At 71.9% G+C, this 52,419-nt stretch carries 28 protein-coding genes and 1 pseudogene; 13 read left to right on the top strand and 16 right to left on the bottom strand.

Annotated features, from left to right (window positions below; genetic code table 11):
* Positions 1–11: 11 nt before the first annotated feature.
* The 5 genes from amrS to PPSIR1_RS29065 all read right to left on the bottom strand — a co-directional run bounded on the left by amrS (position 12) and on the right by PPSIR1_RS29065 (position 5,273).
* Complete coding sequence (gene amrS / locus PPSIR1_RS29045) at positions 12–1,079, bottom strand: AmmeMemoRadiSam system radical SAM enzyme (protein ID WP_006974780.1); 1,068 nt, start codon at positions 1,077–1,079, stop codon at positions 12–14.
* The gene (gene amrA / locus PPSIR1_RS29050; RefSeq protein WP_006974781.1) at positions 1,076–1,666 is read right to left on the bottom strand and encodes an AmmeMemoRadiSam system protein A; all 591 of its coding nucleotides are present in this window, start codon (positions 1,664–1,666) and stop codon (positions 1,076–1,078) included. The genes amrS and amrA overlap by 4 nt, the downstream gene beginning before the upstream one ends.
* Positions 1,663–2,475, bottom strand: coding sequence for an AmmeMemoRadiSam system protein B (gene amrB, locus PPSIR1_RS29055; protein WP_006974782.1), 813 nt, complete (start codon positions 2,473–2,475; stop codon positions 1,663–1,665). The genes amrA and amrB overlap by 4 nt, the downstream gene beginning before the upstream one ends.
* A gap of 156 nt (positions 2,476–2,631) precedes the next feature.
* The gene (locus PPSIR1_RS29060) at positions 2,632–4,074 is read right to left on the bottom strand and encodes a radical SAM protein (protein ID WP_006974783.1); all 1,443 of its coding nucleotides are present in this window, start codon (positions 4,072–4,074) and stop codon (positions 2,632–2,634) included.
* The gene (locus PPSIR1_RS29065; protein WP_006974784.1) at positions 4,071–5,273 is read right to left on the bottom strand and encodes a DegT/DnrJ/EryC1/StrS family aminotransferase; all 1,203 of its coding nucleotides are present in this window, start codon (positions 5,271–5,273) and stop codon (positions 4,071–4,073) included. The genes PPSIR1_RS29060 and PPSIR1_RS29065 overlap by 4 nt, the downstream gene beginning before the upstream one ends.
* Before the next feature lie 73 nt (positions 5,274–5,346).
* Between PPSIR1_RS29065 and PPSIR1_RS29070 the strand changes: the two genes are divergently transcribed.
* Positions 5,347–6,285: an alpha/beta fold hydrolase gene (locus PPSIR1_RS29070; RefSeq protein ID WP_006974785.1), complete on the top strand. Its 939-nt coding sequence runs from the start codon at positions 5,347–5,349 to the stop codon at positions 6,283–6,285.
* Between the two features lie 2 nt (positions 6,286–6,287).
* Here the strand turns inward: PPSIR1_RS29070 and PPSIR1_RS29075 are convergent, their stop codons facing one another.
* From PPSIR1_RS29075 to PPSIR1_RS29085, 3 genes are all read right to left on the bottom strand, one after another.
* Positions 6,288–6,860, bottom strand: coding sequence for a TerB family tellurite resistance protein (locus PPSIR1_RS29075; RefSeq protein WP_006974786.1), 573 nt, complete (start codon positions 6,858–6,860; stop codon positions 6,288–6,290).
* A gap of 64 nt (positions 6,861–6,924) precedes the next feature.
* Positions 6,925–8,727: an acyl-CoA dehydrogenase family protein gene (locus PPSIR1_RS29080; protein WP_006974787.1), complete on the bottom strand. Its 1,803-nt coding sequence runs from the start codon at positions 8,725–8,727 to the stop codon at positions 6,925–6,927.
* A gap of 113 nt (positions 8,728–8,840) precedes the next feature.
* Positions 8,841–9,284, bottom strand: coding sequence for a hypothetical protein (locus PPSIR1_RS29085; RefSeq protein ID WP_006974788.1), 444 nt, complete (start codon positions 9,282–9,284; stop codon positions 8,841–8,843).
* A 196-nt stretch (positions 9,285–9,480) separates the two neighbouring features.
* On the opposite strand from PPSIR1_RS29085, the gene PPSIR1_RS29090 reads away from it, so the two are divergent.
* From PPSIR1_RS29090 to PPSIR1_RS29150, 12 genes are all read left to right on the top strand, one after another.
* A complete protein-coding gene (locus tag PPSIR1_RS29090; protein WP_006974789.1) occupies positions 9,481–10,182 on the top strand; it encodes a hypothetical protein in 702 nt (233 codons plus the stop codon).
* Positions 10,183–10,246: 64 nt separating this feature from the next.
* On the top strand, positions 10,247–11,044 hold the full coding sequence (locus PPSIR1_RS44140; RefSeq protein WP_006974790.1) for a methyltransferase domain-containing protein: 798 nt from the start codon (positions 10,247–10,249) through the stop codon (positions 11,042–11,044).
* A gap of 77 nt (positions 11,045–11,121) precedes the next feature.
* Positions 11,122–11,958 (top strand): formylglycine-generating enzyme family protein, encoded by an 837-nt coding sequence (locus PPSIR1_RS44145; protein ID WP_198154637.1) that lies wholly within the window; start codon positions 11,122–11,124, stop codon positions 11,956–11,958.
* Positions 11,959–12,466: 508 nt separating this feature from the next.
* Positions 12,467–13,576 (top strand): formylglycine-generating enzyme family protein, encoded by a 1,110-nt coding sequence (locus PPSIR1_RS44150; RefSeq protein ID WP_006974792.1) that lies wholly within the window; start codon positions 12,467–12,469, stop codon positions 13,574–13,576.
* A 170-nt stretch (positions 13,577–13,746) separates the two neighbouring features.
* On the top strand, positions 13,747–15,531 hold the full coding sequence (locus PPSIR1_RS29115; RefSeq protein ID WP_232296562.1) for a S53 family peptidase: 1,785 nt from the start codon (positions 13,747–13,749) through the stop codon (positions 15,529–15,531).
* A 143-nt stretch (positions 15,532–15,674) separates the two neighbouring features.
* Complete coding sequence (locus PPSIR1_RS29120) at positions 15,675–17,729, top strand: CHASE2 domain-containing protein (protein WP_157596094.1); 2,055 nt, start codon at positions 15,675–15,677, stop codon at positions 17,727–17,729.
* 16 nt (positions 17,730–17,745) lie between these two features.
* A complete protein-coding gene (locus PPSIR1_RS44155; RefSeq protein WP_006974795.1) occupies positions 17,746–21,519 on the top strand; it encodes a poly-gamma-glutamate biosynthesis protein PgsC/CapC in 3,774 nt (1,257 codons plus the stop codon).
* Positions 21,516–24,386: a hypothetical protein gene (locus PPSIR1_RS29130; protein WP_006974796.1), complete on the top strand. Its 2,871-nt coding sequence runs from the start codon at positions 21,516–21,518 to the stop codon at positions 24,384–24,386. The genes PPSIR1_RS44155 and PPSIR1_RS29130 overlap by 4 nt, the downstream gene beginning before the upstream one ends.
* Positions 24,383–25,432: a hypothetical protein gene (locus PPSIR1_RS29135; protein WP_157596095.1), complete on the top strand. Its 1,050-nt coding sequence runs from the start codon at positions 24,383–24,385 to the stop codon at positions 25,430–25,432. The genes PPSIR1_RS29130 and PPSIR1_RS29135 overlap by 4 nt, the downstream gene beginning before the upstream one ends.
* Positions 25,419–31,400: an ATP-binding protein gene (locus PPSIR1_RS29140; RefSeq protein ID WP_157596096.1), complete on the top strand. Its 5,982-nt coding sequence runs from the start codon at positions 25,419–25,421 to the stop codon at positions 31,398–31,400. Before PPSIR1_RS29135 ends, PPSIR1_RS29140 begins: the two co-directional genes overlap by 14 nt.
* Positions 31,401–31,508: 108 nt before the next feature.
* Complete coding sequence (locus PPSIR1_RS29145; RefSeq protein WP_006974799.1) at positions 31,509–36,383, top strand: hypothetical protein; 4,875 nt, start codon at positions 31,509–31,511, stop codon at positions 36,381–36,383.
* A 185-nt stretch (positions 36,384–36,568) separates the two neighbouring features.
* Positions 36,569–37,513, top strand: coding sequence for a DUF3179 domain-containing (seleno)protein (locus PPSIR1_RS29150; protein WP_157596097.1), 945 nt, complete (start codon positions 36,569–36,571; stop codon positions 37,511–37,513).
* Here the strand turns inward: PPSIR1_RS29150 and PPSIR1_RS29155 are convergent.
* The 8 genes and pseudogenes from PPSIR1_RS29155 to PPSIR1_RS29190 all read right to left on the bottom strand — a co-directional run.
* Positions 37,482–38,321: a hypothetical protein gene (locus PPSIR1_RS29155; RefSeq protein WP_006974801.1), complete on the bottom strand. Its 840-nt coding sequence runs from the start codon at positions 38,319–38,321 to the stop codon at positions 37,482–37,484. The two genes, PPSIR1_RS29150 and PPSIR1_RS29155, sit on opposite strands and share 32 nt — an antisense overlap.
* 25 nt (positions 38,322–38,346) lie before the next feature.
* Positions 38,347–40,767, bottom strand: coding sequence for an AAA family ATPase (locus tag PPSIR1_RS29160; RefSeq protein ID WP_006974802.1), 2,421 nt, complete (start codon positions 40,765–40,767; stop codon positions 38,347–38,349).
* Positions 40,764–44,468 (bottom strand): AAA family ATPase, encoded by a 3,705-nt coding sequence (locus PPSIR1_RS29165; protein WP_045116969.1) that lies wholly within the window; start codon positions 44,466–44,468, stop codon positions 40,764–40,766. Before PPSIR1_RS29165 ends, PPSIR1_RS29160 begins: the two co-directional genes overlap by 4 nt.
* A gap of 2 nt (positions 44,469–44,470) precedes the next feature.
* Entirely contained in the window at positions 44,471–48,136 is a 3,666-nt protein-coding gene (locus tag PPSIR1_RS29170) for an AAA family ATPase (protein WP_006974805.1), read from the bottom strand.
* Positions 48,137–48,379: 243 nt separating this feature from the next.
* Entirely contained in the window at positions 48,380–49,429 is a 1,050-nt protein-coding gene (gene gspC / locus PPSIR1_RS29175; RefSeq protein ID WP_006974806.1) for a type II secretion system protein GspC, read from the bottom strand.
* A gap of 254 nt (positions 49,430–49,683) precedes the next feature.
* A complete protein-coding gene (locus PPSIR1_RS44160) occupies positions 49,684–50,232 on the bottom strand; it encodes an RNA polymerase sigma factor (RefSeq protein WP_086001795.1) in 549 nt (182 codons plus the stop codon).
* Positions 50,233–50,397: 165 nt separating this feature from the next.
* Positions 50,398–52,062 carry a sigma-54 interaction domain-containing protein gene (locus PPSIR1_RS29185; RefSeq protein WP_232296563.1) on the bottom strand — a complete coding sequence of 555 codons (1,665 nt, stop codon included), beginning with the start codon at positions 52,060–52,062 and terminating at the stop codon, positions 50,398–50,400.
* A 112-nt stretch (positions 52,063–52,174) separates the two neighbouring features.
* Positions 52,175–52,419 (bottom strand): annotated as a pseudogene (locus PPSIR1_RS29190) (MBL fold metallo-hydrolase); the annotation flags it as partial.

The following is a 52,419-nucleotide window of genomic DNA, read 5'->3' on the forward strand; positions in this document are numbered from 1 at the left end:
CTGGGTAGGGGTCAGAGCACCACGCGGAGCCGTCGTCGGCCAAAGTCTCCAGGGCGCGGGTCGTAGTGGCCGGCCAGCGGGGTCGCGCAGCTCGGGCAGCGGCCCTCGGCGTCGAGGCGATACTCGAGCAGGGCGTACCAGTCTCGGACGATCAGGGTCTCGCCGCAGCTCGGGCACGCGGTCGTGTCGCCCTCGATGTCGTGGACGTTGCCGGTGTAGACGTGGTGCAGCCCGACCTCGCGGGCGATCGCCCGGGCGCGGCGCAAGGTCGCGGGCGGGGTCGCGGGGACCTCGAGCATTTTGAAGTCGGGGTGGAAGGCCGAGAAGTGCAGGGGCACGTGGGCGCCGAGGTGCTCGACGATCCACTCGCACTGGGCCCGCAGCTTGGCCTCGTCGTCGTTGAAGCCCGGGATGATCAGCGTGGTCAGCTCGAGCCAGACTTCGGTGTCGTTGGCGAGGTAGTCGAGGGTCTCGAGCACGGGCTGCAAGCGCGCGCCGGTCAGCTTGCGGTAAAAGCCATCGTCGAAGCCCTTGAGGTCGACGTTGGCGGCGTCGATGTGGGCGTAGAGCTCGCGCCGGGGCGCGTCGCAGATGTAGCCCGCGGTCACGGCCACGGTGCGCAGGTCGAGGGCGTGGCAGGCCTGGGCGATGTCGATGGCGTACTCGGCGAAGATGGTCGGGTCGTTGTAGGTGAACGCGACGCTCTTGCAGCCGTGGCGTCGGGCGGCGCGGGCGATGGCCTCGGGGCTGGCCTCGGCGGCGAGGGTGTCCATGTCGCGGGACTTCGAGATGTCCCAGTTTTGACAGAACTTGCAGCTGAGGTTGCAGCCGGCGGTGCCCAGGGAGAGCACGGAGGTGCCCGGGTGGAACTGGCTCAGCGGCTTCTTTTCGATGGGGTCGATGCACAGCCCGGACGAGCGCCCGTAGGTGGTCAGGGCCATGGCGCCGCCGTGGTTTTGACGCACGAAGCACAGCCCCCGCTGGCCCTCGGAGAGGGTGCAGTCCCGGGGGCACAGCTCGCACACGATGCGGCCGTCGTCGCGGGTCCGCCAGTAGCGAGCGGGGTAGGGGGCGCTCACCGAGGCGCCTTCGCGCGGGGGCGAGCTTCGGCGTACTTGGTCACGCAAAAGCGCTCGAGCACGACCTCGGGGTGCCAAAAGCCGCGCTCGTGCCCGGCCTTGCGCGCGAGCTCGGCGAGGAAGTCCTCGGGCTCGGGGAGCACGTCCCAGACCTGCGGCAAGAACACGCCGCGGCGCCCTCGCCAGGTGAAGATCAGCCCGTCGACGCCGGGCCGGAGCTGGGCGAGGGCGTGGTCGCGGTCGCGGAAGGGGAGCAGGGTGGGGGCGTCGAGGACCGCGACGGAGAAGCGCGCGCGGGGCAGCTCGGAGGCCAGCAGCGCGCGGCTGCGCGGGTCGTTGAAGGCCGCGGCGAGGGCGTTGTGCTCGACGTCCTCAGCCAGGGTCCGACGCGGCGCGAGGGTGCCGATGCAGCCGTGCAGGTGGCCGTCGAGCTCGATGGTCACGAAGGTCGCGGCGGGCTCGGAGAGGGCCGGGAGCAGGCGCGTGGGCTCCCAGGTGTCGCCGATGCCCAGCTGCGCGCCGACGCTCGCGCGGGCGCGGGCGAGCAGGATGTCACCGAGCTCGGAGTTGGAAGCGTTCGCCTTCATGGTTGGGTCTCGGACACGGCAAGGGAGGCATAGCCGACCACGCGGGCGTGATCGCCGGCGGTGTCGCCGGAGTTGCGCAGATCGAGGAGCTCGAGCTCGAGGGGGCGGCGGCGGCCAAGCTCGAGCAGGCCGTCGATGCAGCGAGCGCCGCAGGCCTGGCGGGGATCCAGGCCCACGCGCCCCGCGAGGATCGCCGCGACGGTGTCGGCGTCGATGGCCTGGGCGCTGGCGTAGTCGTGGAAGTGGGACAGGTCGCTCGAGATCACGACGAGGGTCTCGGGGCCGCCCCAGACCCGCTCGAGTACGGCGCTGACCTGCTCGGGGGTGGCCCCGCCGACGACGAGGGGGAGCAGGGAAAAGGGCCCGTCGAGGACGGCTTGGAGGAAGGGGAGGTGGACCTCGAGGGAGTGCTCGAGGGCGTGGGCCTCGGCGCTGGTCTCGACGAAGGGCAGGGGGCGCAGGGCGGCCGCGAGCGCGGCGTCGACGGGCACCTCGCCCAGGGGGGTGGCGAAGCGATCGGCCCCGGGCAGCGCGAGGCCCTCGACGTAGACCCGGTGCGCCGGGCCGAGGAGCACGACCTTGTCCACGCCGTGGCCGCGCAGCTGGGCGTAGCCCGAGGCCGCGATGGGGCCCGAGTAGACGTAGCCCGCGTGGGGGACGATCAGGGCCTTGGGCCGACGCGCCGGCGCGGCGCGGGCACGGCTCGCCGCGTCGAGCATCGCGTCGAGGGTGCGCGCGAGCTCTCCGGGGCGGCCAGGGTAGAAGCGACCGGCGAGGGCGGCCGGGCGGGTCCGGGATGGCAAGCTCAAGACCTCGAGATCATGCCGGCTCGAGGCGGAGCGATTCAAGGGGTGTCGCGCAGCCATCCCGCGACCCTGTCCGCGACCTTTTCAAGTTGAACGGAGTGGGGGCTGGGCGGCCCATGGCGGTCCGCGATGGGGCATCGCGGCGGGCGGGAGCCTCGTTCACAACACGCGCAGGCCGGGGCGTTGACGGTCGAGCCAGGCCGTGGCGGCGGCGGTATGGAACAACGCTCGGAGCCGAGGCAGGACGTCGAAGCGACCCGGCGCCAGGGTCCAGCGCTCGTCGCCGTCGGGGACCAGGTAGCCCCGGGAGAGGGCGAACTCGAGGGCGGGACCACACACGGCGTCGAGCTCGATCCCGTGGGCCCGGCGCAAGCGCGCGCCGTCGACCACGCCGAAGCTCAGGGCCAAGAGCAGCTGCTTGGCGGCGCGCTCGCCTGCGGGCAGGCGGTAGAGGTCGCCCGCGGGCAGGTGCACGCCGGACTCGACGGCCTCGAGCCAGCGGTCGACTTTGTAGGGCGCGAACCACCACCGGGCGCCCGCCTGCGAGCTCGCGTAGTTGCCCACGCCGAGGTAGGCGTGGCCGTCGAGCAGGCGACCCTCGAAGTAGGCCGAGGTCCCGGTCTCGCCGGGGCGCCGGGAGAAGTTGACCGAGCCGTAGGGGGCGACGTAGCCCGCCGCGCGCAGGCGCTCGAAGGCGAGGTCGTAGAGCGCGGCGTAGCGCTCGGGGGTCGGCCGGGGCCGCCCGCTGGCGTCGTGCTTGCGCGTCAGCACCCGGCCCTTGCCGCGGTACAGGCAGTCGTAGGTGGTGATCGAGTCGGGCGCGGCCGCGAGCACGGTGTCGAGGTCGCGGCGCCACTGGTCGAGGCTCTGGTCGGGCAGGCCGAAGATGAGGTCGACGTTGACCCGCTCGAAGCCGGCGCCGCGCAAGTTGGCGAGGGCGCGGGCTTGCAGGTCGGTCCCGGCCGCGCTGCCGTGGCGTCCGCGGTTGAGGGCCTCGAGGGTCGCCGCGTCCGTGCTCTGCACGCCCATGGAGATCCGCGCCACGCCGCCATTGGCCAGGCGCGCGAGCTTGTCGGGCTCGCGCGCCGCGATCGCGGGGGTGGTCTCGATGGACACGGGGCCGAACGCGAAGGGGCTGTCGCGCGCCCGATCGGCGAAGGGGGCCAGGGCCGCGAGCAGCCGGTCGAGGGCGTCGACCTCGAGCAGGGTCGGGGTCCCGCCGCCGATGTCGATGCCGCCGATGCTCGTCGACGCGGGCAGGCGGGCGTCGAGGCGCTCGAGCTCGCGGACCAGGCCGTCGACGTAGCGCCCGTGCAGGCTCGGCCGCGAGCGGGTGTCGACGGCGAAGTTGCAGTAGTGGCACTTCGTCGCGCAAAAGGGGACGTGGCAGTAGAGCAGCAGGGGCTCGGCGTGGAGCAGCTGCGCCTGGGCCTCGGCGAGCTCGGCCGCGCGCCGGGGCTCCGGGACGGCGAAGGCCTCCATGAAGTACTCGCGCCGCGGCGGGTACTGGATCGTGAAGTCGTGGGGGTGCGCGTCGGCCAGACGCAGGGCTCGTCGGAGCGCGGGCGTGGGCGCGCGGGGGCGGTCGAGGGCCTCGCTCATGGCGAGAGCTCCTCGCGCAAGATCGACGCCACGGCCTCGACGGCGCCGGCCTCGAGGGTGTGGTGGATGCCGACGAAGAAGGAGCGGCGGGCGAGCTCGCGGCAGCGCTCGAGGCCGTGGTCGGGGACCTCGGCGTAGGCGGGCTGATCCTGGATCACGCCGCCCATGAGGCTGCGGATCTCCACGCCGCGGGCGTCGAGGCGCGGGCACAGCTCGGCGACCGCGGTGGCGGAAAAGCGCGGGGCCTCGAGGGTCAGGGGAAACACGAAGGCCGAGCCCGAGTTCGCCGGGGCCGGGTGGACGCGCACGCCCTCGATGCCCGCCAGGGCCGCGCTCAAGGTCGCGTGGTGGGCCTTGCGGCGGGCCTCGTCCCGCTCCCAGGTGCGCAGGCCAAAGCGGCCAAAGCAGGCGTTGAGCTCGGACATCTCCAGGTTGTGGCCGCGCCGGAGGTAGTGGAAGTTGTGGTGCATGCCCGCCGGCGCCGAGCAGCGCGCGGGGTCGTAGTGGCAGGTGCAGGCCCGACCCCAGTGGGTGATGGACTCGACCAGCTGGCGCCAGCGCTCGCCCTCGGGCCCCGGTGGGCAGACCACCGCGCCGCCGCCGAAGCTGCTGAGGTGGTGCGGGTGGTAAAAGCTCCACGTCAGCAGGTCGCCGAGCGCGTGGGCTGGGCGGGCACCCTCCGCAGTTGGCACGCGCAGATCGAGGGTCTCGCAGCCGTCTTGGAGGATGAGCAGGTCGTGGGCCCGGGCGATCTCGACGATGGCCTCGAGGGCCGCCGGGTAGCCGAGGAAGTGCGTCACGCACACCAGCTTGGTGTCCGGCGTGATCGCCCGCTCGAGGGCGGCGGGGTCGAGGTTGAAGGCGCCCGGCTCGGTGTCGACGAGCTCGACGCGAAAGCCCGCGGTCTGCAAGCTCGACATCGTGGTCGGGAAGGTGAAGCCCGCGCTCAGCGCGACGGCCGGGCGGCCCGAAGCCTCACCTGGACGGACGCCGAGGCGCTCGCCCAGGGCCATGGCCGCGGCCAGGTTGGCCGAGGAGCCCGAGTTGACCAGGCACAGCTGAGGGGCCTCGAAGCGCTCCCCCAGCTCCTGGGCGAAGGCGCGCAGGTTGGCCCGGGGCGCGCCGAGTTCGGCCTCGAGGAAGGCGCCAAAGCCCGTCGTGGGGACGGGGCCCGTGCAGGGGTAGCGGTGGCTGGGCACGCCCCCAGGCTAGCGCGGTGGTTGTAGTGTCGCAAGTACACTTTGTCTCGGGCGGCCTGAAGTATGAAAGGGCGTGACCTCGACAGCAGATTGGCGGGGGCGCGGGGTCGAGCGCGCGTACCTGGGCCACCGCATCTTCGTGGTCGACAGCGGCCCGCCCCCCAACCCGGCAGCCGGGGCGGACTCGGTCGTCGTGCTCATCCACGGCTTCCCGACCGCGTCGTGGGACTGGGCGCCCATCTGGGACGCCCTCGCCAGCGAGCACCGCCTGCTGGCCCTCGACCTGCTCGGCTTTGGCTTCAGCGCCAAGCCTCGGGGCCACGGCTACAGCATCCTCGAGCAGGCCGATCTGGTCGAGGCGCTGATCCGCGATCGGCTCGCGCCCGAGGCCCTGGATCGGGGCGTCCACGTCCTCGCCCACGACTACGGCGACACGGTGGCCCAGGAGCTCCTCGCCCGTCACGACGCGGGTCACCTCGCCGCGCCGATGCGCTCGCTGGCCTTGCTCAACGGCGGCCTGTTCCCCGAGACTCACCAGGCGCGGATCATCCAAAAGCTGCTGCTCAGCCCCCTCGGCCCCCTGGTCTCGCGGCTGACCACCAAGGCCAGCTTTGGCCGGGCCTTCGCCCGCGTGTTCGGCCCGGACACCCAGCCCAGCGCCGCCGAGATCGACGCCTTTTGGTCGCTCATCGACCTCGAGCGCGGGCAGCTCAACAGCCACCTGCTGATCCGCTACATGCCCGAGCGCATCGAGCATCGGGCGCGCTGGGTCGGGGCCCTCGTCGACGCGCAGCTGCCCATCGCGATCATCAACGGCAGTGTCGATCCGGTGTCCGGCGCCCACATGGTCGCGCGCTACCGGGAGCTCCTCGCCGAGCCCATCGCGGCCGGCCGCGACACCATCGTCGAGCTCCCGCGCATCGGCCACTACCCCCAAGTCGAAGACCCGGAGGGGGTGCTCTCGGCCTACCGGGCCTTCGTGAACGCGAGCGTCTCGGCGGAGTCGCCGTAGGCCTACGAGAATTCGCCGAATTTGGCCTTCACCCAGGTGTGCGCCCGCTCGCCGAGGGCCTCGGCGACCTCGTAGAGCGCCTGCTTCTCGCGCGCGTCGATGGGGTCGCGCAGGTTCAGAAAGCCCGCGCCGTGAGCCTCGGCGATCACGAAGCACAGATCGACCAGGGCCTCTGCGCGGCGGTTGTTGTCGGCGACGATGTCGCGGAGCACGGCGAGGGTCTCGTCGAAGTACTCCTTGGCGGGTCGCTGCTCGAGCAGGGAGTCGACCAGGACGTAGGCAGGCGAGCCCTGCTGGACGTCGCGGGCCTCGAGCACGCGCATGATCGCCTCGCGCTCTTGCCGTTGCACCTCGCCGTCAGCCCAAGCCACGTGGATCACGGGGAGGAGGTCGAAGACCTGCGCCGTCTCGACGCCGAAGCCGAGGGCCTCGACGCGCTCGGCGAGGCTGATGCTCTGGGTCGAGAGCCCGCGCGCGAGCTCGCGGCGTGCGGCGAGCTCGACGGCGGCCCGCTCCAGGCGGGTCCGCGTCGCCGAGCGCTCGTCGAACCCCGAATCCTCGTCCCGCGCATCCATGGCGCCATGATAGCGCGCTGCTTGCGCGGGCGAGGCGCCGGCGCAGTGAGCTACCCGCAGCCCGCTACAGCACGGGGTGCTCGGGCACGTAGCCGCCGTGCTCGAACAGCGCGTCGGCGATCTCGCGCAGGGCCTCGTCGCCGTTCTTGCGGCCCTGCTCGAGGGCCCGCAGGCGCCGACGGATGCGGCGGTCGGCCTGCTCGCAGAACACCGAGGCGAGCTTGCACTCGTGGGCGGCGTGCTTGCGGTTTTGGTCGAGGGCGCGGGTGGCCCGGGAGACCACGGCGATCATCGCGTAGAGGTCGATGGCGATGTCGGCCACGCGCTCGAGCAGCATCTGCTCGTCGATGATCTTCTTGCCGAAGTGCCGGAGCAGGCGCTCGACGGCCTGGCCGAAGGCCTCGGCCTTGTCCTCGATGTGGACCGCGGCGCGCTTGAGCTTGGTGTGGGCGTGGTCGAGCTCCTCGGTGATCACCCGGCTGCGCACGCGGCTGACCAGCTCCGTGAGCACCATGCCGTAGTTCTCCCACGGGTTCTTGAGGGCCGCGACGAGCTCGCGCAGGTGCTCGCCCGGGGCCTGGATGCCCGAGAGCGCGATGAACAGGCGCAGGATCTCGTTGGTGCCCTCGAAGATGATGTTGATCCGCCCGTCGCGGACGAAGCGCTCGAACACGTACTCCTTGGAGTAGCCGAGGCCGCCCATGACCTGGAGGCACTCGTTGGCGATGATCCACATGGCCTCGGAGGCCGCGACCTTGGACATGGCGGCCTCGATGGCGTAGTCGCGGCCGCCCTTGTCCATGAGCCCGCAGGTCATGTAGGTCATCGACTCGGCGGCGTAGGTCATCAGCGCCATCTCGGCGAACTTCTTTTTGATCAGCCCGAAGTCGCTGAGGCTCTTGCCGAACTGCTTGCGCTCGTTGGCGTAGGTCGCGGCCAGGCCGATGAGGCGCTTGGCCCCGCCCACGCAGCCCGCGGCCAGGCCGAAGCGGCCGTTGTTGAGGATGGTCATGGCGACCTTGAAGCCGCCGCCGACCTCCCCGAGCACGTTTTGCTTGGGGACCTTGCAGCCGTCGAAGTGGATGGTGGTGGTGCTCGAGCCCTTGATGCCGAGCTTGTGCTCCTCGGGCCCGCTCTCGACCCCGCCGAAGTCCCGCTCGACGATGAAGGCGGTGATCCGGTCCTTCATCTCGCCGTCGACCTCGATCTGCGTCTGGGCGAACACGGTGAACAGATCGGCGAAGCCGCCGTTGGTGATCCACATCTTCGAGCCGTCGAGGATCCAGTGCTCGCCGTCCTCGGACAGCTTGGCCCGGGTGCGGATGCTGGCGGCGTCGGAGCCCGAGCTGGGCTCGGTCAGGCAAAAGGCCGCGACCTTGTCGCCGCCGGACAGATCGGGCAGGTACTGCTCTTTTTGAGCGTCGGTGCCGAAGATCAGGATGCCCTTGAGGCCGATGGAGTTGTGCGCCCCGAGGGTCACGGCGATGGACGCGTCGGTCGCCGAGATGCGCTCGAACAGCCGGGCGTAGCCGGTGTTGGACAGGCCCAGGCCGCCGTGCTCTTCGGCGATCTGCAGGCCGAACAGGCCCATCTCCTTGAGCTCGTCGATGAGCGCCGGCTCGAGCAGGGAGTCGTGGTCGACGTCGCCGTCCTCGATGCGCTCGCGCAAGAAGCGGTCGAGGGGCTCGAGCAGCAGGGCCAGGGTCTCGCGCTCTTCGTCGCTGAGGCCGTCGGGGTAGGGGAAGACCTCGTCGTCCTCGACCTCGCCGAAGAACAGGTGGCGCGCGAAGGACAGGTCCTCGTGCTTACCCTTGTTGGAGTCGGCGGGGTTGCTTCCCTGGTCGGGGGACTTGCGAACGTCGTCCATGGCCGCGGCAGGGTACAGCCTTCGGGGCGCGCTGGCATCCGACAGCTGGGCCGGGGGCCCTGGTCCCATGTAGCGGCCCCCTGGGGACGCCTCGAGGCCCGGCGTTGGGCGCGTCAGCGTCGGCGCGCGTCGAGGATCTCGTCGTCGAGGCGCGTCTCGAACAGCTCGCGGCTGTCACAGGTCTGCACCTCTTTGGTGCCCGTGACCGCGTTGATGACCACCGCGGCGGACTCGATGGCGCGGCTGCCAAAGAGCAGCAGCACCCCGTCGAGGTGGCTGCGGTTGCGCTTGATCCACTCGGTCCACAGGTAGCGGAAGCGGGCGTCGTAGCTGGCCATGCCCTCGCCGTCGATGCCCAGGAACACCCGGCCCTCGTTGGCGATGAGGCGGTCGAGCGGCGCGAGCATGACCTCGGCGAACTCGGCGTAGGCGTGGCCCTCGACGTCGACGCGGATGACGGTCATCCCGACCTTGCTGACCCGAGCTCGACCGGCGGCCGCGGACAGCCACACGCCGTCGGCCGTCGGCTTGATCTCGATGTGCACACCCTCGCTCATCTCACCGGGGAACTCAGCCCTGGTTCATCGCCTATCACGGACGCGGGGCGTTGACGATTCTGCGCGTGACGCGGGGAAGCGCGACGCAACGCATCGCAAGAGGGCAACGCGCACTCGACCTCTGGAAGGGACTGCGAAGCTGAGCAATGGGCGGAACGCGGGGCCAAAGGTGCGTTGTTTGGTAGGCTCGGCCGCGATGCGTCCCTCGTCTCCGTTCACGCTCACGCACGCCTGCGCCCTCGCCCTCGCCCTGACGCTCCCCGGGCTCGGCTGCAAGTCTGGCGAGGATGCGCCCTCAGCGGACAAGCCCAGCGGGGAGCGGACCGAGGAGCCCGAGCCCGAGACGCCCAAGGACGCGCCCACGGGCCCCTTCGCCGCCTTCGACTTCGACGCGGCCAAGCAGCGCTGGCAGGGCGCCTGGGTCGTCCGCGACGAGGCCTGGTTGATCGAGGGCGACTCGATCACGGTAGTCAAAGGCGGCGAGGAGAAGAAGCTGGGCTTCTCGATCTACTCGCCCTGTCAGATCGCAATGACCAACGAGGCGGCCGGCGAGACCTCTTACCGACCCTTCGCGATCAAGGGCGACGCCGTCCACGTCAGCCGGGGCTCGGCCGCGGGCGTGGTCGTGGGTGAGCAGTCGATCGTCTGCGCCTCGGGCCGGGTCTACACCCTCGAGGGCGACACGTGCACCGAGTGGTCGGAGATGTTCGACGACTGGAAGGACGAGCCCGGCGAGTGCGGCTACGAGGGGGAAGGGGAGGAGCGGCGCTTCGTGGTCGGCTCGAGCAAGCTGCGCGCGGTCGATGGCGCGCTGCTGAGCGAGAACCTCGAGAAGTCCGTGGCCGCCTCACACCCGAGCCTCGACGCGGCCAAGGCGGCCCTGGCCGGCACCCCCTGAGCCCGGACGCGCCCGATTGGGGGCCGCGATCGACATCGTCCGCCATCGCGGGTATGAGGGGCGCGTGAGCGCGGACTACCCGGCGAAGCTCTACGTGGCCGTCCACGACGGGAACCCCGGCGACGTCGACTTTTATCGTCGGCGCTGCGCGGACGCGGACAGCGTGCTCGAGCTCGGCTGCGGCGACGCGCGGGTGCTCGCGGCCCTGGCTCGCCCCGGCCGCAGCCTGGTCGGCGTCGACCTCGAGCCCGAGCTGCTCGACCTGGCTCGCGCCCGCCGGGCAGCCATGGGGGAGCTCGGCGAGACCCTCGAGCTCGTCGCCTCGGACATGGCCGCGCCCGAGCTCGAGCTGGGCCGCCGCTTCGAGCGGGTCATCATCCCCTACGGCGGGCTCTACTGCCTGCTCGACGACGCGGCCTTCGACGGCTTGATGGCCGTGGTCGAGCGCCACCTCGCCCCGGGCGGGCGCTTCATCTTCGACTGCTGGTCCGCCGATGGCTTCCACGCCGAGGCCGATCCCGAGGACATGGATCCCGGCTGGATCGAGCGGGTCAAGGCCGTCGAGGTCGAGGGCGAGGCCTGGGAGGTGCTCGAGCGCAGCGCGTGGCAGCCCGAGCAGCGGCGCATCGACGTCACCTACATCCACGTGCCCGTGGGCTTGGACCCCGAGGCCGCCGTCGAGGGGGTCGTGCGTCAGCGCTACTGGCTGGCCCCCGAGCTCGAGGCGCGCCTGAGCGGCGTGGGCCTGCGCGTCGAGGCGATGTGGGGGGACTTCGAGGGCTCAGCCCACGGGCCGGACTCGAGCCTGATGATCGTCGAGTGCACGCGCGCGGCGAAAGGGCCGACGGGCTCAGCGCGCTAGCTGTTACCATGGCCGGGAGGTCGCCCATGGTCATGTTTCGTCGCTTCGCTCAGTCTCGCGTTGGCCTCGGTGGGGCCGTGTTGCTCGCTTGCCTCGGGGTGTCCACGCTCGCGTGCACCGACGACGGGGACGAGGGCGAAGAAGCGGCCGCGGAGACCGACGAGGACGAAGGCGATGACGCCGACGACAGCATGGCCGACTCGGGAGACGGCCTCGGGGCGGGGTCCTGCGCCGACGTGTGCGGGACGCCCGAGTGTGGAGACTGCCCGACCGCGACGACGGTCGAGGCCTTCGGCGTGACCATCGACGCCACCGAGGTCAGCAACGAGCAGTATGCGCAGTTCCTGGCCGTCGACCTCGACGCGTCCGTGCTGCCCGATGGTTGCGGCTGGAAGAGCTTCTTCGAGCCCGAGGGCTGGAGCGCCGATCTGCCCGGCGGCCAGCCAGTGGTCGGGGTCGACTGGTGCGACGCCATGGTGTTTTGCGCCTGGGCGGGCAAGGAGCTGTGCGGGGCCGTCGGGGGCGGGGGCGCGGACGTGGGCGTGGCCGCGGACCCGATCAACCACGCCTGGTACCGCGCGTGCTCGGCCGAGGGCGCCAACGAATTCCCCTATGGAGCCAGCTACGATCCCGTGGCCTGCAACGGCGACGGCTCGGGCCAGGACGCCATGCTCGCTGGGGGGACCCTGTCCAGCTGCCAGGGGGGCGTGGACGGGTTGTTCGACATGAGCGGCAACGCCTGGGAGTGGACCAACGCCTGCACGGCGGCTGGAGGCGACGCTGGGACCGAGTGTCGCCGCCGGGGAGGCTCTCGCTACTCCGGCGAGGACAACCTGCGTTGCTCCGTAAACAGCCTGCGGCCCCGGGGTTTACGGGACAATGGTGTGGGCTTTCGTTGCTGCGGCGGCGAATGAAAAGCTTTCATTCCTACCGAGACACCCACCATCGGGTCGGTGCCATTTTAGTGACAGGATCTGCGCTCGGAAGCGCCCCATGCGGCCCCATTGGGGGACGGGCGGATCGCCCGACTATGAACATTCTCTCACGGGCTGAACGCGCGATGTTCGGTGTTTGACGGGCCTGAAGCGAGGTTGGAACACCTCGCTAAAATCGGTCCAGGTGGCAACGGACGGCGCTCTCGAAATCGCAGCGAGTGGGGGAGAAAATGCCCAATTTGACCTTTGGTACAGTGAGAAGGCGCGCTACCTGTATAGGATTCTTCAGGTGTGCGGGTGCTGATGTTGGGCTATGACGTACGCAAAATTCAGGTGGAGAAGCGCTGGGGGAACGGTCGCGAATTCGGATCTTTCCACGCCTGTCAGAACACTGCGAAGGCAGCGCCCAAGTCGACGCATCCACCTAGACTTCACCCGAAGACAATCCAAACTGTTTCTAACCAGCTTGAAAGCACCCGGACTCGACATGACCTCCCTTCACCGTTCGACCCTCGCCATTTTCCTTTCCTCGTCCCTGCTCGCCGTCGCCTGTACCGACGACGCCCCCGGTGACACCTCCGGCGACGAGGCTGAGACCGCCGCGACCGAGACCGAGACCACGACCGACGACGACGTCGGCGAAGACACCACGACCGACACCACGACCGAGACGGAGACGGAGACCGAGACGGAGACCGAGACCGAGACGGAGACCGAGACCGAGACGGACACCGACACCGGCACCGAGACCGAGGGCATGGAGACCATGGGCGAGACCATGGGTGAGACCGAGGGCATGGAGACCATGGGTGAGACCATGGGCATGGAGACCATGGGCGAGACCATGGGCATGGAGACCACGGGCGAGACCGGCAACGGCGAGCCCTGCGAGGGCGGCTGCGGCACCTTCAACTGCGGCCCCTGCCCCGAGGGTCCGGACCCCGTCGACATCAGCGGCCTCTACACCATCGACTCGACCGAGATCACCAACGGCCAGTACCAGGCCTTCCTGTCCGTCGACTTCGAGCCCGCCTACCTCGCCGAGCTCATGCCCGAGGAGTGCAGCTGGAAGTCCGACTTCCTGCCCGACGACTGGCCCATCGAGCCCGTCGAGAGCATCCCCGTCACCGGCGTGGACTGGTGCGACGCCACGGCCTACTGCTCGTGGGCTGGCAAGGAGCTGTGCGGCGCCATCGGTGGCGGCGCGGCCGAGCTGAACACGGTCCAGAACGCGGCCAGCAACCAGTGGTACCGCGCCTGCACCGGCGGCGGCATCTCCAACTACCCCTACGGCCTGCTCTACCAGGACGACGCCTGCAACGGCGTCGACGCGGGCTTCGGCCAGCTCGTCGACGCGGGCACGCTGAGCTCCTGCGAGGGCGGCTACGACGGCATCTACGACATGAGCGGCAACGTCTGGGAGTGGACCAACTCCTGCGACACCGAGGGCATGGGCAGCGATCAGGACACGGAGTGTCGTCGTCGCGGTGGCTCGTACTTCTCGAACGGCCCGACCCTGCGCTGCGGCATCGACTCGGTGCGCGCCCGCGACTTCCGCAACAACAACACTGGCTTCCGCTGCTGCGATAGCGAGTAGTCCCGGCCCCCCGCCCCAACACAAACGAGACGTACATGAAACGAGACAAGCTGAAGCTTGGAGTGCCTCTCCTGGCGGCGGCGGCGTTAGCCGTTGTCGCGCCAGGCTGCCCTTCGGACGATACCCCCATCGGGGGTGAGACCACCGAGACCGACGACGAGGTCGGCGAGGTGACCGACGACACCACGACCGAGGACGACACCACCACGGACACCACCGAGGAGGAGACGACCGAGGAAGAGTCGACGGAAGAGACGACCACCGAGGAGGAGTCGACCGAGGAGACCACCGAAGAGGAGTCGACCGAGGAGACCACCGAAGAGGAGTCGACCGAGGAGACCACCGAGACCGACACCGGCGGCAACCCCCTCGACGAGATCCCCGAGGAGGAGTGGGAGCCCGTCCCCAACCCCGACGGCGTGCCCAGCCCCCTCCCGGGCGTCTACGACGATCTGGGCGCGGCCGATCCCAACGACAGCTTCCGCGCGCTCATCGGCCTGTACCTGCGCGACCGCGAGGAGCTCGTCGACTTCACCCTCGAGGTCTCCGACCCGTCGAGCGACCTCTACGGCCAGTACATGAGCGTGGACGAGCTGCTCGACAACCACGCCCCGCTCGAGGACGACTTCGAGCTCCTGCAGGCGTGGCTCGAGTTCGAGGGCCTCGAGGTCAGCTACCTCGCGACCAACCGCATGCTCATCCACTTCAAGGGGCTCGTCGGCCAGTTCAACGAGGCCTTCGACACCCAGCTGCACGTGTGCATGCGCAAGAACCCGCAGGCGGGCGGCGATCCCATCCCGGTGTACTGCACCACCGACAGCTTCACGCTGCCGGCCTTCGTCGCCGATCGCAGCCCCGGCATCGTGACCGCGGACCTGCCCGCCGACGACACCGTCTTGCCCAACGAGATCGGTGAGATCCAGTCCATCCCGCCGAACACGGCCAACAACGGCTCGCGCTTGCACCCCGACCGCGTCGCCCGTGCCTACAACTTGGACGAGCTCTACGACCTCGGCTACGACGGCAGCGGTCAGACCGTCGGCGTGATCATGGGCGCGGCGACCCACGGCAAGTGGGCCCAGACCTTCTGGCAGTCCTGGGGCATCGTTCGCGAGAACCCGATCACCTTCAACCTCGATGACCCGCCGTCGACGCGCTTTGTCGAGTCGCAGCTGGACACCGAGTGGACGGGCGCGATGGCTCCGGGTGCAGCGATGATCCAGTACGCCTGCCACGACGCCAAGAACACCTCGATGGTGTTTTGCACCAACGAGGCGGTGACCCGCGCCCCGGGCGACGGCGTCTCGATCCTCACGGATTCCTTCGCGCACCGCGAGGACTCCGAGCCGCTGGTGGTCCGCAACCAGTACAATGACTCGGGTCTCATCGCGGCGGCCCTGGGCATCACCTTCTTCTCCGCCAGCGGTGATTCCGCACGTACGGATACGCCCAGCTCCAGCCCCTGGGTCACCGCCGTGGGCGGGACTCGCGTGATCCTCAACGGTCAGGGCAACGTGACCAACGAGATCGCCTGGGACGAGTCGGGCTCCGGCGAGACCCTGTCCTTCGACATGCCCCCGTGGCAGGTGGACGCGGCCTCCCAGTTCGGCTCCAACCGCATGGTCGCCGACGTCGCTGCGGCCGCGTCGCCGGCTTCGCCCTTTTGGGTCTACTACAACAGCCAGTGGTCGCTCTACGGCGGTACGAGCTTCTCGTCGCCGGTCTGGGCCGGTCTCGCGGCGGTCGTGAATGAGTACCGTGCCGATAACGGGATGGCGCCGCTCGGCTACATCAACCAGATGCTGTACACCACACCTGCGGTCCAGGCGAGCTTCCGGGACATCACCCAGGGAGCCACTGATCTGTTCAGCTGCGGCCCCGGCTACGACGTGCCCACGGGGTGGGGTGTCCCGGACGCGAAAGCTTTCGCGGACGCGGTCCCCGACACACCCTAACCCTGCTACTGTGTCCCAGGGTGCCGGCCATCTAGCCGGTTCCCTGAGGCGCAGGAATGCGCCATTGTTCATTCCCGAGCATGGCCAAGGCCCGGATTCAGACTCGCTCCGATCAGCGAAGCGCCAACCCGCGCGAGCTCTCCATGCTCGCGCGGGCTGTCGCGCTATTGGTGATCGTGTTCGCGATCGTCGGCGCCCTCGACTTCGCGGGGCTGTTCACCGCGGCTGACCACAGCATCCATTCGCGCTGGTACCGGATGGGCGACACCATGGGCTCGAGCCGCAAGAGCGCGAGCCGGGTGGTGCTCGTGGCGGGCGACGCCGAGACCTTCGAAGAGTTCGGCGCGCCGCCGTGGGACGCGAACATGCTCGCGAGCATGGTCAAGAGCATCAGCGACGCCGAGCCCTTGCTCATCGCCGAGGTCGGGCACGAGCGCCTGTTCCACGACGTCGATCAGCTGCACAAGATCGCCGACGACGACGAGGACAAGCCCGAGAAGCAGCGCAGGGTCGACCGCGCCGACCTGAGCAACGTGATGATGCAGGACCTCTCGAACGCGCGCTCGCCCTGGACGGCGGGCGGCCTCGAGCAGGGCACCCTCGACGCGAGCGACAACAGCCGGATCCGCGAGATCGTGTCGCGGGCCAAGCTCGACGCCATCGGCGACCGGGTGCCGGTGCACTGGATGGTCCCCGAGGGGCGCCTGCCCGTGTTGCCGGCGCACCTGGTGCTCAGCGGGGAGATCGATCCGCACGCCGCGTTCGCGCAGCGGGTGGTGTTGATCGGCGTGACCGCGGACGAGTACGTGCACAGCATCGACACCCCGCTGGGCTGGCGCAGCTCGACGGAGGTCGAGGCCCACGCCCTCGCGGGCATCGCCGACGGCGTGCTCGGCTGGCGGCCGAACCTGGCGATGATCTACGGCGTGTGCCTGTGCCTCGCGGTTGCGATGCTGTGGGTGTTCGAGCGCGTCCGCGGGTCGACGGCCTCGATGATCATCACCTTCATGATCGTCAGCGTGCTGACCCTGGACTACATCTGCCTCGATCGCGGGGTCGCGGTCCTGGGCGCGGCGCGGCCGCTGAGCGTGCTGGTGTTGGTGTCGGCGAGCTACTGGATCGCGCAGGCGGTCGAGACCCTCTCGGGCCTCGGCGAGCTGCGCACCCGAGTGCTGCGCGAGGCCACGGGCGAGCCGGCCGTCGACGAGGCCGAGCTCGACGAGGGCTTTTGGGACGACCTCGCGGAGCTCGGCGCGAGCTATGCCATGGAGGTCGTCGGCGGCGAGGCGACCTCGACCATCGTCGAGCGGCCGAGCGAGCGCTGGCGCCTCGAGGTCCGCGCCAGCAGCGAGCGCCTCGACGAGGACAGCCACGCCTTCATCGAAGGCCGCGAGAACTTCGACCTGCGCCGGGCCCCCTTTCGGTCCGCGTGGTTGACCATGCGCGCGAGCTGGACGACCAACATCTTGCCCCGGGGCCCGCGCTACGGGGCCCGCAAGAGCCTGCTCGTGCCGCTCGAGAACGAGGGCGAGATGTTCGGGCTGTGGATGATCCACCTGTCCGACGAGATCGAGCTCGAGCGCGAAGAGATCGAGACCCTCGAGGAGCTCGGCCGGCAGATGGCCGGGGCCATCTTGCGCCGACGCGAGCGCAGCGCCCTGCGCGAGCAGGCCGGGGAGGCTCGGCTCCGCGATCACCTCGAGACCATCGTCGGCGGCCTTCGGCTGATGCACGACGAGCACCGCTGGGCCCTCGAGCTCCTCGAGCAGCTGCCGGTGCGGGCGATCATCGCCACGGTCTGGGGCGAGATCGAGTTCTTCGATCCGCGGGTGCGGCTCAAGCTGTCCCGCGAGTACCCCAACTTGTTCTCCGATGAAGACGACAGCGAGAAGAACCTCCGCGTGGTCATCGCGCGGTTGACGGGCAAGAGCCTCGACGAGGCCCACGGGCTGATGCGCAAGGTCGTCCGCGACGGCATGGAGCTCGAGCTCGAGGTCGAGAACGTCAACCCCGACGACCCGGTCGTGTGGATGCTGTCCCGCATCCGCAGCAAGCGCGGCATCGATCTGCCGGGGTTCAAGCCGGCGGTCCACGAGCACATCCTGCTCATGGCCCGCTCTTCGGCTCCCGCCAAGCGGCATGAGACCCGGAGCGGTCGCATCCTCAAGGTCCTCGGCGGAGCCTTCGGCAGGAAGTAGGACGGAGCGGAGCATCATGGAGTTGGCGCTCGTGTTCGAGCTCCCGCTGGAGCTGCTCCCGGCGCGCGGCCTCGACCAGTCGATGCTGCTGCCGGTGCTCATCGGCTTGCTGGTCGTGCTCTTCTTCACCGAGGTGTTCGGCTGGGTGTTCGCCGGCGCCGTCGTGCCGGGCTACCTGGCCTCGGTCCTGGTCATCCAGCCGGTCACCGGCTGCATCGTCATCTTCGAGTCCATCGTCACCTTGCTGATCTCGGCCGCGCTGGCCAAGTTCGTGAGCAAGTCTGACGTCTGGACGCGCTTTTTTGGTCGAGAACGCTTCTTCCTGATCCTGGTGATCAGCCTGTTCGTTCGAATACACGACCACGCGTGGTTCGCCCCGTGGGCGGTCGCGCAGCTCGACCAGCTGTTCCCCTGGGAGCTCGAGATCCAGCAGGAGTTCTACAGCGTCGGCCTGGTGCTGGTGCCGCTGACCGCGAACATGCTGTGGAAGCCGTCCCTGCCCCGGGGGATGCTCCAGCTCGGGGTCGAGGTCGGGATCACCTACCTGATCGTGATGTACGTGCTGTTGCCGTACACCAACCTCTCGCTCAGCTCCGTCGAGCTGACCTACGAGAACACGGCGCTCAACTTCGTCGCCCACGCCAAGGCGCACATCATCTTGTTGTCCGCGGCGATGCTCGCGGCCCAGTTCAACCTGACCTACGGGTGGGACTTCAACGGCATCCTCGTGCCTGCGCTGTTAGCGATGCTGTGGCTGACGCCGCTGAAGTTATTGGCGACGCTGGGTGAAGCGATCATCGTCCTGTACCTGACCAAGGGCTTCCTCAAGCTGCCGGTCATCCGGCACATGGACGTCGCGGGTCCACGCAAGATCGTCTTGGTGTTCACCCTGGCCTTCCTGTGGAAGTTAGCCCTGGGCTTCGCAATTGCGGGGATCGCACCCGAGTTCAAGACCAGCGACGTCTACGGCTTTGGCTACCTGCTGTCGAGCCTGCTCTCGGTCAAGATGCTGAGCAAAAAGAGCGTGCGCGCGGTCTTGCTGCCCAGCTTGACGGCCTCGGCCGGGGGCTTTGCGATCGGCAGCGTCGCGGGCTTCTTGCTCGAGCTGGTGTCTCCGGCCACGCCGCCCGCGCGCCAGCTCGCCGAGGCCGAGAGCCACCGCCTCGATCGCTCGCCCATCGGGGTGATGACCGTGGCGCGCATGGCCGCGGCGGGGTGGTCCGAGGACCCCGAGCCGCCCACGCAGGCCGAGCTGGGGCGGCTCGAAAAATTCTGGAACGCGTCGGCGCGCTGGGAGCTCGCCGAGGACGGCTCGGTGGCGCAGCGCGACGGCATGGCGGCCAAGGCCATCAACGCCTACGAGCAAAAGATCGGCGACGCGGACCTGGCCAAGATCGCCGGGCCCTCCCAAGAGCTGCGCACCCTGGGCCTGGGCCTGGGCCTGGACTTCGAAGACCTCGGCGAGGTCGACATCCGCGAGAAGGCCAGGGCCGGCACCGTGCTCGACCCCGAGCCGCGGCGGTGGTGGGTGGTCCGCGAGCAGGGGGCGCTGGGGCAGCGAGGCTGGCCCACGGGCATCCTCTCGCCCAGCGGGAAGGGGCCGGTCATCGTCGTGCCCATGCCCGCGAGCGAAGCGCCCACGGCCGAGGCCGCGGCGGTCATGTGTCGGCGCCGGGACTGCCGGGCCGTGCTGATCGCGGGCCGGGAGCAGCTCGAGGCCGGCACGCGCATCAACCCGCGCCCCCTCGAGGTCGCGATGCGGGCCTTCGCGGACGACCCCATCGTGGTGCTGCGCGGGGACCTCCCGGTGCCCGAGGCCTACGCCGAGCCGGGCGCCCAGGCCGAGCTGGCGAGCGAGCTGGTGCCCTGGTACGAGGACGGCGCGGAGGTCACGGGCCTGCTCGAACGAGACGAGCTCGAGGACCTGCGCGGCGCGGCCATGGCCGAGCTCCGACCGCTGCGGGGCATCTTCGACCTCGGCCAGCCCTGGCCGCTCTACCGCCTGGAGTGGGACCTGCGCTCGACGGTGGTCGGCATCCCGCCCAGGTCCGAGCGCTTCGTGCTGATGCGCGTGGCGGTCCCGGCCCTCGAGGCCATGGTCGTCGCGGGCCTCGACGAGTTCGGCGCGGACTGGCGCGAGCCCCCGGAGCCGGCGCCGAGCCTGGCCCTGCCCAAGGAGCTCGAGGCGGGGCTCCCGAAGGTGGCCGGGGCTGGGGCCGGGGCGGAGCTTCCCGACGATCTGGGCGCGCCCAAGACCGCGCTGATCGCCGAGCTCGAGCGCCTGCGCGAGACGAGCGAGCCCTCGGGGCACGGCGGCGAGCTCTACCGCGAGCCCTCGGACGCCGAGCTCATCGTGCTCGAGCAGCTGATCGTCTCGCCGCTCATCGACTGGGTCGAGCGCTCGGAGCTCGGCGACCCCCTGCCGATCGTCACGCAGACCTGGGCCGAGCTGGTCGGCTACGAGATCGCGGAGCTCGGCGACTGCGATCCGGCGGCGAACGCCGTGCCCAAGGAAGCGCCCGAGCAGGAGCGAGACCCGACCAAGCCCGCGCCCCGCGTCGAGGAGTGCGTGGTCGTCCTGCGCGACACCCTGGCGCCGCTGACCTCGAGCTGGGGCACGCTGGTGCTGCGCCGCGGCGGCGAGTGGTCGATGCTCATCGAGGTCCCGCGACCGCACCGCGAGCGCGACACCTGGCGGGTCGGCGCCGAGCTGTGGCAGATCAGCCCGGCCCGGGCGCTGCTGCTCGCGGGCGCGGACGGGCGCGCCGACGAGCCGGCGAGCTCCGAGCGCATGGCCATCGACCCCACGGACATCGCCTACGGCCCGGACCCGGTCATCCCCGGCAACCTGCAGACGCCCTTCCAGGCCATGCACATGGCGCTGCACCGGGCCACCAACGTCGACGGCGCGGCGCCCGTGCTGCAGCTGCGCGGCATCGCGGCCTACCGAGACCTCGACGCCGAGGTCGTGGTCGGGCGCGGGCAGCCGGAGCTCGAGCCGGTCGCGGAGGAGGCCTGCATCCAGGACCTGGACGAGCCGCTGGCCTCGCTCGTGCGCGGCTGGGGCGGCGGCTGTCAGGTCGCCGACGGGTCTCAGGACCTCTACCTGCTGTCGGGCGCGGGCGTGCCTCAGCTCGAGTACAGCCGCGAGCTCGGCGACGGCCGCAAGCTCCGGGTGGTGTGGCTCAGCGCGGGCATCCGCGAGCGCTTCCACGCCGACCGCGGGACCACGGAGCTGCGCGGGCTGGCCCAGGTCGGCGTCCCGGTCATCGAGTTCAGCGAGCTCGAGCGCCTGCGCGCGCCGCTGGTCCGGCGCGTCGACTTTGGGCCCCCGGACTCGCCGATCCGCGACGCCGAGGTCGGCTACAACGCCTACCTCGCGGCCCTCGACCTGGCCGACGAGTTCGCGGCGACGGCCAACCTGCACACCCTCCGCCAGCTCCAGGAGACCGTCGAGGCGGCCCCGGACCTGAGCCTCGAGGCGGGCGTCGGCGTGGACTGGGGCGTGCCCACGCTGATCCTCGAGTTCGCCGGCAGCGGCGGCCTGGGGGCGCGCTCGCTGGTCCTGCTCGAGCACGGCCTGCACGGCAACGTCTCGCTGCCGTGGCCGGAGCTCCGCGATGACCTGGTCAACCAGCTGCGCGTCGCGGCCATGGCTCGGCCGCGGGTGCTGAGCCTGCGCGAGGTGCCGATCGTCGAGCCGCCGCGGGTGGACGACGGGGCTCGCGGAGAGGGCGGAGAGGGCGAGGACAGCGAGAGCGAAGCGACGCCGGAGGGGGCGGGGGAGTGACCGCGCCGAGCCGGCGGCCGAGCCCGGAGGAGGCCGAGCGCATCGCCGCGCGGCTGCGCCAGCCCTCGGACCACGGCGCCACGCCGACGCGCACGCTGGCCGCCAGCTTGATCCTGATCGTCTGCATGATCGGGCTGACCGGCCTGACCTGGGCGCGCAGCCGCCTGGCCGAGCGCGTGGCCTCGCCCCTGGCCGAGAAGATCGCCGGCGCCGATCGGGTCAGCTACTACGTCATCGACGAGGGGGAGGGCCCGCGCTTTCGCCTGGGCCCGGACGAGCTCTCGCTCAAGCTGATCACCCACCTCGTGCTGCCCGAGGACACGCCGCCCTACAGCCCGGAGGCGGAGCAGGCCTACGGCATCCTCATGCGCCTGCACAGCCTCGAGGGCGAGCTGCTGTGGGAGCGCGACTTCAACGTGCGCACGCGCCAGAGCAAGGCCGACGAGCTCGACCGCGGCCGGGGCTGGCGGCTGGAGAACGCGTTCATGCTCGACCTGTCGCGGGAGCTGACCGACGACCGGCTGACGCGGGTCTTGTTGCCGACCTCGCCCGACGGCCGCGACCGCTTCCTGTCCATCGAGCTCGTGCCCCGGGACCCCCTCGACGAGGACGTGCTCGGCCTGGTCCGGGCCTACGTCCGCCACGAGCGGCCCCCCGACGACCTCGACAAGATCGCCCTGGCCCCGGGCGCGGGTCGGGCCCTCGTCGACCACGTCACCTACCGCGACTGGGAGTCCCTGTCCGAGGCCGAGCGCGAGGCCAAGCTGCGCTACGAGTGGACGCGGATGGCGGCGCTCGGCTACGTCGGCCAGGACTACGAGATCCTGAGCATCTACGAGACGGGCTTTCGCGTGCCGCGGGGGACCAAGACCAAGTCGGAGCGGCAGCGGGTCGAGCCGACGCGGTGGCTGGCCTTCAACGTGATCGGGCCCGCGACCCTCGAGCTCGACATCGTCGACGGCATCGGCGATCCGCGCTCCCTGAAGGTTCGCCGCTACAGCCTCGACGAGGTCGTCGAGGAGCTGCCTCGAGGAGGCTTGCGCGAGCGCACCCTCGAGGTCCCGCCGGGCATCCACTGCTACGTGTTCGAGACCGAGGACCTGCCCCTCGAGTTCGACCTGCGCACGGAGGCGGCGCTCGAGACCCGGGTGTGGTTCTCCGAGGCCGAGCGCCCCGTGCGGGTCAACGAGCGCGACGAGGAGATGCTCGAGCCCGACCTGCGCCGCATCCCCGTGGTCCGACTGGGCCCGAACTGGCGGGAGCTCCCGCGCTACGCCCTGCCCGACACCGAGGACGTGATCGGCCGGACGCTGCGCTTCGACCTGCGCTACGTGCCGCCCTTCGCCGCCTACTGGCCCCTCGACGAGCCGCCCAAGATCAGCCTCGACTACTGCTTCGTCGACGCCGAGGGCGAGGAGATCCGCTGCGAGCGGTGGACCGGCGCCGAGGTTCAGGAGTCGCACTTCGAGGGCCTGCAAGAGGGCGACGAGGCCAGCGGGCGGGCGAGCTGGGCCCGGGAGCGCTGGTACGAGGTGTCCGAGCCCCAGAGCTTGCGCATGGTCGCGCCGGAGGGTACGGCCGAGGTCGTGCTGCGGCCCGGGGACGAGCGCGTGTTGGTCCGCGCCTACGGCTACTGGCCCGAGGTCCCGACCCGGGTCATGGAGCCGTGGCGCAGCCACACCACGGAGACCATCATCTGGCGCTACCCGCCCCTCGAGACCCGGACCTGGTTCCCCCTGCGCGCGAGCAACTGGGAGGAGCTGCAGGACGACGAGGCCATCGCCGACCTCATGGCGCAGGTCCGCCTGCAGCCCCGCGGCGTCGACGAGTCCACGGGCCGGGGCGGGCCGTGGTCCGGCGACGACCCGGACTGGAGCTCGCGCTGGCAGGAGCTGATCGCGGGCGAGGACGGCTGGGATCCGGGGCCGTGGGTGACCCTCGAGCCCCGCGGCCGCCACCGCCGTCGCTCGATCCTCGAGGAGCTCGACGAGCAGGCCCCCGAGCGCCTGCGCGAGCGCTGGACCGGCAGCCTGTTCACCGAGCTCTACCCGCGCCGGAGCTACGTGACCAACCTCGGCGCGGTCGGGCCCTCGGCGCCGGAGCTGCACTGGCAGCTCGACCCGAGCCTGCTCGGCGAGCGCCTCGTCGTCGACATCGACGGCACGCGCCACGTCCACGAGATCGCCGAGAGCCGCGGGCGCTGGCGCCTGCCCGTCGAGGGCGGCCAGCACAAGATCAGCGTCGACCTCGAGGACACGCGGCTGACTAGCAAGGACGGCGACCTGTGGATCGATCGCCCGGTGCTCGTCGCCAGCCCGCCGGTGTCCCGGCGCCGCAGCGTCCACGAGCTCACCACCTCGCTGGTCTTCCCCCTCGTCAAGCCCGACGACGGCGAGGCGATGATCGTCAACGTCGTGGTCTACCTGCCCAAGCGCCGCCCCGGGGCCCAGCTCGAGCTGAGCGTGGACGGGGGCGAGCCCGAGCGCATCGCCGGCGTGGTCGAGCGGGTGAGCGTGAGCGAGCGGGCCTACACCATCGAGGGCGAGGGCGCGGTCGACAGCCAGGGTCGGCCCGTCGACATCCGCGAGTTCGTGCGCTTCGTCGACCTCGAGGGCGAGCACGGCGTGTCGCTGGAGTCCGTGAACCTGCGCATCACCCTGGGCCCGGAGGTGACGCCCGGCCCCCACGAGGTCCAGGTCGATCTCGTCGACGGCGGGCGCGTGTGGGTCCGGGCCTTCCACCGCGGCGTGGGTCGGCGCGAGCGCCCGGCGACCAGCTGGACGCAGGCGGCCCGCGCCAACGAGCTCCCTGGAGCGCCTGCGCCCGCGCCTGCTCCCGAGGGTGAGAGCGGGGAGGTCCAGCCGTGAGCCGTCGTCGCGCGGGTCTGGGCGTCGGCCTGGGTCTGTCCGTGGCGCTGGGCCTGGGCAGCGCCGGCTGCACCCACGAGGGCGAGGTCGAGCTCAGCGATCCCTTCGAGCACACCCGCACGCTCGAGGCCGACGAGCTCCACGAGCTGCTGTGGCCCCGCGCAGAGGAGCGCTGGCGGGAGCTCGGCGCGACCCAGCACGCGGCCCTGCGCGAGCTGGTGATCTTGCTGTGGCATCGGGCCGAGCGCGGCGCGCTGCGGGAGCGGGAGCGGGAGCGGGCCGGGGCGCTGGCGGAGCTGGCCGGGGTCCGGGTCGAGAGCGTGGCGCTGCGCGTGCCCGGGCGCGAGCAGCCCATCGGGCTGTGGGTCGTCTACGAGGAGGACACGCCGCGGCGCGGCACCGGGGCCTACCTGATCCGTCGCGGCGAGATCGAGGTCGGGCGGGTCGAGCTCCTGCTCGAGACCCCCCACGTGTTCCACGACCGCCACACCGGGGACATCGGCCTGGCGGTCCTGCTGGGGCAGGGCGGCGCCAGCCCGGTGCGCGGGCTGTTCGTCAACACGGTCCACCGCCACCGCCTGGCCAGCGGAGCCAAGCACAAGCCGCCCAAGGGCTACGGCCCGGCCGACGCCGCCCACTCCGAGCGCCACCCCATCAGCCGCGTGCACGGGGCCATCGTCCGCCGCCACCGCGTCGCGGTCTTGCAGCTGCACGGCTTCGAGCGCAACGCCGCGTCTGGGGACCCGGAGATGATCGTGTCGTCGGGCAGCGAGACGCCCAGCCCGGGCAGCCGGGTGCTGGCCAAGGCGCTGGCGGAGGCCTTCCCCAAGGACGCCGTGGGCAACTACGGCCTGGACAGCGACCGCCTCGGGGGCACCACCAACGTGCAGGGGCATCTGGCCCGGGAGTCCCGGCGCTGCTTCGTGCATCTGGAATTGGGCGACGACTTGCGCGACCGGCTCGACGACGGGGCGGACGCGCGGGCGCGCTTTGTCGAGGCCGTGCGCGGCTGGGCACAGGAGATTCAACGCGGTGGTTGCCGCTGACGCGAGGGCGCGGCTGCGCGGCTTGATCGGGCTGGCGGTCCTGCTGGCGCTGATGGTGCTCGGTCCGACCACCGGACGGGCGGCGCCGGGCGAGAGCCAGGGCGAAGTCGAGGCAGAAGGCGAAGTCGAGACAGAAGGCGAGGTCGAGGCGGAGCCCGAGCAGGCACAGGGCGAGCCCGCGGGGGGCGTGTCGCGTCGGCGCGCGCGTCAGGCCGCCGCCGACCTCGGCGAGGCCCTGTCGAGCTCGCCCGAAGCGTGGCGTCAGAGCGCCCGCGAGCGCCTCGTGTGGCGGGCGACTCGGGTCGGCTGGCCGCTCGCGCCGCTGACCGAGCTCGACCCCGACGCGGACATTCACGGGGCCCAGCTGGGCGCCTCCGAGGCCCTGGGCGAGGCCGAGCCTGCGGCGACGCTGCGTCCCCGCGTGGACCTCCAGCCGCTGCTCGAGCAGCGCGCGGCCATGGTCGGCGGGTTCATGCCGGTGCCGACGGTCCAGGGCCCGGTGTCGATCGACGCCGACCGGGCGATCAACGTGTGGATCGCCTCGCTCGAGACCGTGCGGGTGCGTCGGGTCTCGGGCGCGGGCACGCTCCGCTTCGTCCGCATCGTCGACGCCCACACGGCGGTCGTCGAGCAGGGCAGGGCGCTCGAGCCGGGCCCCGACGGCGAGCTCCGCTGGGAGCTGAGCCAGCCCCCGGCCGACGGCGCGGTGTGGTCCATCGAGGCCGAGGGCGAGGCGACCGTCGTGGTCGAGCGCGCCGTGGTCCGGACGCCCCGCTACTCGGCCGTGGAGGTCGAGGCGCTGCTGCTCGCGTGGATCGAGGAGGGGCGCAGCCCGGCGACCATGCCCCGGGTGCTCGAGCCCGACGACGACCTCGAGGCTCAGCTTCACCTCGAGGCCGAGCTGGGTCGGGAGCTGCTCAAGCTCGACGCGGCCGACGGCGTCCGCGACCCGCACCTCGAGAAGGCCGTCGTCGCCTGGCGCCAGCTCTCGGCCATGCAGGGCGTCGACGCGGGCCGGCTGCCGGTGCGCCCCTACTTCGTGGGTCGGCGCGGCCGCGTCCACCCCGTGAAGCTCTCGGACACCTCGCCGCGGCGCCTGGACACCGACGACAGCCGCGACTATCGCCTCGCCGAGCTCGAGGCCCACGGCGCGCGGCGGTGGACGGTCCGTCGCCGGGGGACCCGCTCGGGCCCGGGCGTGCTCTACGTGGACGGCCGCGCCTGGGCCCCCGAGGGCGAGGCGCTGCGCGACGCCGAGCTGCGGGTCAGCGCGGGCGGGCGGGTGCTCGAGCGCATCTCGCTGTCGCGCCGACCGGCCCGGCACAGCGTCGATCCGGACACCGCCTTTCCCCAGTTCGAGGCGCTCGTCGACGAGTCGGGCCACGCCGTCGGCGAGTTCGCGACCATGGCCGTGCCCCTGGCCCCGGGGCGCCGCGAGTACACCATCGAGCTCGTCGGCGGCCCGGCCATGGTCGCCGTGCGCGAGGCCCTGCGGGTCGAGGCCACGGGACCGGGCGCGCGGCGCGAGACCCCGCGCGGGCGCCTGCGCCACGCCCACCGCCAGCTCGAGCGCAGCGAGTCCGAGATCGACCCCTGGCTCGCCGCGCTGATCGCCGAGAGCGAGCACGAGCGCGTTCAGGTCGGGGCCGGGGCGCCCGAGCTCGAGGCCCTCGGCGAGTCCAGCCCCGCGCTGGCGCTGGCCATCCTCGCGACCCTGGCCGAGGATCCCGCCCTCGACCGCCGCCAGACCCGAGTGCTCGGCGAGCAGGCGGCGCAGTGGCTGTCCGCGCTCTCGGCCGACCCCGACTTCGACCCCACCGCCCGCGGCCAGCTGCGCGCGCGCTGGATCACCATCGCGGCGATCCACGGCGACCGTCAGCTCGCGCGCCTGCTCGTCGACGCGGGCACGGGCACGGGCAGCGACCCGATCCACGAGCTGCCCCTCGAGGGCCTGCGCGTGCTCGCCGAGCTCCTCGCCCCCGCCCAGGGCACCGTGCGCAGCCCGGCCCTGGCCCTGCTCGAGCTCGCCCGCCGGCGCGCGCCCACGGACGAGGCCATCCGCGGGCAGCTGCTCTACCTGTGGCAGGACTACACGCGCTGGTCCAAGCGCCGCCCGATCTCCGAGGTCGACAGCTCGCTCGTGCCCCGGGGCGAGTGGCTGGTGCCGCGCAAGGGCGCGCCGGGGCTGAGCGACGCGGGCGAGCGCGAGGCCAGCTGGCTGCGCCTGAGCCCCGGCCGGGTCGAGCGGGTGCAGGCCGAGATCGGCGGCGGCTTGATCTCGCGGCAGCTCGGCGTCGAGCGGGTCCGCAACCCCCGGCGCATGCGCCTGCTCGACATCTACGTCGCCTCGCCCGTCGACCGCGTCGAGCCCGTGCGCCTGCGCGTCGACGACTCGGTGTGGTGGAGCCCGCAGCTGGCCTCGGTGGTCCGCCACCGCGTCGCCGTGCCCGAGGGCAAGCACGAGCTCCAGCTCGACGGGCCCCTGGGGACCATCGCCTGGGCCGAGCTGCCGCCGGAGGAGCCCATCGAGGACATCGACCCCGAGCGCCTCGGTCGGCGGGAGCGGCTCCACGATCTGTCGAAGGTCAGCTGGGTGCTGCCCGGCCCGCAGGTGCCCGGCTACGCCCGCCTCGAGCTACGCTGGCCCGAGGACGTGCCGCCCCAGCGGACCGTCATCCACATCCACCAGGACGGGGTCGAGGGCACCCAGACCGTGCTCTTCGATCCGCGCACGCGGATCGGCACCGACGAGCAGGGCGAGGGCATCTGGGACCTCGAGATCGACGCCGACGCCACGCCGATCGGCCCCTCGCCCCGGGCGGGTCAGCGCCACGGGGTGGCCTTCGCCGTCGCGGCTCGGACCCGGCGGGTGTGGTTCGAGGTCGAGGGCGAGGTCGCGCTGGCCGGCGGGCTGTCGATCCGCCGGGCCCTGCGCCCGCGCGAGCTCCTCGACGACGACGGCGGCCTGGTGCCCGTGGAGGTCGTCCACGAGGAGGACCTGCTCGGCTCGGTGTTCGCCGAGCTCACGGGCCTCGACAGCGAAGCGCTCATCGAGGAGCTCGCCCGGCTCAGCCGCGCGCTGCTCGTCAGCCCCGACTCCATCGACGATCGGGCCCGCCGTGCCGCGCTGCTGCTGATGCTCGGCGAGACCGGCTACGCCCGGGCGGACCTGGTCCGGCTGTCAGCCTGGGCCGAGCGCGAGGACGTCAGCTTGCTGCGCCGCGACCGGGCCAAGGGGGTGCTGGCCGAGCTCGAGGACCGCTTCAGCGCGCTCATCGACCCCCGCGAGATCATCGTCGAGGACGCCAACGACGCCCGCGCGCCCATCCTCGTCGAGCCGGCCATCGCCGCCGTGGTCGGGCCGCGCCGCGAGCTGCTCGAGCCGTGGCTGCCGCTGTGGTCCCTGGGGCGCACGGAGAACCCCGGAGAGGCCCTCGAGCGCCTCGCTCGGGCGCAGCGGCGCCAGCAGGGGATGACCGCCGGCGATGAGGACGACGAGGCCGGCGAGGTCGAGGCGGCGCCCGAGCCCGAGGGCGAGCGCTCCGTCGAGGCCGCGGCGGCCGAGGACGCCGAGCTGCTCGACGCCGAGCTCGTCGCCCGCTTGCTGCCCGAGCTGACCCGCGCGACCTGGCTGAGCCTCGAGGGCGGACGCGCGCGCACGGCCGCCCGGGTGTGGCTCGAGCTCTACGGCCACATGCGCGGCGAGCTGGGGGCGGCGCGCGAGCCCCTCGCGGTCGGGCTCGCGGCCGTGCCCGCGCTCCTCGAGCACCTCGACGACCCCGGCAGCGACGCCCGCGACGCGGGCCTGGCCTTCGGCCTCGGCCGCGAGCTCGAGCCCCGCTACGGGCACACCTCCGTGCGCAGCCTGGCCTTCATCGCGGCGCTGCGCTCGGACTGGCGCACGGTCTCGCACACCGAGCACGCCCCGGGCTTCGAGCGCCTCGAGCTCCCCGTCGAGGAGCTGCTGCCCTCCCAGACCGCCCGCGTGCGCGAGGCCCTGCTGGTCACGCCCTGGGCCGGCGACGACGGGCGCGGCCAGGAGATGGTCCGCCCCGGCCGCAAGGGCGTGCTCGCCTGGGACGCGGAGGTCGGCGTCGTCGACCTCGAGCTGTGGTGCCGCGCCGCCCGGCCGGACCTCGATCCGAGCCGCGCCGAGCGTGCCTCCAACCCGCGGGCCCTCGGCACGGCCAAGCTCGGCGTCGCCCTGCGCAGCGGCGACGATCTGCGCACGCGCCGGGAGGTCGAGGTCGGCGACGGCACGGTCGCGCGGGTCAGCCTGCCGGTCGAGTCGGCCTCGCGCCACCGCCTCGAGGTCGTGCTCGGCGAGGACCCGATCTGGCTGTGCGCGTGGCGTGGCGTGGCCCGGCCCGGGGCCGAGCTGGCCGAGGTCGAGCGCGAGCAGGCCCTCGTCGGCGAGGGCACCGAGACCTCCGAGTTCGTCCACGGCGGCGAGCGCGAGGCCATCGAGACCCGCCGGCGGGCGCGGTGGTGGACCGTCGAGCGCGAGTCCGCCGTCGAGTTCGTCGTGCTCGGGCCGACCAGCGTCGACATCGAAGCCCGGGCGGTCGCGGCCGGGGACGTGACCTCGCCCGGACTCATCGCCGAGGTCGAGCCCCTGCGCCCGCGGGCCGACGCGCCCGGACCGTCCGAGGGCGAGCTGCCCCTCTCGCCGCAGGTCGAGCGCAGCGTGATGACCGAGCGCCGCCGCGCCTTCGCGGTCACCGAGGCGGTCAGCCACATCCTGCTGATCACCGAGCCCGGGCCGCACCGGGTGCGCCTGCGGACCCGCTCGGGGCGGGCGGTGGTTCGGGCTCGCCTGCGTCGGGATCGGCCCAAGGACGACCCGCCCGCGCGCGTGTCCCTGGGCGAGCTGCTCAGCGAGGTCAACGAGCCCGAGTCCGTGCTGACCTGGCGCGGCGTCGGCCCGGGCCTGGCGATCGCCGCGGCCGAGCCCCACGGGCCCGTGCGCAACCGCATCGGCAGCTTCGACGGGCGCATCGTCGTGGGTCTCGACGACCTCGGCGACGTCGACGATCTGCGCCCGCGCCTGGGCGCGATGGTCACGGCCGGGTGGCGGCGCGAGCTCGTCGAAAACCGGCTGTGGATCTTCGCCGCCGCGCAGACGGCCGTGCGCAACGCGAGCCCGATCTCCTCGGGCGTGCGGCTGCGCCTGGCTGGGCGCAGTCGCCGGGCGGGCCTGCGCATGGGCGCCGAGTTCGACTCCCTCGCGGGCCCCTGGTACACGGGCCTCGAGGGCAGCATCCGCGGCGAGGCCTTCATCGACCGGCCGACTTGGCTGGGCCCCTTCCTCCAGCTGCGTCCGGGACTCAAGGGCGCGCTGCGCTGGCAGTCGCTCAACCGCGGCGGGGCCAACATCGGCGGCCCGGGCTTCGACTTCGAGCCGCACCCCCGGGTGTTCCTGCCCTACGTCCGCGACCACCCCATCGTGGTCGAGCCCGAGCTCGAGCTGCGCGCCTATCCGCTCCAGGACTTGGCGCTCTACACCGAGGGCTCCGTGGTCTTCAACAGCGACTTCGCCAGCCTCGACCGCGTCGACATCGACCTGGGCGCCCTGGGTATCGTGCGCCAGCCCTCGCCCTGGGTCCCGACCTGGGGTGTGGCCTACCAGGCCTCGCTGCGCCTGGCCGACGCGCACCGCTCGAGCTTCTTCGTGCGCCACACCCTCGGCGCGCGGCTGGGCGTGGGCGTTTGGGCCCGCGACTCCGTGCGCGTGACCTTTGGTGTGGGCGACCGCCTCTACCTGATTGGGTCGCAGCGTCCGCGCAACGTGTTCGAGCTGTGGCTGCGCTTCGACGGCGTATTTGGCCGGCGGTTGGGAGATTACGGCCCGCAGGAGCTGTGGTTCAGCGAGCCCTGGGCGCCCCGAGCGTGGGGAGACCACGCGCATCAAGCTGAGTCGACCCTCGCGCCCGTGCGCGGCGAGGTGCGAAGTCAAGCCTCGCGTTGAGCGTATCCCTCGCCATCGACCTGGGCGGACACCTGGGCGGACTGCCAGGCTGAAAACTCGTCTGGCAGGCTTCGCTGCGCTCAAAAATGATCCACACTGCGGGCGGCCATGGCCAAGCGCGGGGAACGAGAGATCGGCGTGGATGCGTCGGTCGTCGAGGGCATCGAGGAGCTGCTGCGCGAGCTCCTGCCGCCGCTCAACGCTCGAGTCCACCGAGTCCACGTCGGCCTGCTGGCCGAGCGCGTGGCCGTGCTCGCCGATCCCCGCGACCACGCGATCATGCTCTCGCGCACGGGCGCGAGCGCCTCGGTGTCGATGACCTCGATGCCCGTCGGGCCGACGCCGCCCTTCGTCTACGCGAGCTTGGCCGTGCTCTTGGTCCGCGCCGTGGCCAAGGCCCAGCGCGAGGTCGCGGCCGTCGACCTGCGCGTCGCGGCCCACGTCGAGGCCTACGCCCGGGCGACCACCGGCGCCGCCCGCCGGCGCCGCCTCGAGGCGATGATCGACGAGACCGCGCCCTCGCGCGCCATGGCCCGCGGCGATCGTCGAGCGCTCAAGCGCCACCTCGACCTCGACGCCCTGCGCGAGCGCTTCGACAAGCGCCGCGACGACATCGCCGTCGTCGTCGAGCTGGGCATCATGGCCATGGGCGCGTCGATCGCCCACGGCCTCGGCAAGGCCCACGCTTCGCGGCAGCTGAGCAAGGAGATCATCCACCTGGTCGAGCAGGCCGACCCCGTGGGCTTCTTGCTCGAGCAGCTCGAGGCCCTGCGCCGGTGGACCACGCGCCTGGCCGTGCTCGAGACCATCGAGCGCTGCCTCGAGAGCCTCGGCCCGCCGCGACCGCGGACCAGCGCCGTGTCCTTGATGCTGGCGACGACGGGCTCGGGGCACCGCCGCGAGCCAAACCCCGTGCTCGATCGCCTGTGCGAGGTCACGGCTCAGCTCGCCCGCAGCGAGAGCGAGCACGAGTGGGTCCAGGCCCGGGCGCTGCGCTGCCTCTACCTCGTCGACACCGAGCGGGCCCGCGAGATCGTCCACGACCGCCTCGACCTCGACGGCGCCCGCAAGCAGCCGTGGCCGCAGCGCGACTTCCTGGTCCGCCGGCAGATCATCACGATCTTGAGCGAGCGCGTCGAAGAGCGCGCGGACTTCGAGCTGCTGGTCGCCGCGATCGAGCGGGGCGAGGACAGCGAGTTCGTGCGCATGGCTCACTGCGAGGCCCTCGTCGCCGTCGCCCGGGTGCGCCCCGAGATCCTGCCGGAGTGGACGGAGCTGCTCACGCGCTTCGCCGACGAGGGCAAGGGCAAGGGCGAGGCCGAGGCCGAGGCCGGGAATGAGGGCGAGCTGCCCCGGGTGCGCGCCCGGATGTGCCTGGCGCTGAGCGAAATCCTCGCTGAGGCCTTCGAGGCCAAGGTGCCCGACGAGGTCCTCGAGGCCCTGGTCCGCTCGGTCGTCGAGGGCCTGGCCCGGACCATCGCCCACGACCGCGACGACCTCGTCGCGCAGATCGCCTGCCGCGGCTCGGTCGCGGCCATCGAGGTGCTCTACGGCGACCCGCGCGGGGCGGCCATCGCCGGGGCGATGCTCGATCAGTTCATCGAGTCGCTGCACCGGTGCCTCGCCGACCCCGATCGCAACGCGGCCATCCTCGAGGCCGCGGCCTCGGCCATCGAGGGCATCGACGCGATCATCCGGCCGGAGCGCAAGGCCTGGACCGAGGCCCTCGCGCCCGCGCTCTTGGAGGTGCCCTCGGGCGGCGCGCGGCGGATCCCCGTCCCGGTCCACGAGGGCCAGCGCCCCTCCAAGACCGAGCTCGCGCGCATCCTCGCCCAGCTGACGCGCAACGACTGGGGCGTGGACGTCGAGGCGCCCCAGCGCGGGCGCTTGCGGGTGCGCCGGGGCGACCACCGGGTGCTCCGGCTGTGGCGCATCCTCCACGAGCTGCGCCACCCGGCCAACAACAAGCGCCAGGCCTTCCTGCACACCACGGGGCGCCACTACACGGGCTCCCTGCGCGCGCACCCGGGCCGCCTCGACGAGGTCACCGAGACCGTGGTCCCGGGCGAGCGCTTGTCGCTGCGCCCCGAGGCGGGCTGGGCCCGGCACCTGCCCCTGGTCGACGACGTCCTGTGCCTGCCGTGGCTGAAGCTGCGCCGGAGCGACGACCCGGTGACCCTGAGCTCGAGCCACGGGCGGACCATCTTGCGCCTGGGCGGGAGCTTCACCGAGCGCCTGCGTCGACGGCTGCGCCTGAACCTGCGCTACGCCGAGCTGACCGAGCTGCGCAAGCGGACCCTGCTCTCGGACGAGCCCAGCGATCGCCGGCGCTTCGTGGACACCCTGCGCACGGACTACGGCGTGGACGTGCGCTTCGAGAGTCATCCCTCCCTCGCCCTCGGAGCTGGCGACGGCGACGGCGACGGCGAGTCGAAGGGCGAGGCCCTCGAGCGCCCCGTGCCGGCCCGGGTTCAGACCCTGTTCCCCGCGCACACCGAGGCCGCGCCGGCGAAGGCGGGCGAGGGCGAGGGCGAGGACGAGCACGACGCGGACACCCTCGTGCTCTCGCCGGAGACCGCCTCGCCCCTGATGCTCGCCCCCCTCGACTGGTTCGGCGAGCACCTGCACTACTTCCTGACCCTCGAGGGCAACAGCCAGGAGGCCCTGGGCCTCTACGCCCTCGGCCTGTCCGGGCTGTTCCTCGGCCTGGCCTACATGCACCGCCGGCGCATCGCCAACGCGCGCGCGGCCATCCCCCTGTCCGTGGGCGGCTGGGGGACGCGGGGCAAGTCCGGGACCGAGCGGCTCAAGGCCGGGCTGTTCCACGGCCTGGGCTTTCGGACCTTCTCGAAGACCACGGGCTGCGAGGCCATGTTCATCCACGCCGTGCCCGGCGGCCCGCAGGTCGAGATCTTCACCTTCCGGCCCTACGGCAAGGCGACGATCTGGGAGCAGCGCGACCTGCTGACCCTCGCGGCGGGCCTCGAGGCCGAGGTCTTCCTGTGGGAGTGCATGGCCCTCAACCCCGAGTACGTCGACATCCTCCAGCGCGGGTGGATGCGCGACGACTACGCGACGATCACCAACACCTACCCGGACCACGAGGACATCCAGGGCCCGGCGGGCATCGACGTCGCCGGGGTCATCGGTCGCTTCGTGCCCCAGAGCAAGCTGGTGATCAGCTCGGAGCTGGGCTTCAACCCGGTGCTGCGCGACTCGGCCAAGGAGCGCGACACGGAGCTCGTCGAGGTCGGCGACTTCGAGGGCGACCTGATCCCCGACGACCTCCTGGCCCTGTTCCCCTACTCGGAGCACCCCCGCAACATCGCCCTGGTCACCGAGATGGCCCGGCAGCTCGACATGGATCCGGAGCTGGCCATCGTGACCATGGCCGACTACGTCTACCCGGACCTGGGCGTGCTCAAGACCTACCCCGAGGTCGTCATCCGCGGGCGCAAGCTCGAGTTCATCAACGGGCACTCGGCCAACGAGCGCGCCGGCTTCCTCAACAACTGGCACCGCACGCCCTGCCACGAGATCGAGGAGGCCGCAGACCCGGCGCGCATGGTCGTCACGGTGGTCAACAACCGCGACGATCGCGTGTCACGCTCGGACGTGTTCGCGCGCTTGTTGGTCAACGACGTGACCGTCGACGCGCACGTCTTGATCGGCACCAACCTCGCGGGTCTGCAGATCTTCCTCGACCGCGCCCTCGAAAATTTCGTCGCCGGTCAGGAGCTCGTCGACGCCGGGGGCCTGGCCCAATCGGCCGGTCAGGAGCGAGCCCGTTCTCGGCTGCGATCGCTGCTCGCTCGCGTCCGCGCGCCCGTGGACGAGTGGGAGTGGCGCGTGGACAGCCTCGCGCGCGTGGGCCTCGCGGCCCTGGGTCGCGCGATGGAGGCCGACGGGCCGCTCGTGGCGGCCGTGCGCGATTGCATCGCCAAAGCCCGCCAGGCGGGCGGGAGCGTGACCTACGACGAGGTGGTGGCCGAGCTCGGCAAGGACGCGGCGTTGACCCAGGCCCTCGGCGCGCTCGTCGAGGAGAGCCCCGAGGCGCCGGAGCTCGCGTTCGAGTACGACGTCAACGTCGCTCCGACGGTCGAGGAGTTCACGACCCACTTCGTCGCCAGGACCGCGCGCATGGTCGTCGCCGGCCGGCTGTCTCGGGAGCTCGAGACCATCCTCGAGCGCCGCGACGCCAGCGGGCTGGCCAGCTTCACGGCGAAGGTCATGACCTCGTGGACCGCGCTGTTCAAGGGCCTGATCACCGTGGTGTGGGATGCCGGCGCCACAGGTGACCAAATCATCGACCAGTGTGCCAAGGTCGCACCTCCGGGCGTTCACGTCACCGTGCTCGGCACGCAGAACATCAAGGGCACGGGCCTGGACTTCATCTATCGGTGGTTGTCCCTAGATGCCGTGGTCCAGGGCATCGCCAAGCTCTCGTCCGAGGACGAGCAGACCCGCCTCGATGCGCTGCGCGCTCTGGATGCCCACAGTGACTTTGGCTTCACCGACACCGGCACCATGGCGGTGCGTCTGCCGGGGGTCGAGGGCGGCAGCGCGCAAGAGGTCACCCAGCGCAAGGCGCTGATCGAAAAAGCCCGGGGCATCCACGCGAAAAAGCTCAAAGAGCTGTCGAGTACGGCCACGGGCGCCGCGGCCAAGGGCGGCAAGCTCTGGACCTGGATCGAGGGGTGGATTGATTTCATCGATGGTGCTGTGCGCTATCGGCAGTCACGCCAGCTCAAGCAGGACCTCATCGACTATCGCGTTAGCCACAACAAAATGGCGGTTGAAATGCGCGAAATCTACGCACGCGCGAAAGGCGGCTGGCTCGGGAAGTATCTGAGCAGCAAGTTGCGCCTCCGGACCAAATCTGAGGACGGGGACGGCGATGGGGGTCAGGAAAACGAGGTTAGCCCGTCGCCGCGGAAAGAATCCGCTGAGCCTGTAATCGACGCGGAGTCGAGTGACCATTGACGTCACCCTTCGGCAGCTCTGATCGGACGGGCATACTGTTGCTAATTCGCGATGTTTAGCCGCCTATGCGGTAGCGACTACACAAATAATTTGAGCCGCACGAGCCTTGGATGACACTCAATGGTGTGGCAAGTTACCCAGGCGTGGATAATCACCCCTACGCGTTGGAAGTCGAGGTAAATGACGTGGCGACGCGGCGTTCCTGGCTCGTTGGCCCCAAGCGAGACGCAGGGAAGTACACCTTCCCGCCGCACGTGGTGGTCGCAAAGCCCGTCCCCTTGGCCGAGCTGGACCTCGAGGACGACGAGGAGCTGCTGATCATCGAGCGCGACGGCGTGGAGCGAGGCTTCCTGATCCGCGAGCTCGCCTACCACCACGTGATCCAGGGGGAGCTCAACGGGCGGCCCTACGCCGTCGCCTTTTGCGTCGTGTGCAGCACGGGCGTGGGCCTGACCCCGGTCGTCGACGGGAAGGTGCTGCACTTCGGCTCCAACGGCGTCGAGAACGGGGTGGGGGTCATCAGCGATGGCGATACCTGGAGCTTGTGGGAGCCGATGACGGGCGAGTGCACCGAGGGGCCGCACAAGGGCCGGAGCCTCGAGGTCTGGCCGGTGCGCCCCACGACCGTCGCCGCGGCTCGGCGAGAGCGACCGGGGCTCGAGCTGAGCCTCACCAACTGCCGCTCGCTGACCTCCTGGATCGTGCGAAAGACTTGGCCGCGGGTCCTCGACAACCGCCGCGGCTTCATCCCGCCGCCCTTTTTCCGGACCATGGCCGGCCGCATCGACGACCGCATGCATCGGCTCGAGCTCGGCCTGGGCGTGATGCTCGGGGGCCGCCACGTGTTCTTCCCGCTCGAGTCCATCCCCAAGGGCGGAGACGCGATGGTCCGCGTCGGCAGCCGGATGATGAAGGTCTACCGCGGCGAGGTCGACGGGGTGCCCCACGCGACCTGGTGTGAGCCCTGGGACGACGAGGACCCGCCCATGCAGATGTTCACGCGCTGGTACGCCTTCTCGTTCCGCTACCCGGAGTGCGAGCTGTGGCAGGGCCCGGAGCTCGAGCAGGGCACCGGCGTGCCCCAGACCCGCGCGTGGCTCACGAGCACAGGGCGGTTTCGTTCGCGTTGATGACCGTCGCCGCGCCGACGCTGACGGCCTCGACGAAGTCGTCGACGAGGCACTCCGACAGCGAGGGGTTGTTGGTGATGGTCAGGTCGTTGCCCACGCTCTCGAGCTGATCGAGGCCGGCGAAGGTGTCGAGGGCCGGGTTGTCGCGGATGACCAGGTCGCCGCCGACCTCGGTCAGGCTGTCGAGGCCGGCGAAGTCGACGAGCAGGTCGTTGTTCTCGACGACCAGGTCGGTGGTGATCGCGGTCGTCGCCTCGAAGCCGGACAGATCGGTGAGCGCGAGGGCCGAGTCGATCTGCAGCCGCTCGACGGTGGTCGCGGCCGGGAAGCTGCCGAGGTCCGCGAGCACGTCGTTGTCGGAGATGGTCACGCTGCCGAGCTGGAGGCCCGGGAAGGTCGGCAGGCCCTCGAGCGCCCCGTTGCCCACGAGGATGAGCTGGTCGACGCGCTCGAGGCCCGCGAGCCCGTCGAGGGAGGCGAGCTGGGGGTTGTAGCGGATCTCCAGGCGGCCGACCTCGCGCAGCCCCGAGAGGCCCGAGAGGTCCGTGACGCCGCCGCCCGAGATCAGGATGGTCTCGGCCACGCAGGCGTCGAGGTCGAGGGCCGCGATGTCCTCGTCGGTCGCGAGCACGATGTCCGGGCCGGGGGTGTCGGTGTCGAGGCAGCTCGAGGGTCCGCCGGCCTCGTCGTCGGCTTCGATCGAGTCGTCGGTGCAGGCGGCGGTGGGGGCCAGCAGCGCGAGGGAGAGGGCGAAGCGGGGGGCTCGGCGGGGGCTCAGCAACACGGCCGAGTATGCCTGCTCGGCCAAGCCTGAGCGATGCTTGGGCCGAAGACTAGCGCACGGTGCTCGGGGGTCGCTCGGGGAGGCGCAAGAGCACGGGCTCGGGCGCTCCGGGTCGAGGCGCGCGGGGCCCGGGCTCGGCGTGGGTCCGCACCCACACGCTCTGATCGCGCAGCTTGGGTCGGCGCGCGACCAGCACGGACAGGGGCGCCATGACCTGCTCTTCGAGCACGCGCTTGAGCGGGCGGGCGCCGCGGGTCGGGTGCCAGCCCCACTCGGCCAAGGTCGCGCGCGCGGCCTCGCTGACCTCGAGCCGGAGCCCCCGGCGGGCCAGCCCGGTGCGCTTGGCCATGGCCGCGAGCTCGAGGCCGACGATGCGCTGGATGTCCGCGGGCGAGAGGCTGCGGAAGGGGACGACGAAGTCGATGCGGTTGAAGAACTCGGGCCGGAAGTGGCGGCGGACCGCGGCGTCGAAGCCCCGCTCGCGGGCGCCCTCGTCGTCGCCGCCGAAGCCGGCCGGGCCGCGCTCGGACACCCCGAGGTTGGAGGTCATGACGATCAGCGTCATGCGGAAGTCGACGAGCGAGCCGGCCGCGTCGGTCATCCGGCCCTCGCCGAGCACGGCGAGCAGCAGGTCGAAGACCTCGGGGTGGGCCTTCTCGATCTCGTCGAGGAGGATCAGCGACAGGGGCTGCCGACGCACGCGCTCGGCGAGGCTCTCGACCCCGGGGCCGACGGCGAGCATGCGCTGGGCCGAGCCGCCGAGCATGTACTCGGACATGTCGAGGCGGATCATCCGGTCGGCGTCGCCGAACATGTAGCGGGCGAGCTGCTTGGCGAGCTCGGTCTTGCCGACGCCCGTGGGCCCGACGAAGAACAGGCTGCCGACGGGGCGCTCGGGGTCGTCGAGGCCGGCCTTGAAGCGCGCGAGCACCCGGGCGGCCGTGGCCGCGGCCTTGTCTTGGCCGACGACGCCCTCGCGCAGCCGGGCGGCGAGCTGCTCGGGGCCGGCCACGGTCTCCTCGGAGATGAGCTCGAGGGGCAGGCCGGTGTAGCGGCTAAAGGCCGCGGACGCGTCGGGGCCCCGCAGCACCGTGCTCGGCTCCTCGCCGCTCCGCCCCGTCGCCGGCGGCGGTTCGGCGGCGTCTTGGCTTGGGCTCGAGCTGGGGCTGGGGCTGGGGCGCTGGGTCAGGGCGGCCAGCTCGTCGTGGCCGTATTGCTGGTTGAGCCAGTCGAGGAAGCGAAAGCCCTTGCCCGGGAAGCAGGTGTCGCGGCGGAACAGCTCGAGGTGCTGGACGACGCGGCGCAGGGCCTCGGGGCGCAGCTCGAGGCGCGGGTTGACGCGGCCCTGGTAGGCGCGCAGCAGGCCGGGCATGGCCGTCGTCGAGGTGGGCGCGATCGGGATGACGTTGAAGGCCGCGAGCAGCACGGGCGCGCGGGTCTTGAGCTGCTCGTACTCGCGGGGGTGGCACTCGGCGATGAGGCTCAGGTCCCCGGCCTCGATGGCCGGCAGGAAGAAGTCGGCGATGGAGCTGCGCCCGGTCCGGGTGTCGAGCAGGGCGGGGAGCTGGCCGACGTCGAGGTAGTCGCCCTCGTGGCTGAGCTCGTGGATGATGTCGAGGCAGCGCTGCTCCCACTGGCCCAGGTACATCATGCCGGCGATGATCCGCTCGGCGGAGGTCGACCAGATCCGCGGGCTGGTCCCGGTGGCCCCCTTGCGCCGCCGGGAGAATTCCCGGGCGAGGGCCTCGATCCACGTGCTCTTGCCGACCCCGGGCCCGCCCACGAGCAGGATGGACGCGGGCGTCTCGCGCTCCCACAGGTGGGCGTGGGGGCGCAGGTCCGGGGGCTCGACGAGGCGAGAGCGGCGACGACGGCTGCGCTCGACTCGCTCCTCGGCGACGGCGCGCAGGGTCGGGAAGGCCTCGTAGGTGTTGGGCAGCCCGCGCTCGCGCCGACGCCGGCCGAGCAGGGGCGGGGTCCACTCGAGGACCCGGACCTCGCCCAGGTCGCGGTAGTCGAACAGCGAGGCCGCCTGGCGCCCGAGCAGCTCGGAGCTCACGGCCTGGCGCAGGACCTGGGCCGCGGACTCGAGGTCCTCGAGGATGAACCACCAGTTGAAGCGGGGCAGGAGCACCCGGTAGCCGCCCTTGGGCAGGCGCGACCACGCGAAGCTCATGCGCAGGGGGATGGTGTCGCGGCCGATGACCCAGCGCTTGTCGACCACGGACAGCGGGTTGATCTCGAACTGCACCGTGCGCACGGACAGCTGCTCGTCCCATAAAAAGGCGTCCATGGCCCCGCTGTCGTCGGTGAGGCGGTCGGTGACGAGCTGCTCGAGGCCCGCGAGCACGGCCTCCTCGGAGGCCCCGAAGCTGCTCGGGATCTGCTCGGCCCAGCCCTTGAGCAGCAGGCACCCGGTCACGCTGCCGTCGGGGTGGTGGGTGAACAGCACGCGCAGCCCGGGCTTCACGACGCGCCCTCCTCACGCCGGGCGTGCATGGCCACGCCCACGCGCAGCAGCCACAGCAGCGGCAAGATGGTGGTCACGCTCGCGCTCGCGTGGGTCGAGACGTGGCTCAGCGGGTAGTCCTCGACCTCGAGCACCGGGGGCTTGCCCGAGCGGCCGTCCTCGAGCTTGTAGCGGCGGATCAGCGGGAGCATGGCGTCGGGGTTGGGCGGCAGGCCCTCGCCCTTCTCCGCCGAGGCGCCGTCGGTCCGGCCCTCTAGGCTGGCGACGAAGCGCTCGCGCTGCTCGACGAGGGCCTGGAGGGCCGCGGCCGGGCTGGTGTCGACGCCCCGGGGTCCGGGCGGGAGCACGCGGACGCGGACGATCTCGTGCTCGCCCGAGAGGGCCTCGAGCAGCTGGCTGCCGCTCTCGCCCGCGAAGAAGTCGCGCACGCTCGGGCCGACGAGCTGGAGCACCGCGGTGGTCATGGGCGTGCGCGCGCGCAGGTGCTCGCGCAGGCTGGCCGGGGCCTGGTTGCCCGCGAGCCGGGCTGAGGTGGTGGCGCCGCCGTGCGCCTCGTCCTCGGGGCACAGCGCGGCCCAGGACTCGAGCTCGCCGCGGCCGCGGTCCATGTAGGCCGCGAGCAGGTCGTGGAAGAGCACGCTCGCCCGCTCGCCGAAGCGGCCGCGCTGGCGCGGGTTGCCGACCCGGCTGAGCTCGAGCAGCACGACGTGCTGACTGGCCTCGTCGGCGTGGTCGATGGCCCGCTCGAGGAACCACACCCCGGCGATGGCCTCGAGCATGCGTCGACGCTCGCGCAGGGGCAGGTCCGGGGAGAGCTGGCGGCGGTCGAGGCGGGTCACCCGGGTCACCGTGCCGTCGGGGTGCTGGATGGAGTCGCTGGGGTAGCGATCGATCTCGAGCTGCTCGCCGAGGCGGTCGGGGCTCGTGCTCGCGTCGGCGACCCGGGCGTCGTAGTCGGCGTGCAGCTCGAGGGCCTGGCGCAGCTCGGTGATCTCGGTGCGCAGGACCTCGAGGTTGTAGAGCGCGTTGGCGGCCTGGCCGTGGTCGAGGGCGTCGGGCTCGGGCTCGTGGGTGAGCTGGCGGTTGAAGTCCTCGAGCAAGCTGGCGAGGGTCTTGGACAGGCGGCGCAGGCCTTCGCCGCTGTCGAGGCTGCGCAGGAAGCGGAGCGCCTCGGGGACGAGGGCGAAGACCGCGGCGTTGGGGGCCTCGAGGATCTCGCTGAAGCGGCTGTCCTCGGGGATCGGCTCGGCCTCGCGCAGGGCCTCTTCGTGGACCTGGACCCGCCCGCGGGCGCCGTCCGTCCCGCCCACTCCGCCCACGTAGAGCCACAGCAAGCGCATGCTCGCCGCTTGCGAGCCGGTCAGGGCGTCGACCAGCAGCGAGCCGATGTTGTCCTCGAGCCAGCGCTTGAGCGAGCGGGCGCCGTCGCGGGCGTTGAAGCCCTGGTCGACCACGCGGGCGAGCACGGCCTCGGTGTAGCGCACGAAGGTGTTGCGCTCGAGCAGGCCGCGGCGGTTGAGCAGCCGGCCCAGCTCCTTGCGCGCGATGGCCCGCGCGGCGGTCGGGCTCAGGGGGTGGAACTGGACCACGCGATCGATGCGGTTGAACAGCTCGGGGGGGAAGAACTCGCGCACCGCCTTGGAGATGTCCAGGAGCACGGCCCGGCTGCGCGCCCCCGCGTCTCCGCCGAAGCCCATGGACGAGCCCCCGCCCGCGCCGAGGTTGGAGGTCATGATCAGCACGGCGTGGCGGAAGTCCGCGACCTCGCCGGCGGCGTCGGTCAGCCGGCCGTCGTCGAAGAGCTGGAGCGTCAGGTTGAGCACCGAGGGCGCGGCCTTCTCGACCTCGTCGAGGAGCACGACGGAGAAGGGCTGGGCGCGGATCGCCGAGGTCAGCACGCCCTGGGGCTGGAAGCGATCGCCGATCAGCCGGGCCGCCGCGTGGGGCACGTTGTACTCGCTCATGTCCAGGCGGATCAGCCGGGACTCGTCGCCGAACAGGTACTCGGCGAGGGCCTTGGCCATCTCCGTCTTGCCCGTGCCGGTGGGGCCGGTGAACAAGAACACGCCGTAGGGGCGGCTGGGGTCGCACAGCCCGGCCTTGATGCGGACGATCAGATCGCGGACGACCTCGACGGCCTGGTCCTGGCCCATGACCTGGGCCGCGAACGCGGCCGCGACGGCCTCGGCGTCGAGGGGGCGCTCAGGGGACAAGAGCAGCTCGGGCATGCCCGTGCGCTGGGACAGCAGGGCGATGAGCTCCCCGGTCCCGACCTGCTCGCGCCCGCTGTCGCGGTCTTTGGGCTTGGGCGCGCGCATCAGCACCTCGTCGACGAGCAGGCGATCGATGCGCTCGGGGCTGATCCGGTGGCGCGCGGCCAGGGTGCGGACCAGCTCGAGGGCCTTGCCGGGGTAGGCCGTGCCCGAGTAGAGCGAGCCGGAGAGCTCGTAGATCGAGCGGTACACCCGGGGGTCGAAGCTGCACCCGCAGGTCAGCTCGAGGGCGCGGGCCTCGTGGACGAGCATGCGCATGGTCGTGGCCGTGTCGGTGGGCTCGACGTGCACGGTGGTGAAGGCGTTGGCGAAGTTGCCGGCGTCGGCCTGGAGCTGCTGGTACTGCTCCGGGGTGCACTCGCCGACCAGGGTCAGCTCGCCGCGGGCGAGGGGGCCGCGGAAGAAGTCGGCGAGGCAGCGGTCGTTTTGCTTGGACTCGCCGATGCGTCCCCAGGCGTGGACGTCGTCGACGTAGAGCAGCAATTTCTTGGCGTAGGTCTGCTCGAGCAGCTCGACGCAGCGCTTCTCCCACTGGCCCAGGTAGCTCATGCCCGCGATGATGCGCCGGCCGCTGATCTGCCACACGTGGTGGACGCGGTCGAGGTTCTGGTGGGCGGCCCAGCCGTCGGCGTCGAGGATGTCGAGGACCAGGCGGTGCAGCAGCGTGGTCTTGCCGACGCCCGGGGGGCCGATGAGCAGCACCGGGGCCTTGCGCTCGCCGCACAGCAGCTGGCGCAGCTGCTCGCGGTAGGGCTCTCGGGGCATGCCGGGGCGCAGCTCGTCCTGGCCGGCCTTGTGGGTCAAGTTGGTGCCCAGGTCGTGGAGCAGGCCGACGCCGGCCGTGCGCCGCCGGGTCCCGATGCGCGCCATCTCCGGGCCCTTGGACTTGCGCTCGAGGCTGCCGAGCAGGGTCGGGGGCTGGCCGCGGAAGCCGACCAGGCGCAGGTGCTCGCGGCCCTGGGTGCGCAGCCAGTCGAGCTCCGGGCCGAGCAGCTCGGCCTCGGACCACGCGCGCTGGAACACGACTTGGGCCAGCTCGGGCAGGCGCCCGCGCTCGTCGGCGGGGTAGGGGAACCACTCGCGCGGGCGCAGCGGGTGGTAGGCGATGTGCAGCACGCGATCGGGGCCGACGGGGCGGGGCTCGAGGATGAGCGGCACGCGGCCGGTGAAGCGCTCCTTGCCCGCGCTCGCGCGCACGGTCAGGTCGAGCTGGACCAGGGCCAGCTCGCGCCCGCGGACCAGCTGCAGCTCGGCGAGCGCCCGGGGCTTGGTGTCCTTGACGCGCTCGCGGCAGTCGGACACGAAGCGGTCGCGGAGCTTGGTCAGGTTGCGTCCGCTGTGCTGGATCTCGTGGGGGCCAAAGCCGACGCTCCACCAGGTCGAGGTGTTGCCGACCTTGCGCTGGAACACGGACACGCTCAAGTCCATGCTCACGACAGCTCCTCCCCGCGGTGGGCGGCCTCGACCAAGGGCGTGAACAGCAGCTCGTCGACCGAGGCCCACAGGTCCTCGGGCAACAGGGCCATGCCCCAGGGGCACAGGCTGCCCGTGACTCGGCCGGCCTCGGTGAAGTGCAGGCGCCGGGGCGTGGCCTCGAGCTCGTCGCGGCGCAGGGCCTTGTCGACGCTGAGGGCGTCGATGCCCCAGCTGGTCACGGTGTCGGTGTGCAGGATGTGGCGGACCAGCATGTGCGCCGAGCGGGCGCTGTCCTTGTCGCGCTCGCGGTCCTTGGCCTTGGTCTTGGGCGCGCCCTTGTCCTTGCTGGGGTGGACGTGGCGGGGCGAGAACTGGACCAGGCCCAGCTGGCTCGAGAAGATGGCCCCGGCGTGGCGGCCCTGGACGCGCAGGAGCAGGTTTCGCCACCGCCGCTTGCCGATCCGGGAGCTGTCCCCGGCCACGGCCTCGAGGTCCGCGCGCAGCTCTCGGCGCAGCCAGTGGGGCGTGCGCGGGGGTCCCCACTTGCGGTCCGTGGGCCACTTCGCGGCCGCCTTGTCGCCGGGGCCGTCGGGCCCCGAGCGGTCCCCGTAGACGTGGGCCTGGACCCGCCAGCCCCGCTCGGCGAGGGCGTCGAGCAGGGGCAGCAGGTAGATGGCGAAGGCGCCGCGGCTGTCCTGCTCTTGCAGGTGCACGGTGATCGCGTGGCGCTCGTTGGCGAGCAGCAGGGCGTCGACGATGCCCTTGCGCAGCTCGGCGTGGCTGTCCTCGGCGGCCTCGACGAAGAGCGCGGCGTCCTCGCCCTCGTAGAGCGCCGCGATGGTCAGCTCCTCGGCGCTCTCGATCGATCCGCAGTGGCTGTCGAGGTTGCGGACCGTGCCGGCGATGCGCCCGAGCTCGGCCTGCAGGCGGCCGAGCTCGGCGGCGTGCTCCCAGGGCGAGCGATCGTTGCGGCGGCGGTGGGTGCCGTAGCCGAGCTCGGCGACGAGGGTCCGCTCGCGCTCGACGAGGGCGCGGATCGGCGGGAGCTCGAGGCTGGCCCGAGCGCTGCGGCGCAGCTGGGCCACGCGCGCGAGGGCGTCGGTGGTCTTGCGCGAGCTCCGGCTCGTCGGCGCGCTGACCTGGATGTGCAGGGCGTCCTGGGTCTCGCGGGCGACGCTGCGCAGGCCCGGGGCCGCGGGCGGGGTCGTGCCTGCGTCTGCATCTGGAGCGTCTCCGGCGGCCGGGGCCTCGCCGACCCACACCGAGGCCCCCTGACCCTGGCCGCCGAGGCGGGCGAGGGTCCGGGCCATGGGCGCGACCAGGCGATCCTCGAGCACGCGGCGCAGGGCCCGAGCCCCGTAGGTGCTCGAGTAGCCCTGCTCGGCGAGGCGGGCGAGGGTCCCGTCCTCGAGCTCGAGGGACACGCCGCGCTCGGCCAGGCCCTCGCGCTCGCGCACGCTCGTCAGCGAGACCCGGGCGACGGCCTGGATCTGCGCGCGGTCGAGGGGGTGGAAGGGGATGATGCGATCGATGCGGTTGACGAACTCGGGCCGGAAGTGGGTGTCGACCTGCTCGAGGTAGTAGCGCTCGGCCTCGGCCTCGGCTCGCTTGGGGTCCGCGTCCGACGAGCCCCCGCCGAAGCCCGACTGCGGCCGGCGGTGGGCGGCCCCGAGGTTCGAGGTCATGATGATGATCGCGTTGTGGAACCAGGTCGTGCGCCCGCGCGCGTCGGACAGCCGGCCCTCGCCGCAGACCTGCAAGAGCAGGTCGAACACGGCGGGGTGGGCCTTCTCGACCTCGTCGAGGAGCAGCACGCAAAAGGGCTGCTGGCGCACGCGCCGGGTGAGCACGCCGTCCTCGCGGTCCGTGCCGCGGATCAGCCGGTCGGCGGCGAGCGGGTCCATGTACTCGCTCATGTCGAAGCGAGTCATGCGCTCGGGCGAGCCGAACAAAAAGCGCGCGAGGGTCTTGGCGACCTCGGTCTTGCCCACGCCGGTGGGGCCGACGAACAGGAAGGTCGCCAGGGGCTTGGCCGCGGGCTGGAGCCCGGCCTTGACCGTGCACAGGGTCTCGGCGACGCGGTCGATGGCCGCGCGCTGGCCGATGACCCGGGCGCCGAAGTACTCGACCACCCGCGCGAACTCGAGGCCGCGGTCCTCCCGGAGCAGGAACATGGGGATGCCCGAGTGGAGCGAGAAGCCCTTGTAGACCACGTCGGGGCTGATCGGGCGGGGCTTGCCCTCGGCGTCGAGCTCGGTCTCTTGGGTGGCGCGCAGGGACTGGTAAAAGCGCATCGCCTTGCCCGGGAAGGCCTGGTAGCTGAAGTAGCGCTCGGCCAGGTCGACGAGGGGCTGGGCCGCGCCGCCCTTGCCCCGGCCCATGCGCGCGCTCGCCGATGGGCTCGCGGGTCCTAGCGTGAGGGTGGGGCGCTTGGGCTCGTAGCGTCGGTCGTAGCGGGCCTGGGCCTCGAGGATGGCCCGGGTCTGGGGCGCGTCGAGGGCGTGGACGGGCAGGCGGTTGAGCACGGAAAAAAAGCCGACGTGGCGCTTTTCGTGGTGCTCGAGGCGCTCGGGGGTCAGCTCGCCGAGCAGGCGCACCCGGCCGCGCTCGATCCACGGGCGGATCGACGCCGCCACGTCCCCGAGCTCGCCGCTGGTGCGCGCGAACAGGTCGGCGAGGTTGTCGAAGTAGAGCACGGCGTCGAGGGCCTCGGCCGCGGCCATGACGTCCTGGACCCGCTGCTCGAGCTGACCAAAGCCCGACTGGCCCGCGACCAGCTGGGCCCCGGAGGTCTGCACGATGACCGGCAGCCGCTCCCGGGCCGGGCGCTCGAGCTCGAGCCAGCGCTGGGCGAGGCCGAGGACGACCGCGGTCTTGCCGGACAGCTCCGGGCCCACGAGGGCGAGGGCGAGGCGCTCGGGCCCGCGCAGCAGGGCGTCGAGGGAGGCGATCTCGCGCTCGCGGTGGAGGATGGGCACGGTCCGGCGGCGGCGGACCTCGGCGAGCACGGAGGTGCCCACGCTGCTCAGCAGCTTGCGGGCTTCGGCCTGGGAGCGGTCCCGGGCGCGGCGGCGGCGAGCCTGGGCCCGAGCCTTGGGGTCGCTCTGCTCCTCGCGCTCGAGCTCGACGCGCAGGCGCTCGAGGGAGTAGGGGTTCCCGCCGCGCAGCAGCTGGAGGTAGTCGTAGCTCGACAGCGAGCGGGCCGCGAGCACCCGCTCGATGTCCCGGGCGATGACCCCGCGCAGGTGCTCGTCGAGGGCCGCGGCGCGCTGCGCCTCGCTCTGGTCTTCGTCGGCGTCCGCGTCCCGGGGCGGCCGGGGGACCCAGGCGAAGTGGCCGAGGTTCAAGACGGCGGCCCACCAGCCCTCGCGCTCCGCCACGCGCAGGCAGGGGAAGGGCAGGGTGCCGCGCATGCGCACGCGATCGGGGAGCTCGGCCCGGGCCACGGGGACCTCGACGACGACGTGCTCGAGCTCCCCGGCGGGGCTGTAGGCCGCGAGCTTGGTCGCCTCGATGCGCGACAGGAGCTCGCGCAGGTAGAGCTCTTGCTGCTCGAGCACGGACTCTCGGGTCGCCCCGTGGGCCACGGCGCCCGGGTTGGCGAAGGGCCACGCCTGGAAGTCGCCGCTGGGCAGGGACTCCACGACCAGCAACACTTCGAGCTCGAGGGGTTCCGGCATCGACGAGGCGCGAGTGTAGCAGCCAGTGCCGAGCGGCACCGTGCCCTCGTCGGGGGCCGCGGTGGGGCTCGGCTGCCGGGCCAGGCAGGTTCGCGCGCGCTGAATGGACAGAGTCGTGGACGTGGGGCAGGGAGGGCGTGGCGTCGTCCACGACGGCTAGGACAGGGGACGGGCGTTCAGCACCGTCCCCTTTCTGGGTCGAGGTCGCGTGGGTCCGGTGGGAGGTCCGGCGGTCGCCGGGGCCTACTTGATCGAGATTTCCTTGGTGATCACCGCGCCCCCGCGCTCGACGACGACGGACAGGTGGCTGGCCCGGCGCAGCTTCATGTACATGCCCATGGCGTCGTCGATGGAGCCGAGCTTCTGGCCGTTGATCTCGCTGAGCACGTCGCCGTTTTGCAGGCCGATGAGCGTGGCCAGGCTGCCGCTTTGGATGCGCGAGACCTTGAAGCCCGCCGGCTCGCCGTCGCGGCGCACGGGGTACATGCGGGCCTGGGACATCAGCTGCTTGGGGTTGGCGAGGAGCGACTCGACGAACTTGCGGTCGACGGTGCAGCTGTTCGCGCTGCTGCAGTCGATGGCCTGCTCGGCGCCCGCGATGGCCACGGACTTGCCCTTGGAGCTCTTGGCCTTGGTGGCCTTGCGGGTCGACTGGACCGGGGCGGGCTTGGGCTTGGCCGGCTCGGCGCCGAGGCTGATGTACTCGCGCCGGCCCTGGTTCAAGAGGATCACCTTGCCGCGCTCGACGGCGAAGATGGTGACCCCGGGGCGGACGGCCTCGTTGGCGACGTAGGGCCCGAGGCTGTTGCTGTCGAGGTCGCGGATGGTGGCCATGGACCACGCGGGGTCGTCGGACTCCATGGTCGCCAGGAGCTGGAGGGGGAGGCTGCTGCGGACCTCGCCGGTGCCCAGGGGGCGGGCCCCGCTGGCCAAGGCCTCCGGGGCGACCTCGTCGGCGGGGGAGCAGGTCGGGCAAAAGGGGTTGCCCTCGACGATCGTGTCGCCGGTGGCTTGCTTGTAGCGGAGCTTGGTCGAGCTCCCGCGGGTCGAGCGGGGGTTGCTGCGCGCGGCGCTGGCCAGGGTCGGCTCGCCGTCTTCGAAGCCCGGGGGGTCGTCCTCCCCGTCTTCTTTGTCCTTGTCGCCCTCGTCGTCTTCGGCTCCGGCCTCGACCCCGTACTCGAGGAGGAGGCGGTTGCCGGCGTAGGTGGTCGCCGCGCTGCCCGCGAAGAACACGGCGATACCCACGGCTGCAAACTTGACGAGGCCGAAGTTGGACTGGAGCAGGCGGCGCATGTCTGGGATTGGTGCAACCGACATGCCACGCCGGTGGCGAGCGCTTGCCCGAGCGCCAACGCCCGAAGAAGCGTGTCATTCCCCCACGATCGTCCCCATCTGCGACTCCTGGAGCCGGGCGGAGAACGCGAGACAGGGCCGCGACGACACGAGGGCGCCGCCATCCGTGACATTCTGGCAAGCGTGCCGAGCGGGCGTGGGGCCGGGTGGCTCCAGAGGCTGGTCGCTCGACTAGCCAGGGGAGGGCCCGGCGATCAGAGGGGATCGACCCGTCGCCGTTGCTCGGATCCCAGCGCCCGGCGCAAGCTGGCCAGCCCTCGGGACAGGCGACTGCGCACGGTGTTGTCGTTCAGCCCGAGGCGCCCGGCGATCTCCCGGTTGTCGTGGCCCGCGAGGTGGAGGGTCACGACCGCGCGAAAGGGGCTGCGGAGCTCGGCGACGGCGGCGTCGAGGGCCTGGCGTCGCTCGGCCCGGGCGACGCGCTCGCTCGGGCTGGTGTCGAGGGACTGCGCGTCCACCCCGCTGCGCGGGAGCTCCCGGTTGCGCATGCTCTGGCGGTGGCGCTCCGCGACGACCCGGCGGGCGACGGCGTAGACGTAGCTGCGAAAGCTCGACGCGTGGCGAAAGCGCTCGGAGCGGGCCACGGTGTGCATCAGCGTCGACTGGGTGAGCTCCTCGACCTCGTCGTGGTGGACCCGCTCCCGGAAGTACTTGTGGAGGACTGGGTAGTAGCGCCGGGCCAGGGCATCGCCGGCTTTGCGGTCCCCCGAGAGGAAGGCCGCAATCAACTGTTCATCCCGCATTTCGCCAAGCTACCACCGGCGCAATGGCCCCCCGCGCACGCTCGTCGGGAACGCGACGGCGCAGAGCGAGTGCGCCGAGGTCGCGACGGACTCGCATGGTCGAGGCTCGCAGATCGTCGCGACACGCCGCAAAAAGTCGCGAGGCAGCGCACGTCGAAAATGGGATCAGCTGTGGCCGAGTTTTCGCGCGAGGGTGTTGCGGCCGATGCCCAGCCTTCGTGCCGCCTCGCTCTGGTTGCCCTCGCAGGCCTGGACCACGGCTTCGATGTGGGCGCGCTCGATGGCGGCGAGGCTGAGGGTGGGATCGCCGAGCTGGAGGCCCAAATTGGGGCCCGAGTGGCCCGAACTCTGGCCAGTTTCCGTGGGAACGGACCCTTGCTGAGTACGACCACGCTTCGCCTTGCGCGGCGCCAGGGGCAGGTCGTCGACGTCGATGGTCCCCTCGTCGGACAGCACCACCGCGGACTCGATGCAGTTCTCGAGCTCGCGGATGTTGCCCGGGAAGTCGTGCTCGAGCAGGCGGGCCTGGGCGGCCTTGGTGACCCGGTGGATCGGTCGGCCGTGGCGACGCCCGTAGCGATCGACGAAGTGCTCGATGAGCCGCAAGCGGTCGGCCGAGCCGCGGTCGCGCAGGGGCGGCAGCTCGATGGGCACGACGCGGACGCGGTAGTAGAGGTCCTCGCGGAAGGCCCCGGCGTCGACCATGGCGGGCAGGTCCCGGTGGGTCGCGCAGATGACCCGGATGTCCGTGCGGATCGTGGTGGTCCCGCCGACGCGCTCGAACTCCCGGTCTTGGAGCACGCGCAGCAGCTTGCCCTGGAGGGTCAGGGGCAGCTCGCCGATCTCGTCGATGAACAGCGTGCCCCCGTCGGCGACCTCGAACTTGCCCGGCGCGGTCCGGTGCGCCCCCGTGAACGCCCCGCGCTCGTGGCCGAACAGCTCGTTCTCGATCAGCGCCTCGGGCAAGGTGGTGCAGTCGACCTTGACGAAGGCCTGCTCGCGCCGCGGCGAGTTGACGTGCACCGCCCGGGCGATGAGCTCCTTGCCGGTCCCGCTCTCGCCGGTGATCAGCACGGTCGCGTCGGTGCCCGCGGCCTTGCGGACGATGGCGTAGACCTGGCGCATGGCCCGGGACTCGCCGACGATCTGGTTGAAGGTGTACTTGGGCCCCGGGCGGATCTGCGACTGGCTGGGGTCGGGCTCTTCGACCGCTTCGGACGGCTCTGGATCGGCCTCGCGCTCGAGGGGGCTGCGCGCGCGCAGGTCGGCGTAGAGGCTGGTCGCCTGGAGCACCTGGCCGGCGCTCGTGGCCAAGGTGGTGGCCTTGGCCTGGTCGGCGAGGGTGAACTGGCCGCGGCCGGCGTTGAGCAGCTGGAGCACGCCGATGACCTCGCCGGCGCTGTCGCGGATGGGCAGGGCGAGCATCGAGCGCGTCGAGAAGCCGGTCTGGCGATCGATGCTGGCGTCGAAGCGCGGGTCGGCCCCGGGATCGCTGACGGCGATGATCTGGCCCTGGGCCGCGACGGTCCCGGCGACGCCCTGGCCGAAGTCGAGGCGGATGCGCTCGAGCTCGGGGAGGTGGGCGACGACGCTGGTCAGGGTGCGGCTGCGGCCGTCGACGAGGTAGAGGGTCCCGCGCTCGGCGTCGAGGTGCTCGACGATGCTGTCGACGACGGTGACGAGCAGGGCGTCGAGCTCGACGCCGCGGGTCAGGTAGGGCGCCGCGGCCAGGGCGACGCTGTCGCCCGCAGCGTCCCCCTTGGCCCGAGCGCGACCCGAGCCCGATCCCGAGGGAGCCGTGGATCGGCGGCGCTTGGACGAGTCGCTCACGAGGCTCAGGGTCGCGCACGCTCGCGGCCGAGGAAAGGGCGGCCGGCCGAGGCCCTCCTCCCGCGGCCCCGAGCGCGCGCTGGGGGCATCGCCAGGGTGCTCGGTCATGGGCTCAGGCGGCCGTGGAGGAGGACGAGGCCTCGGGCGCGGCGGCGCCGTCGAGGTGGCCGTCGAGGGCGAGGACGAGGCCCTCGGCGGCCACGCGGGTGTTGGCGAAGCGACGCCGGGCCCGGGCCGCGAGCGCGTCCATGAAGCCGTCGTCGTGGCTCGGGTCGTGGTGGAACAGGCACAGCTCGGACACCCCGGCGGCCTCGGCCACGGCCGCGCCGCCCTCGAAGGTGCTGTGGCCCCAGCCCT

The sequence above is a fragment of the Plesiocystis pacifica SIR-1 genome (assembly GCF_000170895.1).
Lineage (GTDB): Bacteria > Myxococcota_A > Polyangia > Nannocystales > Nannocystaceae > Plesiocystis > Plesiocystis pacifica.

Excerpts from the sequence above, each read along its gene's own strand:
- amrA (WP_006974781.1), bottom strand. The coding sequence starts at position 1,666 with ATGAAGGCGAACGCTTCCAACTCCGAGCTCGGTGACATCCTGCTCGCC.
- PPSIR1_RS29060 (WP_006974783.1), bottom strand. The coding sequence starts at position 4,074 with ATGAGCGAGGCCCTCGACCGCCCCCGCGCGCCCACGCCCGCGCTCCGA.
- PPSIR1_RS29075 (WP_006974786.1), bottom strand. The coding sequence starts at position 6,860 with ATGGATGCGCGGGACGAGGATTCGGGGTTCGACGAGCGCTCGGCGACG.
- PPSIR1_RS29080 (WP_006974787.1), bottom strand. The coding sequence starts at position 8,727 with ATGGACGACGTTCGCAAGTCCCCCGACCAGGGAAGCAACCCCGCCGAC.
- PPSIR1_RS29085 (WP_006974788.1), bottom strand. The coding sequence starts at position 9,284 with ATGAGCGAGGGTGTGCACATCGAGATCAAGCCGACGGCCGACGGCGTG.
- PPSIR1_RS29090 (WP_006974789.1), top strand. The coding sequence starts at position 9,481 with ATGCGTCCCTCGTCTCCGTTCACGCTCACGCACGCCTGCGCCCTCGCC.
- PPSIR1_RS44150 (WP_006974792.1), top strand. The coding sequence starts at position 12,467 with ATGACCTCCCTTCACCGTTCGACCCTCGCCATTTTCCTTTCCTCGTCC.
- PPSIR1_RS29120 (WP_157596094.1), top strand. The coding sequence starts at position 15,675 with ATGCTCGCGCGGGCTGTCGCGCTATTGGTGATCGTGTTCGCGATCGTC.
- PPSIR1_RS44155 (WP_006974795.1), top strand. The coding sequence starts at position 17,746 with ATGGAGTTGGCGCTCGTGTTCGAGCTCCCGCTGGAGCTGCTCCCGGCG.
- PPSIR1_RS29145 (WP_006974799.1), top strand. The coding sequence starts at position 31,509 with ATGGCCAAGCGCGGGGAACGAGAGATCGGCGTGGATGCGTCGGTCGTC.
- PPSIR1_RS29165 (WP_045116969.1), bottom strand. The coding sequence starts at position 44,468 with ATGGACTTGAGCGTGTCCGTGTTCCAGCGCAAGGTCGGCAACACCTCG.
- PPSIR1_RS29170 (WP_006974805.1), bottom strand. The coding sequence starts at position 48,136 with ATGCCGGAACCCCTCGAGCTCGAAGTGTTGCTGGTCGTGGAGTCCCTG.
- gspC (WP_006974806.1), bottom strand. The coding sequence starts at position 49,429 with ATGCGCCGCCTGCTCCAGTCCAACTTCGGCCTCGTCAAGTTTGCAGCC.
- PPSIR1_RS44160 (WP_086001795.1), bottom strand. The coding sequence starts at position 50,232 with ATGCGGGATGAACAGTTGATTGCGGCCTTCCTCTCGGGGGACCGCAAA.